The following is a 56,305-nucleotide window of genomic DNA, read 5'->3' as shown; positions in this document are numbered from 1 at the left end:
GCTGATCGGGCCCTCGGCGAGGCGGTCGTAGGCGACGACCTTGATGCCGTTGTCGACGGCCTTCTGCACGGAGTTCTTGACGGCCTTGGCGTCCACGGCGTCCAGGATCAGCACGTCCACCTTGTTGGTGATCATCGTGTCGACCTGCTGGGCCTGGAGGCTGGCGTCCTGGCGGGCGTTGTTGTACTGGATCTCCGCCTTGTTGTTCGTCAGCTCCTTGATCTTCTTCTCGATCAAGGGGCGGTCGAACTTCTCGTAACGCGCGGTCTTGTTCTCCGGAAGGAGCAGGCCGACCTTGATCGCGTCGCCCTTCTTGGTGCCCGCCGACGACGAGGCGGAGTCGTTCTTGTCGCCGGACTCCTTGGCGCTGCCGCAGGCGGCGAGCGAAACGGCCATCGCACCGGCGGCGACGGCGACGGCGGCACGACGCATACGCGTGTTCACTTCAGAAACCTCCCTGACGAGGCCGCGTCGTTGCGGCCGAGGTGGCTGGAAGTCAACTCGGCCGCACGTGCGACGTCAAGAAGTAAATCCTTAACGAGATGGCAACGGTGCCATCCGTTTTCTAAGTGAAGGCAGGCGTGGCGGCGGGCAGGGCCGCGGACGCGCTTCCGTCCAAAAGGGTTGAATCGCCCATCTCGCTGAGGGCGAGGGCGAGGGCGCCCAGCACCTCCGCACGGCCGCCAAGTGCCCCGGGGAGAACGGATAGTTGGCGCGCCGCGCTCGGGATGGCGTACCGGCCGACGGACTCCCGGATGGGACCGAGCACCAGCTCGCCGGCCTCGGCGAGATCGCCGCCCAGGACCACGCGGCTGGGGTTGAGCAGATTGCAGAGGTTGGCGATGCCGCTGCCGACATGGCGCCCGACGTCGGCGATCACCCGGCGGCAGCCCGGGTCGCCGTCCCGGGCCAGCCGGACGACGCCCTCCATGGTCAGGTCGGTGCCGTGGCTGGGCTGGAGCAGCGGGAGCACATAGCGGGCGGCGGCGAAGGTCTCCAGGCAGCCCCGGTTGCCGCAGCGGCAGACGGGGCCCGCCTCGTCCAGGGTGATGTGGCCGATCTCGCCGGCGGTGCCGCCCGGGCCCCGGTAGATCTTGCCGTTGATCACCAGGCCCGCGCCGACACCGCTGGCGACCTTGATGTACGCCAGGTCCCGCACGCCCCGGCCGCTGCCCCAGACCAGCTCGCCGAGGGCGCCCAGGTTGGCGTCGTTGTCCACGTGCACCGGCACGCCCAGCCGTTCCCGCAGTTCCTCGGCGGGCCGGGTGCCGCCCCAGCCGGGCAGGATCGCGGTGGAGCCCAGCGTCCCGGACTCCACGTCGATCGGGCCGGGCACGCCGAGCCCCACGCCGGCGACCTTGGAGCGGTCGACGCCGGTCGCCTCGATCAGCCGGGTGACCAGTTGTTCCGCCCGGTCGAAGCCCTGCCGGGAGGACGCGTCGACGTCCAGCGGCTCGGACTCCTCGGCCAGCACCTGGTGGGCGAGGTTCCCGACCGCGACCCGCAGGTGCGTATGGCCGAAGTCCACGCCGATGACGATGCCGGCGTCCCCGCTCAGCGAGACGCTCCGGGCCCGCCGCCCGCCGGCCGAGGTGGGCGTGACCTCGACCGTCCCGCCTTCCTTCAGCTCCCGGACGATGTTCGAGACCGTCGCCGCGGACAGGCCCGTCGTCCTCGCGATCTCCGCCTGCGTGAGCGATCCGGCCAGCCGCACGGCCCGGACGACCCTCTCCAGGTTGGCTCGGTGCAGCGACGACTGCGACCCCGGAGTCTCCACGACGACCTCCCGCGCACGGGGCCGCTTCGATGAGACCCCGTCTATGTCCAACTAGTGAACTCTAAGCTGAGCCGTTCGGGTCGCCTCCCGTCAAGAGGTTGAACGGCATCCGGGTGCCCCGCGCGCACACGCGTATGCCGCCCCCGAGGGAGCCGGGAGCGGCACACGCGCGGACCTGGAAGTCTCTCGCAGCGCGCCCGGTCCGCTACCGCGCGCTACCTGAGCACGGCTTTCGGGCGTGCCTGGACTACCTGGACGCTACTTCAGCGCGCCCGCCGTGAGTCCCTGGACCACCTGCCGCTGGAAGACGATGTAGGCGGCGAGCACCGGCAGCATCGCCATCACCAGACCGGCGAAGAGGCCCGACCAGTCGCCCTTGTAGCCCTGGCTGACCGCCAGCTGCACCAGGCCCTGGGTCAGGACGCGCTTGTCCGGATCGGTGTTGAGCACCGTCGGCAGCATGTACTGGTTCCACTGGCCCAGGAAGTTGAAGATGCCGACGCTGATCAGGCCCGGCTTGGCCATCGGCAGCATGATCTGGAAGAACGTCCGGGTGTGCGAGGCGCCGTCGACGAAGGCGGCCTCGGCCACCGAGGTCGGCAGCGTCCGGAAGAACGCGGTCAGGAAGAACACCGTGAAGGGCAGCGAGTAGGCGATGTAGACCAGGATCAGCCCGTGGATGGTGTTCAGCAGCCCCATGTTGTTCACCACGTAGAACAGCGGGACCAGCGCCAGCATGATCGGGAAGCTCATGCCGCCGACGAACAGGTAGTAGATGAACCGGTTGCCCGGGAACTCGAAGCGGGCCAGCACGTAGGCGGCCATCGAGCCGAGCACCAGCGTGCCGAGGAGCGAACCGCCCACGACCAGGACGGTGTTGAGGAAGTAGTCGCTCATGTTGGCCTGGGTCCAGGCCCTCGACCAGTTGTCGAAGTGCAGGGTGTCCGGCAGCGACCAGGGCGAGGAGAAGATGGACCGGTCGTCCTTGAAGGACGTCATCACCGCCCAGACCAGCGGCAGGGCGACCATGATCGCCCAGATCACCAGGATGCCGTGCGAGAAGACGTTGAGGACGGTGCCCTCCTTCCTCTGGCGCGCGGGCGGGCCGGACGGGGCGGCGGCCTCGCCGGCGGCGGGACCGGGCTCTCCGGCCGGTACGGGGGCGGGGCTCTGGGTCGTCTTCATCTGATCAGTACTCCAGCCGCTCGCGCCGGCCCAGTCGCAGCACCACGGCGGAGAAGGCCAGGGTGACGACGAGCAGGGCGACGCCGATGGTCGTGGCGTAGGCGGCCTGACCGTCCCGGAACGCCTTCTGGTACACGTACAGGACCATGACGGTGGTCGAGTAGTCGGGACCGCCGGGGCCGGTCGTCATGATCTGCACGACCGCGAACGATTCGGCGCCCAGGGCGAGGATGCCCATGTAGACCCAGCCCGACTGCACGGTGTCCCACAGCAGCGGCAGGGTGACCCGGAAGAACGTGGTGACGCGGCTGGCCCCGTCCAGCAGGGCCGCCTCGTACAGCTCGGCCGGGATGGAGGCCATGCCGGCCGAGAAGAGGACGACGAAGAAGCCGGTCGTGGACCACACCAGGACCGCCATCACGCACCACAGCGCCAGGTCGGGGTCGCCGAGCCACAGCGGCTGGAGCCCGTCGAGCCCGATCCCGCGCAGCAGGGAGTTGATCGCTCCGCTGTCCGGGTTGTACGCGAACGCGAACAACAGGGCGACGATCGCGATCGACAGCACCTGCGGGAAGAAGTAGACGATCTTGTAGACGGAGGAGCCGCGCACGCCGGTGATCGCCGGTCCGCCCCGCCGGCGCCGCCCGCCCACGTTGATCATGAAGGAGAAGAACAGGGCGAGGCCGATCGTCACCACCGGCAGCAGCAACGCGAACAGCAGGCTGTGCTGCAACGACTTCCAGAAGATGTCGTCGTCCAGCATCCGTTCGTAGTTGGCGAGCCCCACCATCTCGAACTCGGGACTCAGGCCCGTCCAGTCCGTGAACGAGTAGTAGATGGACTGGATGAACGGCCAGATGACGAAGAGCGCGTACAGCCCCAGGGGAACCGCCAGGAACCCCACGATGAACCGGTACTTGCCGTGCCGCATTGCTACCGACCCCGTTTCGCGCGCGGGCACCGCCGCCGGGGCCCGCCCGGCACGCACGCGCCGGACAGGCCCCGCTGACGGCTCCTCACTGGTGCTTGTAGTGCTTGATCGAGTCGTCCTTGGCCGCCTCGTCGGCGAAGCCCTGGATCTTCTTGATGGCCTCGGCCGGGGTGAGGCGGCCGGCCATCATCTCGCCGAGCCCGGCGACGCCGATCTTCTCCTTCTGGAGCTGCACGTACCAGTCCTGGAGCCGCGGGTTGACCACGTTCTGGCCGGCCTTCTCCAGCGCCGCGACACCGGCCTTCAGGCCCGGGGTGAGGGTGATGCCGTCGGTGCCGCCGTTGTAGGCGGTCAGCGACTTGACCTTGCTGGTGAAGTTCTTGGAGGACGCCTCGCTGAGCATGATGCGCAGCTGCTCCATGCCGCCCGCGCCGTTGTTCGCCTTGGCCGGTACGACGAACGGCTCGCCGCCGGAGGCCCACAGGGTGCCGAAGGGCAGCTTGTCGGAGGAGTCGAGGCCGGAGGGCGCGGAGACGGTCAGCTCGAAGTCGTCCGGGATGACGTTGGCCGACTCGTTCTCCACCCATGAGCCGTTGGGGAGGAACAGCGCCTTGCCCTGGGCCCAGGCGGTCTGCGACTGGATGTGGTCCAGGCCGGGGGTGCCCCGGAGGATGTACCCCTTGCGGTGGAGCTCGTAGTACGCCTCGAAACACGCCTTGACCGCCGGGTGCTTCCAGGCGTTCGGCTCCAGGTTGTCGATGGCGTCGAGCACCTCGGCGCCGCCGACCTTGGCGATCATCGGGTAGAGCGAGAAGGGGATGTAGTACGGGTACTTGCCCGGGTAGGTCCAGCCGGCGATGCCCTTCTTCTTCGCCTTCTCGCACACCGCGAGCATCTGGTCCCAGGTCTCGGGGTACTCCTCGTCGAGCGCGTTCAGCGCCTTCCGCGAGTACCAGACGCCGTACACGGTGTAGGCGTAGTACAGGATCCAGACCTTCTCCCCGTCGAACTGGCCCATCTCCACGATGCCGGGGCGCAGGGTGTCGCGGACCTTCTTGTCCGGGTCGTCGTAGGACGGGGCGTCCAGCAGCGGGGTGAGGTCGGCCAGCTGGTTCTTGCCGACCAGCGTGCCCATGTCCATCTGCTCGGCGCCGGAGTTGTCGATGAGGTCCGGCGGGGTGCCCTGGTTGAAGCGCGGCTGGAGCGTGGACTGGATCTTCTGGGTGGCGGAGAACTTCACCTTCGCCCCGGGGAAGTTCTTCTCGTAGATCTTCACGGCGTCCTCGGCGTACTCCTTGCCGAAGCCGCCGTCGAACAGCACGAATTCCATCGGGGCGCTCTCGTTGACGCCCAGCGGGTTCTTCGCGGTTTTCTTGCCCGCCTTGGCTTTCTCCCCGTCGTCGCCGCCCCCGCCGCTCGCGCAGGCGGACAGGAAGCTCATCGTCGGTACGGAGATCAGCCCGAGCGCCGCGGAACGCTTGATCAGATCGCGGCGGCCGACACCCGCGGTGCCGTCGGTGCCGTGGTGCTCGGCGGAAGTGGATCCCATGCTCAAGTCCTCGCCCTCTCCAGGACTCAGGCGGTGAACCGGATCCTCGCCGGCACCGCGATCGGGTCACGCTGGGTCGTGCAGGAAGTGCGGGTGGTGCGGTGGTGCGAGTGGTGCTGTTCGGGTGCTCAGACGGATCCCCGGATGGCCGACAGGTATAGTCCACTTTCGGGCAAGTGAGCAAGATCGAAAGCAAGGTTGGCCACGGGTCTTTTCCGAGTTGAGACCTCGCGGAAATACGAGCGGCCCGCGTGTTCACGCCAGAAGATATTCCCGGCCGCGCGTCCGGACACCGCACTCAACACCCTCGACACCCTACGTAACTTGACCCCCCGCTGGTCCGTGCGCCTCGAATGCGACAACGTTGTTGTCCCATTGCCGGGCGGCGCGGGGAGGGTGCCGGCGCATGCGGCACGGAACCCGGGGCCTGCGACCCGCGCGTGCGGGGCCACGACCACGCGGAGACCAACGGCTGGGCTACGCCTTCGCCGCCCCCGGGACGGCCGGGGCCTGTCGGTCGCCGGCCTGAACGGGCGTCGCGGGCCGGGACCCGCCGTCCCCTCGCGTCGCGCTGTTCCCTCCCGGCGGCGGATGCTCCACAATGAGCGGACCCGGGGCAGGGGCGCGGAGAGGCGCGGGGTGGTCCCGCCGGCCCGGCGCGCGGCACCGGCGCGAGGGCGGTTCGCGCCCGGCCCGCCAACGCGGGCGGATCCGCGGCGCGTTGAGCGAACGCCGCCGACACGGGAGTCACCCAAAAGGTTGTACGACTCACGTTGCACTTGTGTTCCGCTTTGGTACCGCTTCGTACACCGTTCGTAAATCTGTTTGATGCGTAAAGGACACGTGTAAAGATCACGGAGTATCCCTGGATCGCGCCGGGCCGACCACGGCCCGGCATGGTCCGTTTCCTCATGACTCTGGAGACTTACGTGGCCAAAAGCTCCGGCCTGAACACGCGTCGCGCCCTGGCCCGCGTGTCGGCTGCGGCGCTCACCGCCGCTCTGGTGGCGACCGGATCGAACGCGGTCGCCGCCGACGCCCCCGGCCCCTCGCTCAAGTCCGTCGAGGTCCCGGCGAAGGCGTCCGGCATCTCGAAGTTCGCCGCGAGCGCCGAGCCCGGCGACGCCCCGGTCAACCCGCTGTACGGCGTGGACGGCAACGGCGATGTGTGGGGCTACCCGCCCACCGGCATGGGCGGCCTTGGCTCCCGCATCCCGGTCGGCCAGGACTGGTACGACATCCGCCAGGCGACGCAGGCGGACCAGGACGCCGACGGCTTCGCCGACGGCGCCTGGATCACCGCCGGCAACCAGCTCGCCTACCTGCCGCTCGACTCCGAGGGCATCCTCGTCGGCAACGGCTGGAACATCTACAACCGCGTGACGTCGGCCGGGAACCTCGGCGGCGCGGGCGCCGACGACCTGCTCGCCCGGGACGGCTCCGGCGTGCTGTGGCTGTACCTCGGCTACGGCAACGGCAAGCTGACCCAGCGCTACAAGGTCGGCGGCGGGTGGAACACGTACACCCACATCACCGGCAAGGGCGACCTGACGGGCGACGGCAAGGACGACATCGTCGCCAAGGACGGCTCGGGCGTGCTGTGGCTCTACAAGGGCACCGGCAACTACAAGGCCCCGTTCCAGTCCCGCACCCGCGTCGGTGGCGGCTGGAACACCTACAACAACGTGATCTCCGTCGGTGACATCGACATCGACGGCGTGACCGACCTGGTCGCCCGCGACAAGAACGGCGCCCTGTGGCTGTACAAGGGCACGGGCAGCGCTTCCGCTCCGTTCAAGTCCCGGGTGAAGATCGGCAGCGGCGGCTGGAACACGTACCGCCTGCTGTTCTGATCCTCGCCTCGCGCAAGGCATCGCGACGGGCCGCTCCCCAGTGGGGGGCGGCCCGTTCGGCTGTCCGCGCCGGGGCACGCGCACGCGCGCGGGCCGCACCCCCGTCGCCGGGGATGCGGCCCTGAAGCGCCTCGCCTCGCCGCTTACTTGCGGATCAGGCTGCGCAGCACGTACTGCATGATGCCGCCGTTGCGGTAGTAGTCCGCCTCGCCGGGGGTGTCGATGCGGACGACCGCGTCGAACTCGACGCCGGTGTCGGTGGTGACCTTCACCGTGCGCGGGGTGGTGCCCTCGTTGAGCTCGGTGACGCCGGTGATGGAGAAGGTCTCCTCGCCGGTCAGACCGAGGGACTCGGCGGACCGGCCCTCGGGGAACTGGAGCGGCAGCACGCCCATGCCGATGAGGTTCGAGCGGTGGATGCGCTCGTAGGACTCGGCGATGACGGCCTTGACGCCGAGGAGCGCGGTGCCCTTGGCCGCCCAGTCGCGGGACGAGCCGGAGCCGTACTCCTTGCCGGCCAGGACGACCAGCGGGACGCCGGCGGCCTGGTAGTTCTGCGAGGCGTCGTAGATGAAGGAGACCGGTCCGCCCTCCTGCGTGAAGTCACGCGTGTAGCCGCCCTCGGTGCCCGGCGCGATCTGGTTGCGCAGGCGGATGTTGGCGAACGTACCGCGGATCATGACCTCGTGGTTGCCGCGGCGCGAGCCGTAGCTGTTGAAGTCGCGGCGCTCGACGCCGTGCTCCGTGAGGTACTTGCCGGCCGGGGTGTCGGCCTTGATGGCGCCGGCCGGGGAGATGTGGTCGGTGGTGACCGAGTCGCCCAGCTTGGCCAGCACGCGGGCGCCGGTGATGTCCGAGACCGGGGTGGTCTCCATCGTCATGCCCTCGAAGTACGGGGGCTTGCGGACGTAGGTGGACTCGGCGTCCCACTCGAAGGTGTCGCCGGTCGGGATGGGCAGCGCCTGCCACTGGGCGTCGCCCGCGAAGACGTCGCTGTAGGACTTGGCGAACATGTCCTCGCCGATGGCGTTGGCGACGACGTCGTTCACCTCGGCCTCGGTGGGCCAGATGTCCTTCAGGTAGACCGGGTTTCCGTCCTGGTCGGTGCCCAGGGCGTCCTTGGTGATGTCCACCTTCATCGAGCCGGCGAGCGCGTAGGCGACGACCAGCGGCGGGGACGCCAGGTAGTTCATCTTGACGTCGGGGTTGATGCGGCCCTCGAAGTTCCGGTTGCCGGACAGGACCGAGGTGACGGCGAGATCGTGGTCGTTGACGGCCTTGGAGACCTCCTCCGGCAGCGGGCCGGAGTTGCCGATGCAGGTGGTGCAGCCGTAGCCGACGAGGTTGAAGCCGACCTTGTCCAGGTACGGGGTCAGGCCCGCCTTCTCGAAGTAGTCGGTGACGACCTTGGAGCCCGGGGCGAGGGTGGTCTTGACCCACGGCTTGCGGGTCAGGCCCTTCTCGACCGCCTTCTTGGCCACCAGGGCGGCGGCGACCATGACGTACGGGTTGGAGGTGTTGGTGCAGGAGGTGATGGCCGCGACCGTCACCGCACCGTGGTCCAGCTCGTAGGAGGTGCCGTCGGGGGCGGTGACGCGCACCGGGTTGGACGGGCCGGGACCGGGGACGACGGCCGAGTGCTGCGGGGCACCGGCGCCGTTGTCGTCGCTGCCGTAGGCCGGGGCGTCGGAGGCCGGGAAGGACTCCGCGGACGCCTCGTCGACCGGGGAGGCGACACCGTGCGGCCGCTCCTGCTGCGGGACGCCCGCCTTGCGGTCGTCGCCGCCGGTGACACCGGCCTCGACGTAGTTCAGCACGTCGGCGTTGAACTGCTCGGCGGCGCGGGACAGCTCGATGCGGTCCTGCGGGCGCTTGGGACCGGCGATGGAGGGGACGACCGTGGACAGGTCGAGCTCCAGCTTCTCGGAGAAGTCCGGCTCGGCGGCCGGGTCCAGCCACAGGCCCTGCTCCTTGGCGTACGCCTCGACGAGCGCGACCTGCTGCTCGGAGCGGCCGGTCAGGCGCAGGTAGTTCAGGGTCTCGTCGTCGATCGGGAAGATCGCGGCGGTGGAGCCGAACTCGGGCGACATGTTGCCGATGGTGGCGCGGTTGGCGAGGCTGGTGGCGGCCACGCCCTCGCCGTAGAACTCGACGAACTTGCCGACGACGCCGTGCTTGCGGAGCATCTCGGTGATGGTCAGCACCAGGTCGGTGGCGGTGGTGCCCGGCTGGAGCTCACCGGTCAGCTTGAAGCCGACGACGCGCGGGATGAGCATGGAGACCGGCTGGCCGAGCATCGCGGCCTCGGCCTCGATGCCGCCGACGCCCCAGCCCAGCACACCGAGGCCGTTGACCATGGTGGTGTGCGAGTCGGTGCCGACCAGGGTGTCGGGGTACGCCTTGCCGTCGCGGACCATGACGACACGGGCCAGGTGCTCGATGTTCACCTGGTGGACGATGCCGGTGCCGGGCGGGACGACCTTGAACTCGTCGAAGGCGGTCTGGCCCCAGCGCAGGAACTGGTAGCGCTCCTTGTTGCGGCCGTACTCCAGGTCGACGTTCTGCTTGAAGGCGTCGTTGGTGCCGAACTTGTCGGCGATGACGGAGTGGTCGATGACCAGCTCGGCCGGGGCCAGCGGGTTGATCTTGGCCGGGTCGCCGCCGAGCTCCTTCACGGCCTCGCGCATGGTGGCGAGGTCGACGACACAGGGAACGCCGGTGAAGTCCTGCATGATCACGCGGGCCGGCGTGAACTGGATCTCCTGCGACGGCTGGGCCTGGGAGTCCCAGGTGCCGAGAGCGCGGATGTGGTCGGCGGTGATGTTCGCGCCGTCCTCGGTGCGGAGCAGGTTCTCCAGCAGGACCTTGAGGCTGTAGGGCAGCCGGGCCGAGCCCTCCACCTTGTCCAGCCGGAAGATCTCGTACGACTCGTCGCCCACCTGCAGCGTGCTGCGGGCGTCGAAGCTGTTCGCCGACACGACAGTCTCCTTCATTTATGTACGCGTACCACCGCATCCTGCCGCCACGCGGCCCTGGCCGATCCGCTAAGGTAAGGCTAAGTTAGGTCACCCTTACCTGGGTGGCGGCTGCGGTGCGCCTCGGCAGATATCTCGATGTCGAGATAACTCTAGTACATGGGGGCGCGCTGGTCATGCCGGGGCGCGGTCGGCGAGGGAGGCCGCCGCCCCGCCACCAGGCTCCGGCGGCGTTCAGGAGCCGGCGACCGGCACGAGAGTCAGATACGCGATGCCGAGGATGTCGCGGTAGCCGTTGACCCAGGACGCCCGCTGGCGGTCGACTCGTGCGCGGGCCTCGGCGGCCAGGGGGTGATCCGGGTGAGCGGCGAGCCAGAGCTCCGTGTCATGGCGGTAGCCGGACTCGAACTCCTCCCACTCCTCGCGGCTCGCCGTCTCGATCCAGGCCGGCCGGAAGCCCGACGCGACGGCGAGGTCGACAAGCTGTCCGAGCCCCAGGTGGTCGCCCGCGTGCGCCCCGGGCCACATCGCCGCGAGTTCCGCGTCCGTCGGGACGCGCTCCCAGAAGCCCTCGCCGAGGACGACCCGCCCGCCCGGGCGTACCAGGCGGCGCAGCTCACGCAGGACCACCCCGGGATCGTACGGCCGCCCGGGGTCGCACAGCGCCTGGCCGGCCCCCAGGCAGAGCACCGCGTCCACGGGGCCACGCGGCGTGGCGAGGGCCGACTCCTCCGCGAACTCCACCCGCTCGGCGAGTCCGCGCTCCATCGCGAGGGCCCTGCCCCGGGCCAGGTCGTCGGCGTTGACGTCGAGGCCCACACCCGTCGCTCCCGGGACGGACTCCAGAACGCGGAGCAGCAGTTCGCCCCAGCCGCAGCCGATGTCGAGGACGGTGGCGGGCGAGACGTCGGCGAGCCGCGCGACGATGCGCCCGGCGCGGTCTTCGGAGAGCGGTCCATGGAAGGTCAGACCGCCGAGACGCGGAGGAAGATCGGAAGCTGTCATGGGGCGGACGTTAGTTCGTCCCCAGTCGTATGCCGAACGATTTGCCCGACCACCCCGCCCCGCACCCCGAGCTCGCCCGCCCGGGAACCCCGAGCTCAGTCCGTCCAGGCGAGCCCCCCGCTCGTGCACCCCGGAGAAAGTACTTGCCATGACGGAAAGGAGAAAGTACTTTCCAACACGGCAACCAAGGTCCGAGACCAGGAGGCACGCACCCCATGGACAACACCCCGGACGCGGCCCGGACGCTCGCCGAGATCGAGCGGGTCCAGCAGAAGGCCTACGCCGACCAGCGCCTTCCGTCGTGGTACCTGCCGGGGACGGTCGCCCTGGTCACCACCGCCGTGATCGCCGTCGAGCTGGACGGCACCGCGCGGATCGCGCTCTCCCTGGCGGAGGTCGCCGGCCTCGGCGCCCTCACCGCGGCGCTCGCCGCCCGGGCGCGCGTGAGATGGCGGCTTCACACCTGGACGGTGAGCGCCGGAATCCGGATGGCCCTGTGGATGGCGTCGATCCTCGCCGTCTGGGGACTCACCGCGGTGATCACCGGCACCCTCACCGGCTCGGCGCTCTGGCGGAAGGTTCTCGCGGGCCTCGTCGCCGCCGCCTACACGGCGGCCACCACCCGCTGGGCCGAGAATCAGGTACTGGCCCACTCGACAGGGAAGGTGGCCCGATGAACCTGGACCCGGTGATCCACGCGCCCGTGCGGTTGCAGATCGTCTCCCTGCTCGCCGCGGCGAGCGAGGCGGAGTTCGCCTTCGTCCGGGACAGCCTCGAGATCAGCGACTCGGTCCTGTCGAAACACGCCGCGGCCCTGGAGAACGCGGGATACGTCGAGATCCGCAAGGGTTACGTCGGCAAGCGCCCCCGCACCTGGCTGAAACTCAGCCCCCAGGGCCGCCGGGCCTTCGACACCTACGTCGCCGACCTCCAGCGGATCGTCGGCCGCCCCCTCGCCGACTCCCCCCCGCCGGACGGCGGTTGAGCCCGGCCGCGCACAGGCCATACCGGCCAGCACCCATCAGCGCGCGCGGCCGGGGTATCCGAGTGGAGTCGGGATCGGCCCGGCGCACCCCCGAGACCTTCCGAAGGAGGCGCGATGCCCCTCACATTCCGCAAGAGTTTCCGGATCCTGCCCGGGGTACGGCTCAACCTCAACAAGCGCTCCTGGTCGCTCACCACCGGCGGCGAGCGCGGCCCCCGGTATACGCGCAGCAGCACCGGACGTCGTACGACATCGATGGATTTGCCCGGACCTTTCGGGTGGCGCCGCACCCGCTCTACCAGGCGTGATTGACAAGACGTCACCCAAACAGACCCCCCAAGAGGCGCCATCTCATATCTGAGATAGCCTCAACCTCATGGCAGACGACTACCTCGTACGCATCGGCAAGCTCATCCGTGACGCCCGGCAGCACCGAGGCTGGACCCAGTCACAGCTCGCCGAGGCGCTCGGTACCAGCCAGAGCGCCGTGAACCGCATCGAGCGCGGCAACCAGAACATCAGCCTTGAGATGATCGCTCGCATCGGTGAAGCACTGGACAGCGAAATCGTCTCCCTGGGCTACGCGGGCCCGATGCACCTGCGGGTGGTCGGCGGCCGCCGGCTGTCCGGCGCCATCGATGTGAAGACGAGCAAGAACGCGTGTGTGGCCCTGCTGTGCGCCTCGCTGCTCAACAAGGGGCGCACGGTACTGCGCCGGGTGGCCCGCATCGAGGAGGTGTACCGCCTCCTGGAGGTGCTGAACTCCATCGGCGTGCGCACCCGCTGGATCAACGGCGGTGTCGACCTGGAGATCGTGCCGCCCAGCGAGCTGGACATGGCGGCCATCGACGCCGACGCCGCGGTGCGCACCCGGTCCATCATCATGTTCTTCGGCCCGCTCCTGCACCGCATGGACCGCTTCAAGCTGCCCTACGCCGGCGGCTGCGACCTCGGCACCCGGACCATCGAGCCGCACATGATCGCGCTGCGCCGCTTCGGCCTGGACATCGCCGCGACCGAGGGCCAGTACCACGCGGTCGTCGACCGCTCGGTCAGCCCCGACCGCCCGATCGTGCTGACCGAGCGCGGGGACACGGTCACCGAGAACGCGCTGCTGGCCGCCGCCCGCCACGACGGCGTCACCGTCATCCGCAACGCCTCCTCCAACTACATGGTCCAGGACCTGTGCTTCTTCCTGGAGGCGCTCGGCGTCAAGGTCGAGGGCATCGGCACCACCACCCTCACCGTGCACGGCGTGCCGGACATCGACGTCGACGTGGACTACTCCCCCTCCGAGGACCCGGTCGAGGCGATGAGCCTGCTGGCCGCCGCCGTGGTCACCGAGTCGGAGCTGACGGTGCGCCGGGTGCCGATCGAGTTCCTGGAGATCGAGCTGGCGGTCCTGGAGGAGATGGGCCTCGACCACGACCGCACACCCGAGTACGTCGCCGACAACGGCCGCACCCGGCTGGTGGACCTCACCGTCCGGCCCTCCAAGCTGGAGGCGCCGATCGACAAGATCCACCCGATGCCGTTCCCCGGCCTGAACATCGACAACGTCCCGTTCTTCGCGGCGATCGCGGCGGTCGCCCAGGGCAAGACCCTCATCCACGACTGGGTCTACGACAACCGGGCCATCTACCTGACCGACCTCAACCGCCTCGGCGGCCGGCTCCAGCTCCTGGACCCGCACCGGGTCCTGGTCGAGGGCCCGACCCGCTGGCGCGCCGCCGAGATGATGTGCCCGCCCGCCCTGCGCCCCGCCGTGGTCGTCCTGCTGGCGATGATGGCGGCCGAGGGCACGTCCGTCCTGCGCAACGTGTACGTCATCAACCGCGGCTACGAGGACCTGGCGGAACGCCTGAACTCGATCGGGGCGCAGATCGAGACGTTCCGGGATATCTGAAAGCTCTGCGAAAACCACCCTCGACCCCCTCCTGGCCTGCATCACTGCCAGGCGAGAGGGGGTTGCGGTGGCGGTCTCTGGGACTTTTCTGGGCCTTCCGGCCGCGAGCGAAGGCTTCCGGCCGCCACAATGGAGACGTGTCCTTCAGCCCGCAGTACTCCGCACCCACTCCGAGGGACGTCTCGGGCGCGGACGCCGAGGACCTCGCGCTGTACCGGGAGAAGTTCCGCCGCCGTCTGCCGCAGTCGCTGGACGAGCTGCACGGGTCGGCCCACGGTGTCGTGGCTCTGCCGCTGCACCTGGCCTGGTCCGGGATGTCCTCATACGACCTGGACAAGCCGCGCTGGCGTATGGGCCTGTACCGCACCGTCCTCCACGAGGGACTGCACGACGACCTGCCCCGCTACCTCAACCAGGACCTGCTCATCCCGCTGTGGCCGGTGCTGCGCACCCTCGTCGGTCGCAGCGTGCGCGCCGTATGGGAAGACGCCTTCCCCCAGCTCGCCTCCCGCACCCGAGCAGCCACATGACGGACATGCCGGAGCTGCATACGCGGCCCTGGCGGATGTGATCGCGCTCGGTTCCCCGTATCCACTGGTCCTCACCGGTGGATACGCCGTGCGGGCACACCGTCTCGTGCACCGCCCCAGCCAGGACCTCGACGTCGCCACCGAGAACCCGGCTCCCATGGCCGACATCGCCGCCACGCTCCGCGCCGACCTGGAAGCCCGCGGCTGGAAGATGCATGTGCTGACCGCCCCGCTGTCCGCCCGCTTCACCGTGTGCGACCCGGCCACTGGGCAGGAATGCGAAGTCGACATCCTCAAGGAGATCCTCTGGCGGCCGGTCGCCCAGAGCCCGTACGGGCCCGTCCTCGCGGAGGAGGACGTGATCGGGACCAAGGTCCGCGCCCTCGCCGACCGCGGAGCGCCCCGCGACCTGATCGACGTGTTCGCGGCCTCCCGGCGCTGGACCAATGCCGAGCTCGAGGAGTTCGGCCGCCGCCACGCCCGCGGCCGCTTCGAGCGCGAGGAACTGCAGGCGAACCTCACAGGCGCCGAGTGGACCGATGACGAAGCCTTCGCCGCCTATGGGCTCGGTGACGCCGCCATCACCGCTCTCCGCTCCTGGGCGGCGGAGTGGGCCGACGACCTCGCGGCCCGTCTCCTCGAAGAGGCCGATGATCCGGGCATCGACTGACCAAGACCGGATGACATCCCATCTGAAAGCGATCAGAGCGAGAGCCGAGGTGAGTAGGGGGACAGTCCCACACACCCATATCGGACGTGCCAACCCGTCTCGGGCTTGAGCAACCTCTTTGCCCGTCAGCGGGAGGACATAAGGCAGCTCCCGCTCTCCCAAGCCGGTCCGGAAGGGGATATTGACCCCGTATCCGGCGTCGGCGACCACGACCGGTGCCTTCAGCCGCCAGTCGGCGAGCGTGTCGAGCAGGCCGCGCGCGAGACGTCATTTTCTCCTGGTGACCGGTGCCGTCCGGGACTCCGGCTCCGCGGCAGCGGTCCGGCTCGTCCGTCCATTCCCGAGGCAGATCAACTGCCACTGCAGCGGGCACGAGGCGGCGTCGGCGGCGGCATGGTCACTGACCGCGACCTGGCAGTTCGCCCGTTTCCCGAGCGACCCGCAACTGGCGGGCCGCCCCGACCGACGCGGTTCCGCATTTGGGGAACGACACATCGTCGATCACGCACACCTCGGGGCGGATCACCGCGGACAGGCGCTCGGCGAACCGCCGCCGCACGGCAGCGGTCCCATGGCGACTGATTCACGAACTGCTGCAGGGCCTGCACCTCCTCTGGACCTGGGCATCGGTACCGGGCTCCATCCGGTCGCTGGTGAGCTGTCCGTAGACGCCACGGCAGTTCCCGGCTTCGCTTCGGCCGCCCCGTAGCAGTCATCCCGAGGCCACTGTCGGTGGCCCCCCTTGTCAGTGTCATCCGGCATGCTGATGCGGGACCGGCAGGAGTACGTCGGAGGGGAATATGAAGTACTGGGTGATGAAAGCGGGGCACAAGTCCTCCGCATACGACTCCGCGCAAAACTTGGAGAGCTGGGATCCGACCTTCCGCGTCACTGCACCCCGCGAGGCCGACACGGGGGATCGCGTCCTGCTGTGGCGCGGCGGGAGGGGAGGCGGCCTGGTTGCCATCGGGGAAGTCGTGAGTACCGCTGAACTGACGACCACCGAAATTAACTTGTGGAAGTTGCGCACCCGCAGGAAGAAAGACAACGCCGCCACGGAGCAAGCTCCCGTCAGGGCAACCGTCCGCTTCGGACGTCTCATGCTGTCCGCCCCGGTCTCGGTCGATTCGTTGGGGAGGGCCGACCTCGGTCATGTTGCGCAGCGCGCGCGGGCCAAGGAGCCGGACATCGACCTCACTTCCGTCGGTCTCACCGATCGACAATGGCTGGATCTGGCACGTCTCGCCGAGGAGGCGCAGTCGCCGACGGAATGGCCGGCCAGATGGAACATACCGCCGGGCTCCATCGTGAAGCGAGCGGAACTACACGAGGTGTACGGCGGGAACCCGCTGGTCTCGGTCTCCTCCAGCGGAAAGACGCCGAATGTTTTCTTGTTTCTGAAGCCCGGCGAGCAGGGTGACTTCGGACTCCAGTGGGACGGCTCCATCCTGAGAGCCCCTGGACACGGACAGCACTGGAACCATCCATCGTTGGAAAACTTGGCGGCCCTGACCCACCAGCGGTGTGGAGTACCGCTGCGAGTATTCATGTTTCACAAGTCCGAGTGTCTCTACATCGGAGAATTCGCTATCGATGAAAAGAATCCGATAGAAGACTGGATGGTGATCGGGGAACGGTCACTTCCATACGCCACCGACATAATCCATAGAATCCGAAAGCCGATCTTTCGACTGCGCCAACTGAGTGGCATGCCGCCTGACACGTGTTGCAAGGCAACGTTCGAGGGCGCGCCCAGGACAAGCATCCGACTGCATGTGTTGAGCAATCAACCTGCGGATGTACTGATCCGTGGATTGATGACCGCTCTGGAACGCAGTCCGGAAGCCGCCGCATCCCTGGGGGAGATGGACGAGGTCCAGTTTCTCGCTTCCGCCCTGCAGAGAGCTCGCAGGCAGAGAGATCTAGACGACCTGAGGGCGGCGGTTGAAGATCATAAGAGCCAGGAAGGCGATTTGCAGAAGTTGATCCAGCGCATGACATGGATCTTCGGAGGGGAATTCCTCCCGGGCACGGCTCGCAGAAATCTGACCCAGCGAGATGAACTCGATCTGGCGCTGCTCCGGCCCGACGGCAGCCTGCACGGCGTCGAACTGAAGCGTGCCACCATCGAGAAACTCGTGATCGCACATCGCAGCCATATGATCCCAGGCCCCAAAGTTCACGAGGCTGTATGCCAAGCAGCAAACTATCTGCGCGAGCTCGATGAGAATCGAGCCCAGATCCTTGCAAGCCTGGGAGTCGACTGCCGAAGGGCCTCGATGACCGTTGTGATCGGTCACAATAAATTCGTGACCACCAAGGCAACCGCGAAGGAGGTGAACGAGACAATACGCACATACAACTCGATCCACTCCCGGGTAACTGTGATCACGTACGACCAGTTGGTCGACAACGCGCAACGGACTCTCGATCTCACAGTCCCGCCACGCTGAGGGACATGAGGCCGTAACGGCGGCAGGGCATTCCCGGTGATCCGGCCCGGCAGTCGGCCGTCGAGGCAGTCGGCCAAGAGTGCTTGGCGTCGACGCGCGTGGTGACACACACCACCCTCGTCGACGACCTCATCGCCGGCGCGCCAAGGACAACGGCCAGGCCGGCCTGGTCCTGCACAGCGCCGTCCGCGACAACCTGACCCTGTCCGGTCTTCGGCTCGGCACCAAGACGCTGGGCACCATCCCCCGCAAGAGCGCCAAGGACGCCGACCGGAGCCATCGACGTCCCCGTCATCTTGCGCTCCGGAGATGTCCTGCACGCCGACGAGGACAGCATCGTCCTCCGTCCCGGCCAGACCTGACCGCACGCTGGGGCAGCCGGAGGCGGAGAAGCAGCGGGGGGCTCCAGGAGTGCCTCCTGGAGCCCCCCAAGGGCCCGGCCCCTGACGGTTCAGGACACCTTCAGTGCCACAGCCAGGCCCCGCAGTTCTTCCAGCACGGAAACGCTCTGGAAGATGGTCTGGAGGGACGTGCTGATCCGCCGGGCGGGACGGCGTAGCTGACGGCTGGAGGCACCGAACAGGTTGATCATGGCCATCACCTCCTGGAAGGAGCCCGCCGCGGCCTGTACCTCCCAGGGAGCCATGGCAACCTGCTCCAGCACCCCGTCCGCGCCCTCCGGCCACTCGCTGCGCGGCGTGCTGCCCGCCCACTCCAGGAACGCCCGGAACGCGACGATGCTGGCCCCCATGCGCTCCGCGAAGCGTTCGGCCGCTGCCGCCAAGTCGTCGGCCGGCCCGTCGATGGCTTTGGCCATGCGGTTGACCACGGCCATCTTCGTGCTCATCGAAGCCCCGGGGTGGCTGACCCGGGTCATGTCCTCGCCGATCAGCGCCATCATCTCCCCCAGGTCGGTCATGGCGGACTCGACATCGGCCATGTCACCGGAGATGGCTTCCAGCTGCGCCTCTGCTTCGACGACCAGATCGAACAGACCGGGGGCGTCCTCGTCCTCCTCGGCGGCGGACTCCACGCTGGGCCGGGGGATCGAATCCATGGGCAGAGACGGGGCACTGTCCCGGCGCACCGTCTCCGCCAGCGCATTCGTGAGTTGTTGCCGGGCGGTGACGGTGTCGGCGGTGTGTGAGGGGAACGGGATCCGGGGCGTCGTCGTTCCGGGGCCCGGAAACCGGTCGGTTCCCTCCGTGACATGGACGGTGCACCGGCCGAGGGCATGCCGCATTCCGAGCCCGAAGGAGAACTCCGCGTCGGTTCCGCTGAGGTCGGCGACGACGACGTCCACTTCGGTGACCATGCGCAGCAGGTGGTCCATGGGCAAGCCGGCCTCTGTGAGCCTGTCGGCTCGCAGGAAGGTGAGACCGAGCTGTTCACATACGGGGCGGACGATGTCCTCATAGAGGACGGTGGACCGGTTCCGCTCCTCCGGAAGGCGTTGACCGGCAGGGCCGGTGATGGTCGTCGTCCCGCAGATGGCAAGGCAGGTGGGCATGGAAGCTCCTTCACGGGTGGAAGTCAGTCGAAGAGAGTGAGTGCCACTCCGTCGGCGACCTCGTCGGCGAAGACCGGGCGCTCCTCGATGCCCAGCGCACGCAGGAGGTCCACGGTCAGCACCCGGTGGCGCCAGCCGACCCGGACCGTGGGGCAAGGGAAGGTTCCCTGGGCCACCAGCCGGTAGGCGGTGCCCAGGCACATGCCGAACGCCCTGGCCGCCGTTCGCAGATCGACACTGACCGGAAGGTTGAAGATCTCGCGGAAGGTGAGGGGTGTCTCGACGCGGTCGGTCATCCGCTCCTCCCTACGCGCCGCAGGGAGATCTTGGCGACCTGGCGGCCCCGGCCCGAGTAACCGACGCTCGTGGCCGTGTCGGCCACGCCCCAGGTCCGCGCCAGCGCGCCGAGCCGTACCCCTTCGACTCGGTGAGCGGGAACCATGATCCGTACCGTGGCGGAGAGCCCGGGACGGCGCGGGATGGGGTCGTAGTCTGCCTGCCAGTAACCTTCCGTGTCCGTTTCGATGGGGGCACCGCCGACGCTGTCCACGTCGTCCACGGCCTTCTCAAGGCGAGGCTTGCTCCATACCTTCCACGCCCGCGAACAGGCTGAGCGCAACACCCCACCGCCGGGGTCGGGGTCATGAGCGCCGAGCTCCGCCAGCGCTTCGAGGTAGCAGGTGACGAGTTCGGCCTCGACGTCTCCTCGTTCGGCGCGGAAACGCCGAGTGATCTTGAAAGCGGTACCGCGAAGTCCCGGGAGCCCCAACCACACGACCGCCGTCGGCCAGTGGGACCCATCGGTGTCGAAGTGGACGCGCTCCGCGATCTGTCGCCACAGAGCCGCACGTGCCGCGGGGCACACGGAACGGTCGTACAGCAATTGGCGGGCCCGTACCAGGGCCAGAGGAACGCCGGCTTCTTCCGACCCGTCGAAGAGGCGTAACGGAGGCGTCGGATCGCTGCCGGCGAACTGACGCTCGACGGCCGCGAAGATGCCGGAGTGAGGGGGAAGTGTCATCGGTCCTCCTGCTCGACGGTGTTCGGGGCCGGGGTTTCGCTGCGCCACACAGCCAGCGCTCGCGCCGCCGGCTCCTTGCCGGGCATCGTGTCCGGGCCCCTGTCGACGGCCAGGAGCCAGCGAAGGAATCCGGGCTGCCGAGCGGCCACCAAGCCGTCGAGTAGCTCGCTCAGGGCCCGAGCCTGGTGCTCCGCGCCGTCCGCCTCCGAGCACCAGGCGAGGAGGGCATCCCGCATGGCCAAGAAGGTGGCCGACTCGTTCAGGGCATGTCCTGCCAGCCGCACCGTCCTCGATGCCACCTCGGCGTCGGTGAGGATCCGGTCGCTCCACCAGGCGAGGTCCGTGCTCGCCATCATGGGAAAGGTGAGGGCCGTCAGCAGGCTGGGGACGCCGTCGGACTCCGTCCAGTCGCACATCCGGCACAGGAGGGTTGTCCTGGCTCTGGAGTCGCCGGTTTCGAAGCGCTGCACCAGCGCTGCCGCGGTGACGGCGACGACGGACAGGTTGTCCTCGTCGTCATCCAGTGTCTCCATGAGACATTGCAGCAACCTCAGGGCTTGCTCTTCAGTGAGCCGACCGCGGTCCGAGTGGCAGGCGTATGCCACTGCCTTGCGCAGCCGCGCCTCCGTCGTGGCACTCCACTGTTCGAGCAGGCCGGTCGCTGTCCGTGCCGCTGCCGGGTCCTGAACGGCCGTTCCCAGGCACCACGCGGCCACCTCGGGGGCCGGGAACGACGAGGCCGACGCCAGGTCGCGCAGGTGTTCCATGGACCGTCCACCTGACGCCACCGCCATGGCGGCGACCGCCCGGCCGGCCCGTTCGATCTGGTCCGCTTCATGGCCGGGACCGGCGAGCCAGGTGTGCAGCAAGGGCAGGAGATGCGTGTGATCACGGCACAGGACCTCCCACACGGCCTCGCTCACGGCGGGCCAGAAAAAGGACACCGTGTCCGTGGCCCCCTCACCTGAGCGCTGCACACGGTGCGCACCGAGGAGCCGCAAGGTCTCGGACAACGGCCGCTCACGGGCATCGCCGACCGAGTGACCGTGCGGACGCCGCACGACGGGTTTCTGCTCCCCGCCCGTCTCCACCAGTCGCAGCAGGTCCCCGGCCCGCTCCGTCACGACGCTGTGATGCAGCCCTCCATAGACGCTGATGGAGAGCAGGTGGGCGAGGAGAGCGGGATCCGCCTGGGCCCGGGCGACGGCTTCGGAGCCCTCTGCCTGGGCCAAGTGGCGCAAGACCTCGGCGCCGGAGGCTCCGCCCTCGACGCCCAGCCGCAGTACGGCTTCCGCTGCCTGTGCCGCGTGGCGGGGCGGAAGTCCCTCGGGCAACAGTTCATCGAGCCGGCCTGGTTCCAGGACCCGCAGCCACCTGGCGCACGCGTCCTCGTCGGAGCAGCCATCCGAGAGATGGGCGGTGAAGACCTTCCACGGGTCCGGTGGCCGGTGGCGCACGACCGGCATGCCCAGGTGGTCCTCCAAGGCGCCGGCCAGTCCGGGGGCATCCGCCAGCACGATGACCAGACGCGCCCCCGCCTCGGCCAAGGGTGCCTCCAGGCGGGACAGATCCCATGCGCGGAGTGCGAACGGGTCCGGGGGTTCCATCACCACGTATCCGTGTACGCCCTGGGCCCGCGGCCCCCACCGGGTGAGGTTGACGGCCCCGTCCACCTGGACGAGCACGGGTTCCTCGATGCCGTGAGCCAGCAGGTTGAGGGCGTGCGTCTCACGCCCGGTCCCCGGCTCTCCGAGGAGCACGGCGATACCGGAGTCGAGCGCGGCGAGCGCGTCCTCGAAGCAAGGCGGCGGCGCGAAACGCCGTCTCGCCGTCTTCAGGTACTTGGCCCGTACGGGGCCTTGCCGCATCGGTCCCGTGGCCGTGCCGCTCTCCGTGGAGGCGGGCACCAGTTGCCGTTGTCCGCCCGTCACCAGGCCGTTGTTGATGATGCCGTGTGGAGCTACGACCACCATCTCCCGGCCGGCCAGGGCTGCTGCGAGAGCGTCGAGGTCGCCGGACTGGGGAATCTCAGATGTCATCGTCGGCTCCTCCGTCGGAGTGGCCGGAAAGCTCGATGGTGGTGACATGCTGGCCACCGTGGACGGTGCCGGTGTTGATGATCCCGCGTTCGGCGGTCAGGACCATCGCGGGGGGAGCTTCCGCCTCACAGCCGGTATCCGGGGCCGCGCGGCGGTCGGCCACCGCCTCGGTGGCCTCCCGCACCCGACGGAACGCAAGGACATTCTCGGTACGGTTTTCTTCTGCTCGCATGTCGCCCTTCAATGCTCTGAACGCCCTGAAGGTTGATCGGGCGCCCGCCTCTTGGACGAATCGAGAGTCCCGCATATCCGTCTGCGTGTAAGGTCCCGAGGCCCAGAAATCGAGTGAGGCAAGTCACATTCTAAAAGGCCCTGTGGGACGCCCTGCACAAAAGAGCGGGTGTGCTACCCGAAGGCAGCGCACCCGCCGATGATTCGCTTCACGTGTATGACTGAGGTCAAAACCCGTCAGGGACTGGGCGCCCGAGCGCGGATATGCGGTCGCGCAGGAGATAGGAAATCTCTTTGCGTTCCTGATCGGTCAGCGTGCCCAGCAGCACGGCCAATTCCTCCTGCCAGTCACTGCGCGGAGGGCTCAGCAGATCCTGGTGATCGACCGCCCAGTCCAGCACCTGGCGCACCTGGTCAGGATGCCTGAGCAGCCAGAGCGCCGCCAGCGACACCGGCCCGGCGTGGAGCGCCTGCAGACAAAACTCGTACTCGCCGCGACGGCTGGTCGTCCAGGAGTAGCGGACTCCCTCACCTTCCTCCCGACCGATGCGCAGTTCCTCACCGGTCTCCCGGAGCCGGACGTCGAACACCCGGTAGCTCAGGCCCGTTTCCTCCAGGCGCTGCGGCATGCCGAGTTGCTGCATGATCTCCGGGGCGCCCAGCCCATTGCCGGCCGCTGCCTGAGCCTCGGCCAAGTGGTGCAGAGTGCTGGTGAGATGGGTTCGCACCGCGTGCCAGCCGTGCACGGTCCTCGTGCGCACGACCCGCACGGGATCGTGGACCCACCAGGAGACCCACAGATCCACCGACTCCGTCCCGTACACCGTGGGGAGACCGACCGCCCGTGTGTCCACGTGCTCCGTCGCGTCCACCCGGAAGACATCGGTGTAGCTTCCGCCCAGGCCGGGTGTGGCGGCTTCGTCCGGCACCGGCACGTGGGCCCCGGTGTCGTCCGGGTCCCCACGGCGGCCAAGGAGGAAGTAGTCCCCGGCCGCGTCCTTGAGCACCAGCGACCAGTCCCTCGCCGGGGACCAGCGATGACTGAGGATTTCCCGCCAGGGTGGTCTGACGGTCCGGAAGTAGAGACGTTCGGTGGACTCGTCACTCACGCTGCCTCCCACTGTTCGCCGGTACGCCACCTGTTGAGCGAAGCCCGCGCCGTCTCCAGCCCGGCCCAACCGTCCGCACCCTTTTCGTTCATTTCCACGAACAGGCGAAACTCGCCGGACTGCATGGAACGAGCCAAGGCGGCGAACAGGTTCTCCACGGCCCGGAACAGTGTTTCGTCCCACCGCCCCCAGTCGGCCCAGCGCAGTAATGCCGCACAGGCCGCCTCGAACGAACTCTCCGCGTTCAATGCGTGGCGGATCATTTCGACTATCTGCCCCGATTCCGGGGCCTCATCGGCGAGTTTGCGCACGAACCACTGCGGGGATTGCAGCAACTGGCCGAACAGCGAGAGCAGCTGCTGCCGGTCACCTTGTTCCGTTCCCAGCCACTCGACACATCGGCTGAACACCTCCGCCTCGTGACCGGCCTGGAACAGGCTCAGGATGGCCACCCGCACGGCCAGCAGGACTTTGTCGTCGTCCGCATGCCCCTCCTCGTCACGACGGCCCCGCGCACCGCGGAGAAGATCGTGCAGGAGTTGCAGAGCCAGATCCGGACGTGCCAGTCCGAACTCCGCACCGCAGGCGTACGCCACCGTCGTCCTCAGGCGGAAGTCGGCAGCCAGGCTCCACCGCCGTAGGCGATAACGCACCTCCGCGACCATTACGGGGTCCTCAGCCGCGATGCCGAGCGCGTTCGCCGCGATGAGACGGCTGGTCATGCGCTCCGACTCGGCGAGAGCCTGGATGTGCCGCAATGCGCGTCGGCCGCCTCCCCAGCTCGCAGCCCTGCCCATGAACCGGCCTGCCGACCAGGCGAGTTCGCTGGAGCGCTTCACTTCCCGCAACCACTCGACCAGGAGTTCCGACAACTGTCCGTACTCACGCCACACGTGCCTGAGCACTGCCTCGGCCTGCCGGTGCCGGACGAACACGACCGCCTCAACACTGTGCGCGTAGGTTCCCTCGGCGCGGATCTCGCGTTCCTGCCGGACAGCGCGGACGGCATGCAGCAGTTCCGTCAGGGAACGCCGGAAGACGAAATCCGGGTTGGGTCGCTCGGTCTTTTCGGCTCCTTGAGAGTCAGTCCCCGGCAGCACGGCCGTCAGACGGCCTTCGGACAGCTTCAGCAACCGGTCGGCTTCCTCCCTGACAAGTCGGTGGTCCAATCCCTCGTAGACGCAGGCGGCCAGCAAGAAGGCCAGGGCGTCCGGGTCACCTCGCAGTTGCTCCATGAGTCCGGGAACTTCCCGCTCGGCTCGGTAGCTCAGCCGCGCCCCCAGGTCACCGAGGGCGTTCGGGTCGCCATCGGCCGTCACGATGGCCGTGACCAGCTCCACCACTTCGGCCGGTACCAGCTCCGGGACCAACAGGTCGCCCAGCTCATGGCGCTGATGCAGCGCTGACAGCAGGCGCTCCCGCTCCCGCTGATCGGGAACCACCGCTTCGAAATGACTGCCGAACACCATGGCGGGGGGCGGTGGTACGCACACGGTGGGACTGACGTGGAGGTCCTGTTCCAGGCGGCGCAGCAGGGTCGCGTCATCAGGCAGCACGATCACCATGTGTGCCTTCGCCTTCTTCAGCAGCGAGCGCACGTGCCCCAGGACACCGGGGCCGAGCGGCCGGGACGGGAACAGCCCGTCCATCAGATAACCACGCGCCGACGCATCGGTGGGCTGCCAGCGGTCCAGTTGGGTGACGCTGTCCAGTGCCCGCAGCGGGGCCCCTTGCCCGCAGCATTCGCGCAGCAGGTTGAGCGCCGCGGTGCGGCGACCGGATCCCGGCCGCCCGACCAGGAACAGCGGCCCTTGCTTCAACTCCTCAAGCGCCGTGCCAAACCAGTCGGGTCGCGCGTACCCGAAGGCCGCGGCCCGGACTTCCGCCTCCGGGACGGGCCCCTCACGCACTCTGCCTTCCCGCAGCCTTCGACCTTCATGGGCCGACCCGTTGTGGACACGTTGACCGCCGTGGACGGTGCCGGCGTTGAGGTTCGCGTTCGGGGCGTAGACAAACGGGCCCGGAGCCCTCGCGGCGCCGCCGATGGCGTCGATCAACTCGGAGACGTCGGGCTCGGCCTCCGTACGGGGCGGCTGGTCATCGGGCGGGAGCTCCGGCCCGGCCGTTGGGGGACCGGGCAGTTCTGCCGGCCGCGTCGTCCCGGGTCACTGCCGCCCCTGGTACTTGTTGCCGCGCACCTGGTCTCCCTGGAAACCGCGGACACGGCCGGCCTTGTTGCCTCCGACGTGATCACCGGCAACATGGTGGTTGCTCACACTCTGTCCGCCGTGGACGGTGCCGGTGTTGATGTTGCCGTGGGGGGCGCTGTTCTTCACACGAGGAGTCTGTGTGTCGTCGCGCTCGAGCGAACGGATGTCTTCCTGTACCGGCTCCTGAGCCGCGTCGCCATTCGCGGGCTCTTCGTACAGCGGCCCGGACGGCTGGGGCACGTAGATCCAGGCCCGTTGGGAGAACCCCTTGCCGTCGACCGTCGCGGCCACCTCCACGAAGTGGTCCCGGTGGCGCCCGGTGTACCCACTGGCGACCGCGTCTTCGTAACAGCGCTCGGAGAGGATGGCCGCGACGTGGGTGATGTTCTCCTTGTGGGAGGCCAGCACGGCCTTGACGGGGCGCGAGTCCAGCAGACGGTGGGTGTCGTTGCGCGCTGTCCCGTTGCCGCTGAACTCGTCTCCGGTGTCGGGCAACGGGCCGACGTGCAGGCTGACTCGAAGCCTGATGGGCACCGCCCCGTAGGACAGGATGTTGTAGTCGGTGAGTACGTCCTGCAGCATGAGCAGCAGCGGATGGATGACGAAGGGCATGCGTGTGGGGTCGAACCCGAAGACGTAACCGTCGCCGGTCGAGGCCGGGAAAAGACGGTCGTTCCACAGGTCCCGCAGTTCCGCCCTGGACAGTGCGGTCTTGAGGAGTTCGGGGACGACACGGCTGACGGCTTCGTGCTCGATCGCCGGGCGTCCCGTGAAGTCCTTGGCATCCACGGCCAGGATGCCCCGGTAGGGAGGCAGCGGACGGCTGCGGGTGTACGAACCGGCGATCGGCTGGGGCAGTTCGCTGTTGAACTCGCGCATGTCACTCCTCTGTGAAGCCCGCCTGGCCCCCTCGGGGACCGGGCGGGGACGCTCGTGCGTGTGGTGTCACGCGTTTCGAGCCTCACAGTGCGCGCGCGGGTTTTCCGTTCCGCAGACCCAGACGACGAGTGACGTGGGACACACCGCACTCACGCGTCATCGTGACCGGCGATCGTCTCGCGCAGCTTTTCCACACTGATCACGTCGATCCGGCTCTTCCCCGCCTTCACCTGGTCGGGCCCGAGCCATTCCAGCGCCTTGCTGACGGCCTTGCGGCCCACGCCGATGTGCTGAGCCAGCTCCTCCCTGGTGAGAGAGAAGGACTCCTGTCCGCCGGAGACCTCGACCAGGCGAAGCAGGGTCATGGCGAGGCGTTCGTGCACAGCTCCTTCATGGACCTCCGTCTGCTCCCGCAGTCGATTACTGGCCATCACCGCGAGCGGATAGGCCAGCCGGTGTTCACGTACGAAACGCTGGAATTCCTCTGAGGAGACGACGGATGCTTTGCACTTGCTCATCGCCCATACGCTAGCCAGCCGCACACCCCCGCACTGGGCCGCCATCTCCCCCAGAATCTCGCCGGGCCCACGGAAGGCGAGCAACCGCTGCCGCCCCTCACGGTCGGTTCGGACGACCTTCACCAACCCGCTGACCAGTATGAATACATCAGTTTCCGTGTCTCCCTGCTTCAGCAGCGCTACACCCGGCGAGTAGGTCCGCGGCGGGCGACACGCCAGCCCCGCCCACTCCTTCTGTGGCGTCGAAGGGTGACGAGACGGCCTCGAGGGAAGGAAGTCTTCGCTCATGCGATCACGCTAACGGAGGAACCCCGCGAGCAAGTGCGGAATTCCATATTCCGCACTTGCAGGACTGCAAAGAGGCCGAAACTTTTCCATGCGGCGAAAACCATTCACGGCAGCTCGTCGCTCATCGTCGTCCGTCGCAAGAGTCCGGTCGTACCCCGCACGCTCCTCATCTGACGCCACCCACGCCACTGCTCCACAGTCGGCTGGAGGCGTTCATCACCACCGTGACAACAGGGGCCCGGACGGACGGCGGAAGGCTGGTCGCGTGGGCCCGGTGGCGGCCTAGCGGGCGCTGGCAAGGGATGTGGTCACCCCGTGGCCGCCTCGCCGCCGGTCAGGGGGCCGGCGAAGGAGTCGGTCAGAGGGCCGGCGAAGGAGTCGGCCAGGGGCCCAGTGAAGGCGCGGCCGCAGTGGAGCAGCAGTTCGCGCAGGGCCGGGCTCTTGGCCGGCGCGGAGACCAGGGCCAGGACTCCGGGGATGTCGGCGTCCGCGAGGGCCACGGACCGCAGGGCGTCGTGGCCGGTGGTCATCGACGCGGACAGGACGGCGGCGCCCAGGCCGCGGGCGGCCAGGTCGAGTACGGCGTCCGGGGCGCTCGCCTCCAGGAAGACGGACGGGGTCAGGCCGCGCGCCGCGGCGGTCCGCTCGAGCACCGTTCGGACGCCGGTGCCCCGCGGCAGGCAGACGATCGGGTGGGCGCACAGCTCGGCGAGGGTGGCCTCGGCGCGTCCGGCCAGCGGATGGCCGGGCGGCACCGCCGCCGCGATCGGCTCGCTGACGATCTGCCGGCCGTCCAGGTCCTCGGGCGGCCGGCCGGCGGCGCCGATCAGGGCCAGGTCGACGCTCCCCTCGCGGACCCGCTCCACGAGCCGGTCGGAGTCGTCCTCCACCAGGCTGATCTCCACCCCGGGGTGGGCGCGGTGGAACCCGGACAGCGCGTCGAAGAGCGGGGTGACGGTGCACGCCCTGACCATGCCCACCACGACTCTGCCCCGGACCAGCCCGTTCATCTCGTCGACGGCCCGGCGCAGCGCCTCCGCCGCGGCCAGCACCCCACGCGCGTGGTCGCGTACGACCTCGCCGACCGCGGTCAGCTCGGCCCGGCGGCCGGACCGGTCGACGAGCGTGGCCCCCAGATCGCCCTCCAGCTGGCGTATCCGGGCGCTGATGCCGGGCTGGCTGATGTGCACCCGCTCGGCGGCCCGGGTGAAGTTGCGCTCCTCGGCGACGGCCAGGAAGTACGCCAGCTGCCTCAGTTCCATAACTGAAGGTTCTCATGCCGATCAGGACAATCGCTTGGACTTATCAGTCGAGGGCGTCGGAGACTCGTGGGGTCCGCAGGATGAGCACAGGAGAGGGACAGCCGTGTCGCTTCAGGAGAAGGCCATGCAGCCGGAGGATCTCACCCGCCTCTTCGTCGAGCGCGCCAACGCCGGTGACGCCGCCGGTCTCGCCGCCCTGTACGAGGAGGAGGCGGTGATGGCCTATCCGCCCGGCGGCGTCACGGTGGGCCGGGAGAACATTCGCAAGCTGTTCGAGAAGATGCTGGCCCAGGCGCCGCGTTTCGAGCCGGAGCCGCCGCTTCCGACGCTGGTCCGGGGCGATATCGCCCTGACGTCGACTCCTCCCTCGGACGGTGCGGGCGCGCGTGCGCAGGTGGTCCGGCGCCAGCCCGACGGGAGCTGGCTGCGCGTCATCGACCAGCCGGAGTTCCGTACGCCGCGCGGCTGAGGCGTCCGTCACCAGAACCTGGCCGGCGCACCCCCAGGACGCGACCGGCGTGCCTCCAGGGCCCGGCCTGCGCGCCCCCGACCACGCCCGCCTGGTGACGCCCTGGCGGGCGGGGGCCGCAAAGGCGCGGAACGGTTCAGGCCGTGGGCGCTGTGTCCGCGACGAGGGTGATGTCCTGGTCGTGCGTCGCGTGGAAGGAGGGCAGCGGCAGGATGCCGAAGGGGCGCAGTTCCGTCACGGTGGCCTGGACACGGGCCGTGCCGGGCTTCATCGAGGCCGGGGAGAGCCTGGCGGAGTTGACCCAGCGCCGCTCCACGCCGTCGCACACGGCGCGGGTGCCGCCGACGCTGTACCGCGTGGTCGAGGAGCCCTGCGCCACGGAGGAGCTGACGAACACCAGGCCGGTGCTGCCGGTGCAGCGGTAGGTGCCGGAGAGGGTGATGGTGCCGTCGGCGGCGATACGGCCCGTGGGGTCGACGGTGACGGAGTCGGCCGGGACCGCGGAGGCGGCACCGGCGGCGGGGGCCGCCGTCAGGAGCAGGGCGGCGCTGGCCGCCGCGGCGAGGACGGGACGTACGGGCATGGAAGGACCTCCCGGAGATGGGGGACGGGGTTCCCGTGGGGGCTTCCACTGGTACCCGGCCGGTGGTCCGGCGGCCGTGATCCTCACCCCTTCGGTGGCGAGTCCGCGTCGGCCGGCCGGGTGGGCACCCCGCTGTCCCGGCCGGAAGGGCCAGGGGTACGGTCCCGATCACGCCTCAGGCCAGGACCGCGAACCCGTCGAGCTCCACCATCGCCCGCTCGTCCCACAGGCGTACGACCTGTACGACCGCCATGGCCGGGTAGTCCCGCCCCGCCAGCCGCCGCCAGACGCGGCCCAGCTCACGGGCGTGGGCGCGGTAGGCGGCGAGGTCGGTGGCGTAGACGGTGACGCGGGCCAGGTCGGCGGAGGTGCCGCCGGCCGCGCTCAGGGCGGCGAGGAGGTTGGCGAGGGCCTTCGCGAACTGTTCGGGAAGGGTGTCGCCGGTGATCTCGCCGCCCGCGTCGAGGGCGGTCTGGCCGGCCAGGAAGACGATCCGGGAGCCGGTGGCGACGACGGCGTGGGAGAAGCCGGCGGGCGGGGCGAGGCCGGCGGGGTCGAGACGCTCGGCGGTCACGGTGCCTCCGGGGTGGCGTACAGCTCCTTGGCGATGATGCCGCGCTGGACCTCGCTCGCCCCTTCGTAGATGCGGGGGGCGCGCACCTCGCGGTAGAGGTGTTCCAGCGGGTGGCCCCGTTGCAGCGCCCGCGCGCCGTGCAGCTGGACGGCCGCGTCGACGACGTACTGCGCGGTCTCGGTGGCCAGCAGCTTGGCCATCGCCGAGCGGCGCGGCACGTCCGGGGCGCCCTGGTCGTACGCCGTGGCCGCCGCGTACACCATCAGGCGGGCGGCCTCGGTGCGCAGGGCCATCTCGGCCACCCGGTGGGACACGGCCTGAAGGTCCCTCAGCTTGCCGCCGAAGGCGTCCCGCCGGGCGGTGTGCGCGACGGTGGCGTCCAGGGCGGCCTGGGCCATGCCGACCGCGAAGGCGCCGACGCTGGGGCGGAACAGGTTGAGGGTGTGCATGGCGACGCGGAAGCCGCGGCCGGGCTCGCCGAGCAGGTCGGCGGCGGTCACGGGGACGGCGTCGAACGTCAGCGTCCCGATGGGGTGCGGGGAGAGCATGTCGAGCGGGGTACCGGTGAGGCCGGGGCGGCCGGCGGGGACGAGGAAGGCGGTGACGCCCTTGTCGCCCGCCCCGGGGGTGGTGCGGGCGAAGACGGTGTAGAGGTCGGCCTCGGGGGCGTTGGAGATCCAGCGCTTCTCCCCGGTGAGCCGCCAGCGGGTGGTCTCGCCCCCGGCTACGCCCTCCGGCTCCGCCCGCAGGGTCAGCGCCGCCGCGTCCGATCCCGCTCCGGGCTCGCTGAGCGCGAAGGCGGCCACCGCGCTGCCCTCGGCCACCCGCGGCAGCCAGCGGGCGCGCTGTTCCCCGGTGCCGTAGGCGTGGACGGGGTGGGCGCCCAGGCCCTGGAGGGCGAGGGCCGTCTCGGCCTCCGTGCAGGCGCGCGCCAGGGACTCGCGCATCAGGCACAGGTCGAGGGCGCCGGAGGTGAAAAGCCGCCGCAGCAGCCCTAGCCGGCCGAGCTCGGTGAGGAGGGGCCGGTTGACGCGGCCGGGAGGGCCCTGCCGCGCGAGCGGGCCGAGCCGCTCCGCGGCCAGGGCGCGCAACTCGCCGCACCAGGAGGTCTGTTCCGGTTCGAGCGAGAAAGCGGGCATCGCCGGTCCTCTCTCCCCGCGGCCTGGCCGGCCGCTGCCGTCTGGCCCGCGGCCGTGCGGCGGCCGCCCGTACGACCGTATCGCGTTCCGTTGACTGCCGTCACCAAGCCGATACGCTCGGGGGGCGAGCCCACCACCGAGGCCGCCAGGCACGGGGACAACCCCGCCCAGGCAAGGGGGCGCACCGTCATGATCACCTCGGCTCATGTCGACACCTTCGCGCGCGACCACCTCCCGCCCGCCGAGCAGTGGCCCGAGCTCCGCCTCGACCTCCCGGAGCTGCGCTACCCGGACCGGCTGAACTGCGCCGCCGAACTGCTGACCGGCCCGCCGGGCGACCGCCCTGCCTTCCGCACCGGCACCGGGGCCGTGTGGACCTACGGCGAGCTGCGCGCCCGCGTCGACCGGATCGCCCACCTGCTCACCGGCGACCTCGGCGTGGTGCCCGGCAACCGGGTGCTGCTGCGCGGCCCCACCACGCCCTGGCTGGCCGCCTGCTGGCTGGCGGTGCTGAAGGCGGGCGCGGTCGCCGTCACCGTGCTGGCCCAGCAGCGCCCGCACGAGCTGCGCCAGATCTGCGGGATCGCGCGTGTCCGGCACGCGCTGTGCGACGTCCGGGCGCTCGACGGCCTGGCCGGGGCGGAGATCCCGGGGCTGCGGATCACGGCCTTCGGCGGACAGGCCCCCGACGACCTGCTGAACCGTCCGGCGCCCGGCACGCCGTACCCGGCACTGGCCACGGCGGCGGACGACGTGGCGCTGATCGCGTTCACCTCGGGCACCACCGGCCGGCCCAAGGGGTGCATGCACTTCCACCGGGATGTGCTGGCGATCGCCGACACCTTCTCCCGGCAGGTGCTGAGGCCGCACCGGGACGACCTGTTCGCGGGCAGCCCTCCGCTCGGCTTCACCTTCGGGCTGGGCGGGCTGGTGGTCTTCCCGCTGCGGGCGGGGGCCGGTGCGCTGCTGCTGGAACGGGCCACGCCCGCGCGGCTGCTGCCCGCGATCGCCGAGCACCGGGTGTCGGTGCTGTTCACCGCGCCGACCGCCTACCGCGCGATGCTCGGCGAACTGGACGCGTACGACGTCTCCTCGCTGCGGCGCTGCGTCTCGGCCGGCGAGAACCTGCCCGCGGCCACCTGGCGGGCCTGGTACGAGCGCACGGGCCTGCGCCTGATCAACGGCATCGGCGCCACCGAGTTGCTGCACATCTTCATCTCGGCGGCCGACGGCGCCATACGGCCGGGCACGACGGGTGTAGCGGTGCCGGGGTGGCAGGCGCGCGTGCAGGACGGGAACGGCGCTCCCGTGCCCGACGGGGAGCCCGGACTGCTGGCGGTGCGCGGGCCGGTCGGCTGCCGGTACCTCGCCGATCCGCGCCAGCGGGAGTACGTGCGCGACGGCTGGAACATCACCGGGGACACCTATGTCCGCGAGCCCGACGGCTACTTCCGCTATGTCGCCCGCGCCGACGACATGATCGTCTCCGCCGGGTACAACATCGCGGGGCCGGAGGTGGAGGACGCGCTGCTGCGCCACCCGGACGTGGTGGAGGCGGCGGTGGTGGGCCGGCCCGACGAGGCGCGCGGGCGGATCGTCGTGGCGTACACCGTGCTGAGGGAGGGCGCCGAGCGGGACGCCGAGGCGCTGCGGGCCTTCGTGATGTCGGAGCTGGCGCCGTACAAGTGCCCCCGCGCGTTCGTCTTCCTGGACGCGCTGCCGCGCACGGCGACCGGCAAGCTCCAGCGGTTCAAACTGCGCGACGACGGGGTACCGGAGGGCGAACGGCTCCGCCCACACCCGGGGTGACCAGCACCGATGCCGACGACCTAAGATGATCAACGTGTCCGAGCAGCACGCGCAGCACGCCCCGAGGTCCCTGATCGTCACGTTCTACGGCGCGTACGGCCGGCACGTGCCGGGCCCGGTGCCCGTCGCGGAGCTGATCCGGCTGCTGGCCGCGGTGGGGGTGGACGCGCCGTCCGTGCGGTCGTCGGTGTCCCGGCTCAAGCGGCGCGGGCTGCTGCTGCCGGCCCGCACGGAACAGGGTGCCGCCGGATACGAGCTGTCCGCTTCGGCCCGGCAGTTGCTCGACGACGGCGACCGGCGCGTCTACGCCGCGGCGCCGCCCGGGGACGAGGGCTGGGTGCTGGCGGTGTTCTCCGTTCCGGAGTCGGAGCGGCAGAAGCGGCATGTGCTGCGCTCGCGGCTGGCCGGACTCGGTTTCGGCACCGCCGCGCCCGGGGTGTGGATCGCCCCGGCCCGCCTGTACGAGGAGACGCGGCACGCTCTGGAGCGGCTGGGCCTGGACGGGTACGTGGATCTCTTCCGCGGTGAGCACCTGGGCTTCACGCCGACGGCCCGGGCGGTGGCCCGCTGGTGGGACCTGGAGGCGATCGCCGCGGAGCACGAGGCCTTCCTCGACCGCCATGAGCGGGTGCTGGAGAGCTGGCGGCGGCGCGCGGACACCCCGCCGGAGGACGCCTACCGCGACTACCTCCTGGCCCTGGACTCCTGGCGCCATCTGCCCTACACCGACCCCGGGCTGCCCGCGCGCCTGCTGCCGGCGGACTGGCCGGGCGCGCGTTCGGCGGCCGTCTTCCGCGCGCTGCACGAGCGGCTGCGCGACGCGGGCGCGGTCTACGCCGGTCTGCCACCGCGGCCGGACGGTCCGTGAGCCGCGTCACGTCCCGCGGCGATAAGCCAGCCTTCAAGAAGCTCCCACCGTCTTCTCAGGTTTCCCGCCTAGCGTCCGGCGCATGAGTCTCACCCGTACCCTGAACCGGGCGCTCGCCGCCACCACCGGCTTGCAGGTACGGCGGGTTCCCCGGCCCGCGCCGTCCCGGCCGGCCGCGCCCGGCGCCCGGTCCGGGCAGCCGTCCGGGCCCGCCTACCGGTGTCCCTCGCCCGAGGATCTGCCGGTCGAACGGCTGCTGCGGCGCCCGGTGTTCATCATCTCCTCCGTGCGCTCCGGCTCCACTCTGCTGCGCATGATGCTGGGGGCCCACTCGCGGCTGCACGCCCCGCACGAGCTGCACATCCGCCATCTGCGGGTCGACCACGGCAACGCCGTCGCGCGCAGCGCCACGACCGCCCTCGGCCTCGGCCGCGGCGATCTGGAGCACCTGCTGTGGGACCGCGTCCTGCACCGGGAACTGGTCAGGTCCGGCAAGGACGTCATCGTCGAGAAGACGCCCGGCAACGCGTTCGTGTACCAGCGGCTGAAGGACTGCTGGCCCGACGCCCGGTTCGTGTTCCTGCTGCGCCACCCGGAGTCCGTCGCCCGGTCCTGGCACGAGAGCGACCCGGTCAAGCGGCCCTACCAGGCGGCCGTCACCGAGTCCCTGCGGTACCTGGAGGCCGTGGCGGCCGCCCGCGCGGCGGAACCCGGCGGGCACACCGTGCGCTACGAGGACATCACCGCCGCCCCAGAGGAGCAGATGCGCCGCCTGTGCGCGTTCCTCGGCGTCGGCTACGAGCCGGGCATGCTCCGGTACGGCCATGAGGGCGGCGGCAGGCTGGTCCGGGGCCTGGGCGACTGGCGGGAGACGATCCGCACCGGGGAGGTCCAGCCCGGGCGCCCGCTGCCGGCTCCCGGCGAGATCGCCCAGGCGCTGCGCCCGATGTGCCGGGCCTGGGGATATCTGTGACCCGTCGCCCGGCTCAGACGCCGCCCAGGGCGAGCCGGGGCCTGGGGACGTCCGTCCGCCCGGCCGGCGGGCGGCGGCTGCCCGCCCGGTAGGGCGCCGGCCACACCGCGCCGGGGCCGCTGTATCCCTGCTCGGCCGCCGCGTGCAGCGTCCAGTGCGGGTCGTAGAGGTGGGGGCGGGCCAGTGCGCACAGGTCGGCGCGCCCGGCCAGGACGAGGGAGTTGACGTCGTCCCAGGAGGAGATCGCGCCGACCGCGATGACGGGGACGCCCGCCTCGTGGCGGATGCGGTCGGCGAACGGCGTCTGGTAGGACCGCCCGGACCGCGGCTTCTCGTCGGCCACGACCTGCCCGGTGGAGACGTCGATCGCGTCGGCCCCGTGCGCGGCGAAGGCGCGGGCGATCTCCACGGCGTCCTCGGCGCTCGTACCGCCCTCGGCCCAGTCGGTGGCGGAAATACGCACCGTCAGGGGGCGTTCCTGAGGCCACACCGCCCGTACGGCGTCGAAGACCTCCAGCGGGAAGCGCAGCCGCCGGCCGAGGCTGCCGCCGTAGGCGTCGGTGCGGTGGTTGGTGAGCGGGGAGAGGAAGCCGGACAGGAGGTAGCCGTGGGCGCAGTGCAGCTCCAGCAGGTCGAAACCGGCCCGGGCGGCGCGGGCGGCGGCGGCCGAGAACTGCTCCCTGAGGTCGGTGAGCTGGGCCCGGGACAGCTCGCGCGGCAGCTGGCTGTGCGGCTTGTACGGCAGCGGGGAGGCGGCCACCAGCGGCCAGTTGCCCTCCTCCAGAGGCTCGTCCATGCCCTCCCACATCGGCTTGGTGGAGCCCTTGCGTCCGCTGTGGCCCAGTTGTACGCCGATCGCGGTGCCCGGCGCGCGGGTGTGCACGAAGTCGGTGATCCGCCGCCATGCCTCGGCCTGCCTGCCCGTGTAGAGGCCCGCGCAGCCGGGGGTGATGCGGCCCTCGGGGCTGACGCACACCATCTCGGTCATCACCAGCCCGGCGCCGCCCAGGGCCCGGGCGCCCAGGTGGACCAGGTGGAAGTCGCCGGGGACGCCGTCGGCGGCGGAGTACATGTCCATCGGTGACACCACGACCCGGTTGCGCAGGGTCAGGCCGCGCAGCCGGAACGGGGTGAACATCGGCGGGGTGCCGGGCGGGCAGCCGAAGTCCCGTTCGACGGCCTCGGTGAAGCGGGCGTCGCGCAGCCGCAGGTTGCCGTGGGTGACCCGGCGGCTGCGGGTGAGCAGGTTGAAGGCGAACTGGCGGGGCGGCTGGTCCAGGTGGAGCGCGAGGTTCTCGAACCACTCCAGGCTGGCCTGGGCGGCGCGCTGGGTGGAGGCCACGACGGGCCGGCGCTCCTCCTCGTAGGCGGCCAGGGCCTCATTGAGCGTCGGCTGTTCCGTCAGGCAGGCGGCCAGGGCGAGGGCGTCCTCGACGGCGAGCTTGGTGCCCGAGCCGATGGAGAAGTGGGCGGTGTGGGCCGCGTCGCCGAGGAGGACGACGTTGCCGTGCGACCAGCGCTCGGTGACGACCGTGCGGAAGGCGGTCCACGCCGAGTTGTTCGACTTCAGCGGCCGGCCGCCGAGGGCGTCCGCGAAGATCCCGGCGCAGCGCTCGGCCGACTCCCGCTCGGTCAGGCCGGGGAAGCCGGCGGCCCGCCACACCTCCTCGCGCATCTCCACGATCACCGTGGAGGCGCCCTGGTCCGGCGGCCCGGCGGGACCGGCCGGGGAACGGGGACCGGGCGCCGGGCGGGAGTAGGGGTAGCCGTGGAGCTGCATCACGCCGTGCCCGGTCTCGGCGATCTCGAAGCGGAACGCGTCGAAGGGGAAGCCGGCGGCCAGCCAGATGTAGCGGCAGCGGTGGCCGGTGATCCGGGGCCGGAACACGTCGGCGTACGCCTGGCGGGTGGCGCTGTGCACGCCGTCCGCGGCGATGACGAGGTCGTACGCCTGCGCGAGGCGGTCGGGCGGCGGTGCCGGGGAGCGGAAGCGCAGGCCGACCCCGAGGTCGCGGCAGCGTGCGTGCAGGATGGCGAGGAGCCGGCGGCGGCCGAGGGCGGCGAAGCCGTGGCCGCCGGAGGTGTGCCGGGTGCCGCGGTGGACGATGTCGATGGCGTCCCAGCGCACGAACTCCCGCTGGAGCGCCTGGTGCACCACCGGGTCGGCGTGCTCGATGCCGCCGAGGGTCTCGTCGGAGAGCACGACGCCGAAGCCGAAGGTGTCGTCGGGGGCGTTGCGCTCCCAGAGGGTGACCTCGCGGGCGGGGTCCAGGCGCTTGAGCAGGGCGGCGGTGTACAGGCCCCCGGGTCCGCCCCCGATCACGGCGACCCGCATCGCTACCTCCCGCGCCACGTCGGCGCCCGCTTCTCGGTGAAGGCCGCGTGGAACTCGGCGTAGTCCTCGCCGTTCATCAGCAGCGCCTGCGTCGCGGCGTCCAGTTCGACGGAGGCGGCCAGCGGCATGTCCAGTTCGGCGGTGAGCAGGGCCTTGGTCTGGGCGTGGGCGAGGGCGGGGCCGTCGGCCAGGCGGCGGGCGAGCGCGTGGGCGGCCTCGTCGGCGCCGCCCTCGCCGGTCAGCTCGCTGATCAGGCCGATCCGCTCGGCCTCGGGCGCCCGCACCGGCTCGCCGAGCAGCAGCAGCCGGGTGGCGTGGCCGAGCCCGACGACGCGGGGCAGCAGGTAGGCGGCGCCCATGTCGCCGCCGGACAGGCCGACCCGGGTGAAGAGGAAGGCGAAGCGGGCGCTGGGGTCGGCCACGCGGAAGTCCGCGGCCAGCGCGAGCACGGCCCCGGCACCGGCCGCGACGCCGTGCACCGCGGCGATCACCGGGAAGGGGCATTCCCGGATGGCCCGTACCACCTGGCCGGTCATGCGGTTGAAGTCGAGCAGCTGGGCGGTGTCCAGGCCGAGCGTGGCGCCGATGATCTCCTCGACGTCGCCGCCGGAGCAGAAGCCGCGGCCCTGGCCCGCCAGCACCAGGGCGCGCACGGAGCGGGCCCGGGACAGTTCGGCGAGCAGGTCGCGCAGGTCGGCGTAGGCGCCGAAGGTGAGCGCGTTGAGCTTGTCGGGACGGGCGAGGGTGACGGTGGCGACGCCGTCGGCCAGCTCGACGCGCAGGTGCCGCCAGTGGGGGGTGGGGGCGGCGGAGCCGGTGAAGGGACTCATGACGGGCGGCCTCCTCGGACGGCGCGGCCTCACTGAGCGCTGCCCCCAAGCTATCACCGTTCTGTGACTGTCGTCACGAGAGCACGATAAGGCCGCCGCGGGGCGGGTGCCGACGAGTGACCGGCTGACCAGCCCGAAAGTCACATCCCGGCGCACCGGTCACATCCGTCACCGAAAATCACACCGGTCAGACAGATCCCACCGGTGACTTCGTCCCCTCTGTCACCAAACGTCTACAACGTCACCGGGCGTCGACAACGTGGTAACAGCGGGACCACTGGGGCGACAGGGACCGTTCACCCGGGTAAGCCGCCCCATAGCCGGGACCGAAGGTCCCGCGCGGTGCCCGTCGAACGGCTCTGCCGGGCGGCGCCGTACCATTCATACGGTTGAAAGCAGGACAGCCTGCTCCATGAACGGACTCGCCGTGCACGATCGCTCTCCCGCCCGCCCGTCGCCCGACCACCGCTCCGTATGGAGGCACTGCGTGCCGCCTCACCCGCCGGCTTCCTGGCGTATCGAGCTGCCGCACACCACCGCGGCCGTGCCCGTGGCCCGCGCGCTGGTCCGTACGGCCCTGGCCGAGCAGGAGCACGCGACCGACTGCGACACCGCGGAGCTGCTGACGGCCGAACTGGTCGCCAACGCCGTGGAGCACACCTCCGGCGACGCCCCCATCGAGCTGGTCGTCGAGCTGCTGCCGACCGCCTGCCAGGTCGAGGTGCACGATCCGGACCCGGCCCCGCCGGGCGCCCTGACCCGTCCCGTCGACATCGAGCCCGACCCCTGGCAGGAGGGCGGGCGCGGCCTGCTGCTGATCCGCGCCCTGAGCTCCTCCTGCGGCCACCGCCCCACCGCCTCCGGCAAGGCGGTCTGGTTCAGACTGCCTGTGGTACCCGCTCAGCGGCGTCGTCCGGCGTGAGGCCGCCCCGGGCGAGCCGCGAGTTGCGGCGCCCGTAGAGGACGTAGAGCACGAGCCCCGCCGCCAGGAACAGGGCGAACTGGATCCAGGTCGTCACACCCGTCTCGTACATGAGGTACAGGCAGAAGCCGACGCCGAGCAGCGGCAGGACCGGGTAGAGCGGCACGCGGAAGGTGCGCTCCAGGCCCGGCTCGCGGCGGCGCAGCGCGATCACCGCGACATTGACGGCCGCCATGGTGGCCAGCGTGCCGATGGTGCACAGGTTGACCACCGCGTCCAGCGAGGCGAAGGCCGCCGGGAGCGCGAAGACGACACCGACGATCAGGGTTCCGGCGACCGGGGTGGCGGTGCGCGGGGAGACCCTCTCGAACACGCGCGGGACGAGTCCGTCGCGGGACATGGACATCAGGATGCGGGTCTGGCCGTACATCACGGCGAGCACCACCGACGCGATGGCGACCACCGCGCCGAAGGCGACGACCGCGCCGCCGGCCGTGGAGCCGGTGACCTCGTTGACGACGTAACTCAGCGCGGCGGGCCGGCCGCCGACCGCGTCGCCGCCGATGGCGCCGATCGCGGCGAGGGCGACCGCGCAGTACAGCAGGGTGACCAGGCCGATGCAGACCAGGATGGCGATCGGGATGTGGCGGCGCGGGTTCTTCGCCTCCTCGCCGGCCGTGGTGATCGCGTCGAAGCCGATGTAGGAGAAGAAGGCGGCCGTGGTGCCGGCGCCGATGCCGCCGAGGCCGGCCGGGGAGAACGGGGTGAGGTTGCCGTCCTGGAAGGCGGTGAAGCCGATGGCGCAGAAGGCGACGAGGACGGCGAGCTTCAGGACCGCCATGGCGGCCGTGGCCCGGGCGCTCTCGCGCACCCCGCGTACCAGCAGGACGCAGGCCAGGGCGATGACGATCACCGCGGGCAGGTTGATCACGCCGCCGTCGCCGGGCCCCGCGGAGAGGGCGTCCGGCAGCTGGAGGCCGATCAGGCTGTCCAGCAGTTCGTTGACGTACTGGCTCCAGCCGACCGCGACCGCGGACACGGAGACGCCGTATTCGAGGAGCAGGCACCAGCCGACCAGGAAGGCGGTGGTCTCGCCGAGGCCGGCGTAGGCGAAGGAGTACGAGGAGCCGGAGACCGGGATGGCGCCGCCCAGCTCGGCGAAGGCGAACGCGGTGAAGACGCAGGTGATCGCGGCGAGCACGAAGGAGACGACGACGGCCGGGCCGGCCTCGCCGACCGAGTCGGACAGGCCGACGAAGATGCCGGTGCCGACGATGGCGCCGACGCCGAAGCAGATGAGGTGGAACAGGCCCATCGTCCGTTTGAGGCCGTGGCCCGCGCGGTCGGCGCCGGATTCGGCCACCAGCAGGTGGGGCGACTTGATACGGGGCATGCGGGTGGTGCTCGTTTCTGGTGGTGCGGTGCGACGGGTGGGTCGCGGGCGGCGGCCGGAAGGGGTGGCTCCGAGCCGCCGGTCAGCTTAAGCCCTGCTCAGGCGGGCCCTGTCCGGGCCCACCCGCTCACGCGAGGGTGGCGACCAGGACCGCCTTGATGGTGTGCAGCCGGTTCTCCGCCTCGTCGAAGACGACCGAGTGGGCCGACTCGAACACCTCGTCGGTGACCTCCAGGGAGTCCAGCCCATGCGCCTCGAAGATCTCCTGGCCGACCTTGGTGCCCAGGTCGTGGAAGGCGGGCAGGCAGTGCAGGAACTTCACGTCCGGGTTGCCGGTGGCGCGCAGGACGTCCATGGTCACGGCGTACGGGGCGAGGGCGGCGATCCGCTCCGCCCAGACGTCCTTGGGCTCACCCATGGAGACCCATACGTCGGTGGCGACGAAGTCGGCGCCCCGCACCCCGTCGGCCACCGACTCGGTGAGGGTGACGCGGGCGCCGCTCGCCCCGGCCAGCTCCCGGGCCCGGTCGATGATGTCCTGGGCGGGCCAGTAGGACTTCGGGGCGACGATCCGCACGTCCATGCCGAGCAGGGCGCCGGTGACCAGGTAGGAGTTGCCCATGTTGAAGCGGGCGTCGCCGAGGTAGGCGAAGGCGATCTCGGCCGGCGGCTTGGCGCTGTGCTCGGTCATCGTCAGCACGTCGGCGAGCATCTGGGTGGGGTGCCAGTCGTCGGTGAGGCCGTTGTAGACGGGCACGCCGGCGTGGGCCGCCAGTTCCTCCACCTTGGCCTGGCTGTCCCCGCGGTACTCGATCGCATCGAACATGCGACCGAGTACGCGCGCGGTGTCCTTGACCGACTCCTTGTGGCCGATCTGCGAGCCGGAAGGGTCCAGATAGGTGGTCGAGGCGCCCTGGTCGGCGGCGGCGACCTCGAAGGCGCAGCGGGTGCGCGTGGAGGTCTTCTCGAAGATCAGGGCGATGTTCTTGCCGGTCAGGCGCCGCTGCTCGGTCCCGGCCTTCTTGGCGGCCTTCAGCTCGGCGGCCAGCTCGACCAGACCGCGGAACTCCTCCGCGGTGAAGTCGAGCTCCTTGAGGAAGGGGCGGCCGGCGAGGGCGGGCGGGACTGTCGCCATGGGGCGCTCCAGGGAGGACGGGAACAAGACATCTGGAATTCTATACGACTCTCGGCATTCTTATACGAACGCTCGTACGGACGGTTCGCTCACACGGCGTCCCGCTCGACCGGGCAGCTCATGCAGCGCGGCCCGCCCCGGCCCCGCCCGAGCTCGCTGCCCGGGATCTCGATCACCTCGATGCCCTGTTTGCGCAAGTGCGTGTTGGTGGTGGAGTTCCGCTCGTAGGCGACCACGACGCCCGGCTCCACGGCGAGCACGTTGCAGCCGTCGTCCCACTGCTCGCGCTCCGCCGCGTGGACGTCCTGGGTGGCGGTCAGCACCCGGATCTCGCTCAGGCCGAGCGCGGCGGCGATCGCCCGGTGCATGTGCTCCGGCGGATGGTCGGTGACCTTCAGCTCCTTGTCCCCCACCCCCGGCTCGATGGTGTACGAGCGGAGCATGCCGAGCCCCGCGTACTGGGTGAAGGTATCGCCGTCGACCATCGTCATCACCGTGTCGAGGTGCATCAGGGCGCGCCGCTTGGGCATGTCGAGGGCCACGATGGTCCGCGCGGACCCCGCCGCGAACAGCTTGTGGGCGAGCATCTCCACGGCCTGCGGCGTGGTCCGCTCGCTCATGCCGATGAGGACCGCGCCGTTGCCGATGACCAGCACGTCCCCGCCCTCGATGGTCGAGGGGTAGTCGGCCAGCCCCTCGGACCAGATGCGGAACGGCTCATCACGGAAGAGGGGGTGGTGCCGGTAGATCGCCTCGAAGTGCACGGTCTCGCGCTGCCGGGCGGGCCAGCGCATCGCGTTGATCGAGACACCGTCGTATATCCAGGCCGAGGTGTCGCGGGTGAAGAGGTGGTTGGGCAGCGGGCCGAGCAGGAAGTCGTCCAGCTCCATCACGTGGAAGCGCACCGAGGTGGGCTCCGCGTGCGCGTCCAGGAACTCCCGCTTGGTCATGCCGCCCACGAGGGCCTCGGCGAGTTCCCGGGAGGGCAGTGTCTCGAAGGCGGCCCTCAGGTGGTCCGTGGCCAGCGGCCCGTACTCCTTCTCGTCGAAGACCCGGTCCAGGATCAGCGCCCGGGCCCGCGGCAGGTCGAGGGTCTCGGTGAGCAGGTCGCCGAAGAGGTGGACGGCGACCCCGCGGTCGCGCAGCACGTCGGCGAACCCGTCGTGCTCGGCGCGCGCCCGGCGCACCCAGAGCACGTCGTCGAAGAGCAGCGCGTCCTTGTTGCTGGGGGTGAGCCTTTTGAGCTCGAGATCCGGCCGGTGCAGGATGACGCGGCGCAGCCGCCCGGCCTCGGAGTCGACGTGGAATCCCATGTCTCCATCCTGACCATTCGCGCGGGTGTTCACCCACGGCTCGCGAGGAAGGATGCGGGGCGCCGGACTGCGCCAGCGCGACCTCCCCCCGGGAGGGAAAGGCGTCCGGGGCCCGGGAGAAGGCGTCCGGGGCCCCGGCCGGCAAGCCGTGACGGCGGCGGTGCCGTGACGCGGCGGCGGCGCGGCACCGCCGCGTCACAGTCGCGGATCGACCGGCTCGGACTCCAGCGCCAGGACACCGGAGACGCCGCGAGACTTATGTGGGACACCTGGCACGACCTTCGACGGAGTACGCAGCCTCACTGGCCCTGGCAAGGCACCGGGAGCCAGGACACGTCGGCACGGCCTCAGCCTCCCGCGACTGGTTGTGGTCCGTGTCGCCGTCCTTGGGCGGCCAATATTCCCTCGTGCCGTCGAGCCGCAGGACGCGCTGCCACCCGTCGCCGATCCAGACCTCGATAGGCAAGAGCCGCAGGGCCTGCAAGGTCCCCACACCCGGCCGTGCCGGAAACACCGTCAGAAGGGCACCCGGCGCGCTTGGCCAAGCGCGTGAGGCGGGGGTTGCTGCGGCGGTGCAGCGAGGTCAAGACACGCATCAGCTCTTGGCTGGTCGGGTGGACCCGGGCCATCTCGGGTGCGACGCTCCACGCTTCCTCCAGCGAGGCCAGCGCGGAGTCCCGGTCACCCAGGGCGAGGTGCGATCGGCCCAGGTTCATGTGCAGGGGACCGATTCGGGTGGCGGGCAGGTCCGTGCCGCCTCGGATCAGGTCGTCGGCGGTGTCCAGCGCGCGGCGGTGCTGATCCAGATCGGAGAACATCGAGATGACGTGGGTGGCGGTCTGGTCCGGCCCAAGTGGATGCCGTGCTCGTCGGCGTCCTCGCCGTAGTCCTCGGCCGTGCGCCAGGCCGCCCTGATGTGCTCCTCGGCGGTGGCCTTGTCCTTGAGCCGGCCAGCCAACGTGAGGCCGCGCAGATGCAAGATGCCCAGGCCGAACGCGCGGTCGCGTCCTTCAAGGCTCGACTCGGCCTCGACGATGGCGCCGTCCACGATGGCCAGCCCGCCCGCGAAGTCACCCGAATTGAGGAAGGCCCCGGCCTCGTCGCGGGCGGCCACCGTGGCGGCGATCGGGTGAGCACGCTCGGCGGCCAGTCGCTGCTTCATCACGGCCAGCTCGGCAAGGTGCATCCAGCGGTGCCGGGCGGCCAGCCAGTAGACCACCGAGTACACGTCGGCAACGCGGGTCCAGGCGTTTGGTGACTGGGTGGCGTGGGCGTAGTTGGTCGCGTCGGCCAGCACACCCGGGAGCATCTGCAACACCCCCGACGGCTCGGTCCGGTAGCGGTGTTCGTTCAGCTCGGCAAGCTGGCGCGGCAGGTTCTCCGGGTGGGCCGGTGGCGCGTCGGGGATGTCGAAGCGCCGGATGGCGTGGTTGAGGGCGGTCAAGCTGTTCTCGTCGGCGCGGTCGACCGGGGCCGTGCCCAGCAGCTCATCAAGCGTCAGCCCCATGGCCTGAGCGAGAGCGGCGGCAATGCCCTGGGTCAGCGCGCGGTCGCCCACCTCGATCTTGCTCAGCAGCGAGACCGACACGCCCGCCCGCCGGGCGAGGGCAACCTGGCTGAAGCCGCGCGCCTTGCGGCAGACGGCCACGTTCGCACCGGGTCCGGGAATCTTGGTCACGCTCATATCTGTGCGTCTTCCCCGCTCGACTTCCGTTACGTCCCATGGTGGCACCCCGGCCACTTCCCACGCCCTGGCGTTGTGCAAGAGCTGTGCACGTTCGCCCAGCACGGCAGCAGTTGCCTTGTGTGAGTCACGTAAGCCCAGGTGGGACGAGGGGTCATGGCACTGACACACGAGAAGCCGCCGACGATGCTGAGTCACGGCAAGCCGCCCTACCCGAAAGGAACGTTCGCCGTCGACGACGAGACCGGGCGCACGGGCGAGTTGCAAGGCGTGATCGAGGAGCGCAGCAAGGAGGGCAACAAGCTGATCAGCCGGACGGCCTACATGCGCCCGAGAGGGGGTGGCGTCGAGTGGGAGGCCCCTTTGAACCGCATCCGCCCCGCCGACGACGATTAAGCCACCCCACCAAGCGCGCGGCTCTGGTCGGCGAGGGCGACGTGACCGGCTACGAGGGCGAGTGGCGCGCGGTCAAGGCCACCTCTACCGCCCGGGGACCGATGGGCGGGTTGGCCGTCGTCGTCACCTGGGAGGAGGGCGGCACGGCGCGCTTTCCAGCCGGTGACGAACTGCTGATCCGTCAGCCGGAGCCGCCGACAACCGACGCGCCCTGGACAACACCCCGAGCCCCATCCCAACTCAGCCGGGAGGGGGCTCAGTTGTACGCCCTGACGTGCACGTCGTGGAACCCTCGTGCACTCCCGTGGCCGTCCGTGGCCTTCTACGCGGGAACCATGATCCGGAACGGACGGGCCGCCGCGGGCGGGGCTGCGCGAGAGCCCCCAGAAGACTGATCCTGGGGGCTCTGCGGGACGACGGTCACACCATCGCACAAGGGGACGGACCGGCGCCCTCGTTTATTGGGCCGCCTCTGGTTCCGTCCCCGTTCCGCTCCGGTCCGGACCGTGCCGTCAGGACAGCTGCGCCTGCACCTGCGAGGAGATCAGCTCCAGGTGGTCCAGATCGTCGAGGTCGAGGATCTGGAGGTAGATCCGCTGCGAGCCGACCTCGGCGTAGCGGCCGATCTTGTCGACGACCTCGGCCGGGGAGCCCGCCAGGCCGTTCAGCTTCAGCTCGTCCACCTCGCGGCCGATGGCGGCGGCGCGGCGGGCGACCTCGGCGTCGTCCCGGCCGACGCAGACGATGAGGGCGTTGGAGTACGTCAGGTCGCCGGCCTCGCGCCCGGCCTGCTCGGCGGCGGTCCGGACCCGGCCGAACTGCCGCTCGGTGTCCTCGATGGAGGCGAAGGGGATGTTGAACTCGTCGGCGTACCTCGCGGCCAGGCGCGGGGTGCGCGTCGCACCGTGGCCGCCGATGAGCACGGGCACCTTCTTCTGCGCGGGCTTGGGCAGCGCGGGCGAGCCGGTGAGGTCGTAGTACGCGCCGTGGAAGTCGTAGGTCTTGCCGACCTCGGTGGCCCACAGGCCGGTGACGATCTCCAGCTGCTCCTCCAGGCGCGCGAACTTCTCCTTCGGGAAGGGGATGCCGTACGCCTTGTGCTCCTCCTCGAACCAGCCCGCGCCCAGTCCGAGCTCGACGCGCCCGCCGGACATCTGGTCGACCTGCGCGACCTGGATGGCGAGCACGCCGGGCAGCCGGAAGGTCCCGGCGGTCATCAGCGTGCCGAGCCGGATGCGCTTGGTCTCGCGGGCGAGGCCGGCGAGGGTGATCCAGGCGTCGGTGGGGCCGGGGAGGCCGTCCGCGGAGCCCATCTTCAGGTAGTGGTCGGACCGGAAGAAGGCGTCGAAGCCCAGGTCCTCGGTGGCCTTCGCCACGGTGAGCAAGGTGTCGTAGGTGGCCCCCTGCTGGGGCTCGGTGAAGATGCGAAGATCCATGGTTCCATCCTGCACGGTCGGGACCGCGCTCTTCGCGCCGGTCCCCGGGCTCCGGCCGTTTCCGGCCGGGTGAAACGGGCCGGTCCCACGACGGTCGTACGGGTGTGCCAGTGACCCTTCCGCGGTGGTGATCGCTGGCTCGGGCGGTGCCGGAGCGCCCGGTCCGCGCCGGGCGGTGAGCGCGGATCTTGCCGGGGGTTGCCTTCGGCGGGCCGCGCGCACCATACAATCGGCTCCCATGTCGGATCCTGACGAGCTGCTCGTCGGCATCGCCACCATGGTGGAGGCCGAGCAAAGCAATCAGATGTCGCTGACGGTCGTCGTGGGCGGTGCCGTCATCACCGGGCGGCTGGCCCCCCAAGCCGTGTGGAAGCAGCGCGTGTCGGAGGTACTGGATGCCTCGGACCGCTTGCGGCCCTTCTCCCCCGTCTTCGGCGCCGAGGGGGCGGCCGAGCCCGCGAGCGAGGCGCGACCCCCCACCCATCTGCACTTCCACCTGGCGCGGATCCTTCAGGGCAGCACGGGAATCCCGGAGACGGGCGGCATGTACCGCGTCGCGATCAAGGACGTCACCGCGTGGAGCGTGGGCGACTTCCGCTACAGCGATCAGTAGGCGCCGGACACCGGCAGGGCCGGGCGGGTGCGGGGCCGATGGTGCGGCCCGGCCCGTACGGCCGCCGGGGCGGGGGGCGCCGCCACCCGGGCGGTGCCCGTTCGGCCGCGACCGGTCAGCCCGCCCCGCACTCCGGCAGCAGCTCTTCCCGCTCCGCCAGTCTGCGCAGCATCTCCAGGACGCGGTCCCTCGACTCGTCCGCCGCGTCGATGGCCTCCATGCACTGCCAGTACGTACCCTCGTCGTCCGCGGCGCAGGCGATCCCGACGAGGGTGATGCCTATCTCGCCGAGGAGGCCGTCGAGGCGGGTGAGGGCCTGACGGGCGTCGCCCAGCTCGGTGAGCTGGGCGGCCCGCAGCTCGCCGGGCCCGAGCCGCGGCTTCCGCAGCACGCCGCAGCCACGGCCGGCGAGCTCGGTCAGCCCCAGCGCCTCGCCCCGCAGTTCGGGCGGGCCGGAGACCGCGAGGCGGCTGCCGATCGCCTGCGCCAGGGCCTGGGCCTGCCACACCTCCCCCAGGAGCTGCGGCACATCACCGCTCGCCGCCAGTGCGCGCCTGCTCGTCACGATGAGCCGCACCGCGTCCATGCGCCGCCCCCGTCTGTCCGACGTACCCCTGGCACGTCCGCCCGAACTCCACTGTCCCACTACCCAGAGTGAAGGCAACTGGGGCGAAAAGCCAGAGGAAGACGGAAATTACTGGACAACAAATCGGTTTCGGGCGGGATTTCGACTGCGGAGAGTAATAGCGGATTCGATCCCTCCTCCGTGTGCCGGAGCGTTCCGGGCCGTTCCCCCGGCGTCCGCCCCGGCGTCATGTTCCGCTACGCCTCCCGCTCCCCCGGCACCGGGAACCTCTGTTCGTTCCGTTCGATCTTCGCGGCCAGCGCGGCCAGCGGGTCGATGCCGAGCACCTCGCACAGCTGGAGCAGATAGGCGAGGACGTCGGCGACCTCGTCGGCGACGCGGTGCGCGGCGTCGGGGTCGCCCATGACGCGGGCCGACTCCTCCGGCGTCAGCCACTGGAAGATCTCCACCAGTTCGGAGGCCTCGACGCTGAGCGCGGCGACGAGGTTCTTGGGGGTGTGGTACGGCTGCCAGTTCCGGGCGGCGGCGAACCGGGCGAGCCTGCTTTGCAGTTCCGCCAGGCAGAGGGGTTCAGACTCGTGTGTCACGGCCCAGGTGTACCACCTCCACCCCGTCCAGCCCGGCGGCCCACGTCGCCTCGCCGACCGCGCCGACGAGCCGGACGTGCCCGCGGTCGCACATCCGGACCGCCAGCCGCAGCAGTTCCTCGCGCTGCCGGGCGTCCAGTCCCCGGTCGAGCCCGTCGGCGAGGACGGTGAGCGTCTGGAGGGCGGCGGGCACCTCGCCGGCCGCGTCCACCTCCAGCACCCCGGGCCCGGTCAGCAGCACCAGCGTCAGGGCGAGATAGCGCAACTCGCCGTCGCCCAGGCGCCCCAGGCCGGTGCGGACGCCGTCGCCCCGGTCGAGCAGCGCCCGGACCGCCCCGCCGGTCACCGGCTCGGCCAGTACGTCGGCGACGGGCCCGGCGCAGCCGGCCCGGACCGCCGCGACGAACCGCGCGTAGCGGCGTCCGCACTCGGCGCGGGTGCGCCCCAGTACGTCGGCGATGTTGTCGCAGCCGCCGAGCAGCCGCCCGGAACCGACCGGCACCGGGTCCCGCATCCGCCCGGGCCGCGGATCGCAGGGGAAGACGGAGCGGAGGGCGACCAGCATCTGCTCGGCGGCGGCGAGCACCCTGCGCTGCCCGTCCGTCTTGCCGGCCACCCGCAGCGGCAGCAGCGCCGTGCCCAGCCGGTCGTCGGGCAGCGGGGCCCGGGTCACCGGCGCCGGCCCGGCCGTGTGCCAGGCGGCCTGCACGGCGCGGCGGCCGGGGTCGCGCAGGGCGGTCTCCAGCAGCACCAGCCCGTCCGCCGTCAGCCGCTCGCCCACCACCCGCAGTTCGGGTTCCGCCTGTACGGCGAGGTCGAGCCGGACCGGCCCCTGGGGGCCGTCGGCCGTACAGCCGATACGGAAGCCGCGGCGCCGCTGGGCGTCGGGCCGGGCCCGCTCGGGCACGCAGGCGCCGGGGTCGGGGAAGACCGTGCCGAGTTCGGCGCCGGCGCCGAGCCGGGCGAGCGCCTCGTAGGCCCGCAGCGCGCTGGACTTGCCGCTGCCGCTCGGGCCGGCCAGCAGGGTGAGCGGCGCCAGGCGGAGGACGGCACCGCGGTGCACGGCGAAGGCGGACAGCCGCAGTTCGGTGACGCACGGCCGGCCGGGTCGCTCCGCGTCGCCGCGGGGCGCCGCGGGCGAAGGTGCGGGAACGGCCGGCGGGATCGACAGGGTCATATCCGGACCGTAGGGCTCCGCCGTCGGGCGAACCGTTCCGCTGCCGCGCCCTTCCCACGATCGGGGGACCGGGCGCTTCACATCCGGCCCGCCCCTCACTCCCCGGGGACCGCCCCGCCGCCCGCTCGCCGCCCGGGGGCCGTCAGACCCCGGGGACCTCCGCGCCCTCCATCAGCCCGGTCACCTCGGTGCCGGCCGGGGTGAGCAGGAACACGTTCCGGTCCACCCGGTGCATCCCGCTGGCCAGGCCGAAGACGACACCCGTGCTGAAGTCCAGGACCCGCTTGGCGACCTCCGTCTCCGCGCCGGTCAGGTCGAGCAGGACCGGGATGCCGGCCATGAGGGTCTCGGCGACCTCGCGGGCGTCGGCGAACACGTTGACCCGCAGGACGACGAAGCGGCGCCGGGCCTCCGTCTCCGCCTCCGGCAGCGCGCGGTGGCCCACCGAGGAGGGCCAGGCGTCGCGGCCACGCAACGGCACCACCTGGGCGAGCCCTTCCCACTGCTCATCGGTGACATCGTGGCTGTTCACCGGCTCCCCCGCTTCGACTCGCCTTGTTGCCTGCACCAGCCAATTCTTACGCCATGTAACCCGATCGGCCCAACAGCGACACGGACGGCCCGCCCCCGCACCCTCGCGCCCTGACCTTCGTACGGGCAGGGCGTGTGATCTGAGCGAGGACGGGGTGGTCGCCCCGCGGGGCGTGTCGGTCGGCCGTGAGGACGGGCCGGTGGTGTTCGGCGGCCCCGACTCCGCGGTGCGCGAGGGGCGGGCGCCGGCGCTGCCGGGCCGGGTCATCGTCCCTGACCGGTCACGGCTGCTCGGGGACGGGCCGGGGCAGCGGTGCCGGGGTCCGGCGGGTGAGCGGCAGGAGCGCCGCCGCCACGAGCGCGGTCGCCAGGCCCAGCAGCCCGACGGCGGAGGCCAGGTCGCCCAGGGCGCCCTCGCCGCCGAGGAGGACGAGGGGGCAGGCGAACTCGCCGAGGAAGAACGCCGCCGTCCACAGGCCGGTGCCGCGCCCCCGGTCGGCGAAGCCGAGACGGGACATCGCCAGCGTCAGCAGCGACGGCAGGAGCAGTCCCGTGCCGACGCAGTTCAGCACGGCTCCGGCGATCAGCACGGGCAGGCTGTCGGCGATCCCCATGACGAGGAAGCCGGCGGCGCACAGCAGGAACAGGGCCGGCAGGCGCCGCCGCGGTCCGCCGGTGAGCCGGGTGAAGGCGACGGAGCCGAGGACCGTGGCGGCGCTCGCGACCGCGGTGACCGCGCCGATCGCGCCGGTGGAGTCCACGCCCAGGTCGTCCAGGAGGTAGGACATCTCCACGGGGACGGTGTAAAAGACGACCGCGCCGAAGACGGTCAGCAGGCAGACGCCGGCCATCCGGCGCGCGGGGAAGGGCCGCGGGGCGGCGTCGGCGTCCGCCCGCCGGGCCGCCGCGCCGGTGGCGGCCCCGGCCACCGGAGAGGGCAGCACCCGGGCCATGGCCGGGGCGAGCAGCAGGCCGACCGCGTACAGCCAGAACGGGGCGCGCCACCCGGCCGCCCCCAGGGCACCGCCGAGCACGAGGAACACCGTGGCGGACACGGAGGCGCACATCGTCTGGAGCGCGAGGTACCGGTCGCGGACCCGGCCCGTGTAGTAGTCGCCGATGAGGGTGGTGCAGGCGGTCATGATGGCGGCCTCGGTGACACCCACCAGGACCCGGCTGGCCACGATGCCGTACAGCGAGGTCAGCCACAGCGGGGCCGTGCCGAACAGCGCGTACAGGGCCGTGGCCACGACCAGCAGGCGTTTGCGGCCGAGCCGGTCGACGACGACGCCCGCGAACGGGGCGAGCAGCGCCAGCGACAGCGCGGGGACGGTCAGGACGAGCGGGACCAGGGCCGCGCTGCCGGGGACGTCCGCGAAGTGGTCCTGGAGGCGCGGCAGCACCGGGGCGATCAGGACAGCCCCGAGGATGGGCAGACAGCTGCCGGCCATCAGCAGCACGGCGGGCAGCCCGCGCCGCACGGCCGGGGCGTCGGGGGTCTCACCGGGGTCGCGGAGGGGCGGGGCGGCGGAAGCGGGCATGGCGGCACTCCAGGGCGTGAGGTGGGACGGGCACCGGATCGCCGGATCGCCGGATCGCCGGGTCGCCGGACGTCGAGGCGCCCGGGCCCGTCGCCGCGCGGGCGGGCGCCGGCCGGGTCCGGCCGTCGGCGGCGTGTCGGCGCACGGGCGCGGTGATGTGCCACGACTATGCGGGCCGGGCACCGGCCTGCCCAGCCCTCGCGCGATCCAAGTTCCCGATGCCGCCGATCCACGGCGTGGATGCCCCGGGGCCTCTTCGGTTGTCTACGGGCCCTACGGGCCCTCCGGTACCGTCTCCGCCAGGCGCTCCCCGACCCGTGCCGCCGTCTCGCGCAGCCAGATGTGGGCCGCGTCGTGCGTGTGCACCGGATGCCACCACAGGGCCTCCCGCAGCGGCACCGCCTCGTAGGGCGGCTCCACCACGCGCACGGCGGCGACCGGCGCGAGCAGCCGGGCGAGGCGGGCCTGCACCAAGGCGATCCGCCGGGTGCCGGCCACCAGGTGCGGCAGCAGCTGGAAACTGTCGACGGAGACCTCGACGCGGGGTTCGACGCCGAGCATGCCGAGCTGGCGTACGGCGGGGGCGTCGTAGGTCCGCTGGTAGGTGACCCAGGGCAGCCGGGCCAGGTCCCGCCGGGTGAGCCGGTCGGTGACGGTCGGATGGCCGTCCGCGACGAGGAAGACCCAGCGGTCCTCGTACAGGTCGGTGGCGGGGAAGCCGCTGATGACGCCGTGCGGCATGAGCAGGCCGTCGGTGGCGCTCAGCAGCGTGGCGGTGTCGTCGGCCACGGTGGGCGGGGTCTGGGTGAAGCGCAGCCGGATGCCGGGGGCCTCCTCGTGCACGATCCGGGCGAGTTCGGCGCCGAAGACGGAGACGGCGTAGTCGGAGGCCAGCAGCTTGAACTCGCGGCTCTCCCGGGCCGGGTCGAAGTCGGCCTGGCTGGCGAAGAGGCGTTCGAGCAGGTCGCAGGCGGTGGAGGTGCGGTCGAGGAGGACCTGCCCGAGCGCGGTGAGTTCGTAGTGGCCGCCGACCCGGGCGAGCAGGTCGTCGTCGAAGTGGCGGCGCAGGCGGGCGAGCGCGGCGCTCATGGCGGGCTGGCTGAGGCCGACGCGCTGCCCGGCCCGGGTGACGTTGCGCTCCTCCAGCAGCGCGCGCAGGGCGACGACGAGGTTGAGGTCGAGGCTGGCCAGGTTCACGGGACTTCCCCTTGCGGTACGGCGCCGGTCAGCGGCGGGCAAATGCCGCACCCTCGCCAGGGCATCAACGGCGTGGATACTTGTCATCCACGGAATCTATTTCCCTGATCGCGGGTGGCGGGTCCAGATTAGTCACATCGCAATCAGGAGGACATGTCCGTGAAACCTGAACCCGCGTCCGCACTCTTCGCCGGACCGTTCGCCCTCGCCACCCTGTCGGCTCCCGACGAGCCGGCCTTCCCCGCCCTCGTCACCCCCGACGGCCAGGCGCTCGACCTCAGAGCCGCCTTCGGCGAGGGGCACTTGACGGTCCGGGAACTGCTGGAGCGCTGGGAGACCGCCCTGCCGCGGCTGCGCGCGCTGGCCGCGGAACCGGGTGAGGGCGGCAGGCCGCTCGCGGACCTCCGGGTGCACGCGCCGGTCGAGCCGCGCCAGGTCTTCCAGTCCGGCGCCAACTACCGCCAGCACGTCATCGACCTGCACGTGGCCCACCGCGCCCCGGGCGACGACCGGCCCGAGGAGGAGCGGCGCGCCGAGGCCGCGGAGATCATGGACCGGCGCGCGGCGGAGGACCTGCCGTACGTGTTCATCGGCCTGCCCAGCGCCGTCACCGGCCCGTACGACGACGTGGTACTGCCCGCGTGGGCGAAGAAGCCCGACTGGGAGCTGGAGCTGGCGGCCGTCATCGGCCGGCCCGCCCACCGGGTCTCGGTCGAGGAGGCCCTGGAGTACGTCGCCGGGTACACGATCGCCAACGACCTGACCGACCGGGCCACCGTCTTCCGCCGGGACATGCCGCAGATCGGCACCGACTGGCTGCGCAGCAAGAACGCCCCCGGCTTCACCCCGCTCGGCCCCTGGATCGTCCCCGCGGAGTCGATCGCCGACCCCGGCGACCTGCGGCTGACGCTGAAGCTGAACGGCGAGACGATGCAGGACGAGTCCACCAAGGACATGATCTTCAACGTGGCGCGCATGGTGTCCTACGCCTCGCAGAGCGCCCGCCTCCTCCCCGGCGACCTGGTGCTGACCGGCAGCCCGGCCGGCAACGGCATGCACTGGGGCCGGCTGCTGCGCGACGGCGATGTCATGGAGTCCGCCATCACCGGCCTCGGCGTCCAGCGCACCCGCTGTGTGGCGGAGGCGGCGTCGTGACCGACCGCGACGACCCCGAGGGCGCGATCGCCGAGGCCGCCAAGGCGTGCTCCAACTGGGGCCGCTGGGGCGAGGACGACGTGCTGGGCACCCTCAACTTCCTCGACGAGGCCAAGCGCCGCGAGGGCGCGGCCCTGATCCGGCGGGGCGTCAGCTTCTCCCTGTCCCAGCGGTTCGACATGAACGGGCCGCAGAAGGGCTGGCGGCGGCGGACCAACCCGGTCCACACCATGCTGGACACCGGCACCGACGCCGCCCTCGGCCACCAGGGCTTCCCGCACGGGCTGGGCGGCGCCGACGACGTCATCGCGATGCCGTTGCAGTGCTCCACCCAGTGGGACGGGCTCGGGCACATCTTCGACCACGGCAAGGCGTGGAACGGGCGCCCCGCCGAGAAGGTCGTCACCTCCGACGGCGACCTGGTCACCGGCATCGAGCACATGGCCGCCCATGTCGCCGGGCGCGGGGTCCTGCTGGACGTGGGCCGGGTGATCGGCGAGGACGGCGAGTTGCCCGACGCGTTCGCGATCACCGAGGAGCATCTCGCCGCGACCGCCGAGGCGCACGGCGTGACCGTGGGCCGCGGCGACATCGTCCTGGTCCGCACCGGCCAGCTCACCCGGGCCCGCCGCGACGGCTGGGGCGACTACGCCGGCGGCCCGGCCCCCGGCCTGTCCTTCACCACCGCCGGCTGGCTGCACCGCACGGAGATCGCCGCGATCGCCACCGACACCTGGGGCTTCGAGGTGCGGCCCAACGAGTTCGAGCACGCCTTCCAGCCGCTGCACCAGGTCGCCATCCCCCACATCGGCCTGCTCATCGGCGAGATGTGGGACCTGGACGCGCTGGCGGAGGACTGCGCGGCCGACGGCCGTCACGCGTTCTGGCTCACCGCCGCTCCCCTGCCCATCACCGGCGCGGTCGGCTCGCCCGTCAACCCGATCGCCGTCAAGTAGTACGCGGAGCCCCACCAGCCCGTGGAACAAGGGAGTTCCCCCCATGACCCAACCCCGCACGGTCCTCGTCATCGGCGGCGGCGCGGCCGGCAACGCCGTGACGATCCTGCTGCGCCGGGCCGGCCTGTCCGTGGACCTCATCGAGGCCAAGGACGACTGGAACGCCACCGCAGGCTCCGGCATCACCCTCCAGGGCAACGCCCTGCGCGTGCTGCGCGAACTGGGGGTGTGGGAGCGGATCGAGGCGTCCGGCTACGCCTTCGGCTCGGTCGGCATCACCGCCCCCGACGGCACCGTCCTGCACGTCCAGGACGACCTGCGCACCGGCGGCGACGACCTGCCCGCCACCGTCGGCATGCAGCGCCCCCAGCTCCAGCGGATCCTGATCGACGCCGTCCGCGCGAGCGGCGCCTCGGTGCGGCTCGGCACCCGCGCCGAGTCCCTGGACCAGGACGCCGACGGCGTCACCGCCCGGTTCACCGACGGCACCGAGGGCCGCTACGACCTGGTGATCGCCGCCGACGGCCTCAGCTCGGCCACCCGCGCCGCCATCGGCATCACGGCCAGGCCCGAGCCGACCGGCATGGCCATCTGGCGGGTCGCCACACCGCGCCCGGCCGGTGTCGTGCGCACCGACCTCGCCTACGGCGGCCCGGCCTACATCGCCGGCTACTGCCCCACCAGCGAGAACACGATCTACGCCTACGTCGTCGAGGCCAACCGCGACCGCGCCTCCATCCCGCCGGAGACCTACGCCGACGAGATGCGGCGCCTGGCCTCCGCGTACGGCGGCCACTGGCCGGAGATCACCGAGCACATCACCGACCCGGCGAAGGTGAACTACACCTGGTTCGACCGGATGCTGGTCGAGGGCTCCTGGCACCGGGGCCGCGTCGTCCTCGTCGGCGACGCCGCCCACTGCTGCCCGCCCACCCTCGCCCAGGGCGCCGCCCTGTCCCTGGAGGACGCGCTCGTGCTGGCGCGGATGCTGACCGGGACCGACACCTGGGACGACGCCCTCTTCCAGGCGTACTACGAGCGCCGGGTGCGGCGCGTGCGCCCGGTCGTGGAGGCGTCCGTGCAGATCGGGCGGTGGCAGCTCGACGGCGTCCGCGACGCCGACGTCCCCGGCCTGATGGGCCGCACCATGACGATGCTGAGGGAGCTGCCGTGACCGCGCCCACGATCGACGTGCACGCCCACGTCCTGCTGCCCGG

50 protein-coding genes and 2 pseudogenes (1 of these 52 cut by a window edge) are annotated in these 56,305 nt (G+C 71.0%); 18 read left to right on the top strand and 34 right to left on the bottom strand.

The annotated features are described in order from the left end of the window. From AB0L74_RS24070 to ngcE, 5 genes are all read right to left on the bottom strand, one after another. Window positions 1–432: the beginning of a substrate-binding domain-containing protein gene (locus AB0L74_RS24070; RefSeq protein WP_365656067.1), read on the bottom strand. 678 nt of this gene lie to the left of the window's left edge; the window shows 432 of its 1,110 coding nt (coding positions 1–432); its start codon is at window positions 430–432; the stop codon falls past the left edge of the window. Between the two features lie 133 nt (window positions 433–565). Continuing rightward, window positions 566–1,777 carry an ROK family transcriptional regulator gene (locus tag AB0L74_RS24065; protein WP_365655938.1) on the bottom strand — a complete coding sequence of 404 codons (1,212 nt, stop codon included), beginning with the start codon at window positions 1,775–1,777 and terminating at the stop codon, window positions 566–568. Between the two features lie 258 nt (window positions 1,778–2,035). Beyond that, on the bottom strand, window positions 2,036–2,962 hold the full coding sequence (locus AB0L74_RS24060) for a carbohydrate ABC transporter permease (protein ID WP_365655935.1): 927 nt from the start codon (window positions 2,960–2,962) through the stop codon (window positions 2,036–2,038). 4 nt (window positions 2,963–2,966) lie between these two features. Further along, on the bottom strand, window positions 2,967–3,893 hold the full coding sequence (locus AB0L74_RS24055) for a sugar ABC transporter permease (RefSeq protein ID WP_365655932.1): 927 nt from the start codon (window positions 3,891–3,893) through the stop codon (window positions 2,967–2,969). A gap of 85 nt (window positions 3,894–3,978) precedes the next feature. Next, a complete protein-coding gene (gene ngcE / locus AB0L74_RS24050; protein WP_365655929.1) occupies window positions 3,979–5,442 on the bottom strand; it encodes an N-acetylglucosamine/diacetylchitobiose ABC transporter substrate-binding protein in 1,464 nt (487 codons plus the stop codon). Between the two features lie 911 nt (window positions 5,443–6,353). On the opposite strand from ngcE, the gene AB0L74_RS24045 reads away from it, so the two are divergent. Beyond that, complete coding sequence (locus AB0L74_RS24045) at window positions 6,354–7,295, top strand: VCBS repeat-containing protein (RefSeq protein WP_365655926.1); 942 nt, start codon at window positions 6,354–6,356, stop codon at window positions 7,293–7,295. Window positions 7,296–7,438: 143 nt separating this feature from the next. Here the strand turns inward: AB0L74_RS24045 and AB0L74_RS24040 are convergent, their stop codons facing one another. After that, window positions 7,439–10,273, bottom strand: coding sequence for an aconitate hydratase (locus AB0L74_RS24040; RefSeq protein ID WP_365655924.1), 2,835 nt, complete (start codon window positions 10,271–10,273; stop codon window positions 7,439–7,441). A gap of 231 nt (window positions 10,274–10,504) precedes the next feature. Continuing rightward, window positions 10,505–11,275 carry a class I SAM-dependent methyltransferase gene (locus AB0L74_RS24035; protein WP_365655921.1) on the bottom strand — a complete coding sequence of 257 codons (771 nt, stop codon included), beginning with the start codon at window positions 11,273–11,275 and terminating at the stop codon, window positions 10,505–10,507. A 215-nt stretch (window positions 11,276–11,490) separates the two neighbouring features. On the opposite strand from AB0L74_RS24035, the gene AB0L74_RS24030 reads away from it, so the two are divergent. From AB0L74_RS24030 to AB0L74_RS24005, 6 genes and pseudogenes are all read left to right on the top strand, one after another. Beyond that, entirely contained in the window at window positions 11,491–11,952 is a 462-nt protein-coding gene (locus AB0L74_RS24030; RefSeq protein WP_365655918.1) for a hypothetical protein, read from the top strand. Then, window positions 11,949–12,260 (top strand): transcriptional regulator, encoded by a 312-nt coding sequence (locus AB0L74_RS24025; protein WP_365655915.1) that lies wholly within the window; start codon window positions 11,949–11,951, stop codon window positions 12,258–12,260. Before AB0L74_RS24030 ends, AB0L74_RS24025 begins: the two co-directional genes overlap by 4 nt. A 114-nt stretch (window positions 12,261–12,374) precedes the next feature. Next, a complete protein-coding gene (locus tag AB0L74_RS24020) occupies window positions 12,375–12,572 on the top strand; it encodes a DUF4236 domain-containing protein (protein ID WP_029382481.1) in 198 nt (65 codons plus the stop codon). Window positions 12,573–12,636: 64 nt separating this feature from the next. Beyond that, window positions 12,637–14,166, top strand: coding sequence for a UDP-N-acetylglucosamine 1-carboxyvinyltransferase (locus AB0L74_RS24015; RefSeq protein ID WP_365655910.1), 1,530 nt, complete (start codon window positions 12,637–12,639; stop codon window positions 14,164–14,166). Between the two features lie 137 nt (window positions 14,167–14,303). Further along, on the top strand, window positions 14,304–14,696 hold the full coding sequence (locus AB0L74_RS24010) for a hypothetical protein (protein ID WP_365655907.1): 393 nt from the start codon (window positions 14,304–14,306) through the stop codon (window positions 14,694–14,696). After that, window positions 14,693–15,366: pseudogene (locus AB0L74_RS24005) on the top strand (nucleotidyl transferase AbiEii/AbiGii toxin family protein). The gene AB0L74_RS24010 and the pseudogene AB0L74_RS24005 overlap by 4 nt, the downstream one beginning before the upstream one ends. 162 nt (window positions 15,367–15,528) lie before the next feature. Here AB0L74_RS24005 and AB0L74_RS24000 read toward each other — a convergent pair. Next, window positions 15,529–15,877 (bottom strand): annotated as a pseudogene (locus AB0L74_RS24000) (transposase); the annotation flags it as partial. Between the two features lie 289 nt (window positions 15,878–16,166). Between AB0L74_RS24000 and AB0L74_RS23995 the strand changes: the two are divergent. Further along, window positions 16,167–17,819 carry a Shedu anti-phage system protein SduA domain-containing protein gene (locus AB0L74_RS23995; protein ID WP_365655904.1) on the top strand — a complete coding sequence of 551 codons (1,653 nt, stop codon included), beginning with the start codon at window positions 16,167–16,169 and terminating at the stop codon, window positions 17,817–17,819. A gap of 451 nt (window positions 17,820–18,270) precedes the next feature. Here the strand turns inward: AB0L74_RS23995 and AB0L74_RS23990 are convergent, their stop codons facing one another. From AB0L74_RS23990 to AB0L74_RS23945, 10 genes are all read right to left on the bottom strand, one after another. Then, window positions 18,271–19,329, bottom strand: a complete 1,059-nt coding sequence (locus AB0L74_RS23990; protein ID WP_365655900.1) for a hypothetical protein — start codon at window positions 19,327–19,329, stop codon at window positions 18,271–18,273. 23 nt (window positions 19,330–19,352) lie between these two features. After that, window positions 19,353–19,625, bottom strand: coding sequence for a DNA-binding protein (locus AB0L74_RS23985; RefSeq protein ID WP_365655897.1), 273 nt, complete (start codon window positions 19,623–19,625; stop codon window positions 19,353–19,355). After that, window positions 19,622–20,350, bottom strand: coding sequence for a hypothetical protein (locus AB0L74_RS23980; RefSeq protein ID WP_365655894.1), 729 nt, complete (start codon window positions 20,348–20,350; stop codon window positions 19,622–19,624). The genes AB0L74_RS23985 and AB0L74_RS23980 overlap by 4 nt, the downstream gene beginning before the upstream one ends. Next, complete coding sequence (locus AB0L74_RS23975; RefSeq protein WP_365655891.1) at window positions 20,347–22,389, bottom strand: hypothetical protein; 2,043 nt, start codon at window positions 22,387–22,389, stop codon at window positions 20,347–20,349. Before AB0L74_RS23975 ends, AB0L74_RS23980 begins: the two co-directional genes overlap by 4 nt. Continuing rightward, complete coding sequence (locus AB0L74_RS23970; protein WP_365655888.1) at window positions 22,379–22,621, bottom strand: S-type pyocin domain-containing protein; 243 nt, start codon at window positions 22,619–22,621, stop codon at window positions 22,379–22,381. The genes AB0L74_RS23975 and AB0L74_RS23970 overlap by 11 nt, the downstream gene beginning before the upstream one ends. A gap of 226 nt (window positions 22,622–22,847) precedes the next feature. Continuing rightward, on the bottom strand, window positions 22,848–23,729 hold the full coding sequence (locus AB0L74_RS23965) for a hypothetical protein (protein ID WP_365655885.1): 882 nt from the start codon (window positions 23,727–23,729) through the stop codon (window positions 22,848–22,850). Continuing rightward, on the bottom strand, window positions 23,726–25,786 hold the full coding sequence (locus tag AB0L74_RS23960) for a hypothetical protein (protein ID WP_365655882.1): 2,061 nt from the start codon (window positions 25,784–25,786) through the stop codon (window positions 23,726–23,728). The genes AB0L74_RS23965 and AB0L74_RS23960 overlap by 4 nt, the downstream gene beginning before the upstream one ends. Window positions 25,787–25,894: 108 nt before the next feature. Continuing rightward, entirely contained in the window at window positions 25,895–26,818 is a 924-nt protein-coding gene (locus AB0L74_RS23955; RefSeq protein WP_365655879.1) for a hypothetical protein, read from the bottom strand. Window positions 26,819–26,967: 149 nt separating this feature from the next. Continuing rightward, window positions 26,968–27,624, bottom strand: coding sequence for a Crp/Fnr family transcriptional regulator (locus tag AB0L74_RS23950; RefSeq protein ID WP_365655876.1), 657 nt, complete (start codon window positions 27,622–27,624; stop codon window positions 26,968–26,970). Between the two features lie 308 nt (window positions 27,625–27,932). Continuing rightward, complete coding sequence (locus AB0L74_RS23945) at window positions 27,933–28,886, bottom strand: LysR family transcriptional regulator (RefSeq protein WP_365655873.1); 954 nt, start codon at window positions 28,884–28,886, stop codon at window positions 27,933–27,935. Window positions 28,887–28,989: 103 nt separating this feature from the next. On the opposite strand from AB0L74_RS23945, the gene AB0L74_RS23940 reads away from it, so the two are divergent. Continuing rightward, window positions 28,990–29,355 carry a nuclear transport factor 2 family protein gene (locus AB0L74_RS23940; protein WP_365655867.1) on the top strand — a complete coding sequence of 122 codons (366 nt, stop codon included), beginning with the start codon at window positions 28,990–28,992 and terminating at the stop codon, window positions 29,353–29,355. Window positions 29,356–29,491: 136 nt separating this feature from the next. Here the strand turns inward: AB0L74_RS23940 and AB0L74_RS23935 are convergent, their stop codons facing one another. From AB0L74_RS23935 to AB0L74_RS23925, 3 genes are all read right to left on the bottom strand, one after another. Beyond that, on the bottom strand, window positions 29,492–29,938 hold the full coding sequence (locus tag AB0L74_RS23935) for a DUF6299 family protein (RefSeq protein WP_365655864.1): 447 nt from the start codon (window positions 29,936–29,938) through the stop codon (window positions 29,492–29,494). A 175-nt stretch (window positions 29,939–30,113) separates the two neighbouring features. Beyond that, entirely contained in the window at window positions 30,114–30,512 is a 399-nt protein-coding gene (locus AB0L74_RS23930) for a RidA family protein (RefSeq protein WP_365655861.1), read from the bottom strand. Next, window positions 30,509–31,651: an acyl-CoA dehydrogenase gene (locus AB0L74_RS23925; protein WP_365655858.1), complete on the bottom strand. Its 1,143-nt coding sequence runs from the start codon at window positions 31,649–31,651 to the stop codon at window positions 30,509–30,511. Before AB0L74_RS23925 ends, AB0L74_RS23930 begins: the two co-directional genes overlap by 4 nt. Window positions 31,652–31,840: 189 nt before the next feature. Between AB0L74_RS23925 and AB0L74_RS23920 the strand changes: the two genes are divergently transcribed. The 3 genes from AB0L74_RS23920 to AB0L74_RS23910 all read left to right on the top strand — a co-directional run bounded on the left by AB0L74_RS23920 (window position 31,841) and on the right by AB0L74_RS23910 (window position 35,301). Then, window positions 31,841–33,460 carry an AMP-binding protein gene (locus tag AB0L74_RS23920; RefSeq protein WP_365655855.1) on the top strand — a complete coding sequence of 540 codons (1,620 nt, stop codon included), beginning with the start codon at window positions 31,841–31,843 and terminating at the stop codon, window positions 33,458–33,460. 25 nt (window positions 33,461–33,485) lie between these two features. Beyond that, window positions 33,486–34,328, top strand: coding sequence for a PaaX family transcriptional regulator C-terminal domain-containing protein (locus tag AB0L74_RS23915; protein WP_365655852.1), 843 nt, complete (start codon window positions 33,486–33,488; stop codon window positions 34,326–34,328). An 82-nt stretch (window positions 34,329–34,410) separates the two neighbouring features. Next, window positions 34,411–35,301, top strand: a complete 891-nt coding sequence (locus AB0L74_RS23910; protein ID WP_365655849.1) for a sulfotransferase — start codon at window positions 34,411–34,413, stop codon at window positions 35,299–35,301. A gap of 13 nt (window positions 35,302–35,314) precedes the next feature. Here AB0L74_RS23910 and AB0L74_RS23905 read toward each other — a convergent pair whose 3' ends face one another. Next, a complete protein-coding gene (locus AB0L74_RS23905; protein ID WP_365656064.1) occupies window positions 35,315–37,636 on the bottom strand; it encodes a bifunctional salicylyl-CoA 5-hydroxylase/oxidoreductase in 2,322 nt (773 codons plus the stop codon). A 2-nt stretch (window positions 37,637–37,638) separates the two neighbouring features. Further along, complete coding sequence (locus AB0L74_RS23900) at window positions 37,639–38,466, bottom strand: enoyl-CoA hydratase family protein (protein WP_365655845.1); 828 nt, start codon at window positions 38,464–38,466, stop codon at window positions 37,639–37,641. Window positions 38,467–38,878: 412 nt separating this feature from the next. On the opposite strand from AB0L74_RS23900, the gene AB0L74_RS23895 reads away from it, so the two are divergent. Then, window positions 38,879–39,388 (top strand): ATP-binding protein, encoded by a 510-nt coding sequence (locus tag AB0L74_RS23895; RefSeq protein ID WP_365655842.1) that lies wholly within the window; start codon window positions 38,879–38,881, stop codon window positions 39,386–39,388. Here AB0L74_RS23895 and AB0L74_RS23890 read toward each other — a convergent pair. The 4 genes from AB0L74_RS23890 to AB0L74_RS23875 all read right to left on the bottom strand — a co-directional run bounded on the left by AB0L74_RS23890 (window position 39,345) and on the right by AB0L74_RS23875 (window position 44,913). Further along, the gene (locus tag AB0L74_RS23890) at window positions 39,345–40,781 is read right to left on the bottom strand and encodes an amino acid permease (protein ID WP_365655836.1); all 1,437 of its coding nucleotides are present in this window, start codon (window positions 40,779–40,781) and stop codon (window positions 39,345–39,347) included. The genes AB0L74_RS23895 and AB0L74_RS23890 overlap by 44 nt on opposite strands. A 127-nt stretch (window positions 40,782–40,908) precedes the next feature. Then, entirely contained in the window at window positions 40,909–41,916 is a 1,008-nt protein-coding gene (gene argF, locus AB0L74_RS23885; RefSeq protein ID WP_365655833.1) for an ornithine carbamoyltransferase, read from the bottom strand. Between the two features lie 89 nt (window positions 41,917–42,005). Continuing rightward, window positions 42,006–43,229 (bottom strand): arginine deiminase, encoded by a 1,224-nt coding sequence (locus AB0L74_RS23880; RefSeq protein WP_365655830.1) that lies wholly within the window; start codon window positions 43,227–43,229, stop codon window positions 42,006–42,008. A gap of 763 nt (window positions 43,230–43,992) precedes the next feature. Beyond that, on the bottom strand, window positions 43,993–44,913 hold the full coding sequence (locus AB0L74_RS23875; protein ID WP_365655827.1) for a helix-turn-helix transcriptional regulator: 921 nt from the start codon (window positions 44,911–44,913) through the stop codon (window positions 43,993–43,995). 156 nt (window positions 44,914–45,069) lie between these two features. Here AB0L74_RS23875 and AB0L74_RS23870 point away from each other — a divergent pair, with 156 nt between their 5' ends. Then, complete coding sequence (locus tag AB0L74_RS23870; protein ID WP_365655824.1) at window positions 45,070–45,309, top strand: hypothetical protein; 240 nt, start codon at window positions 45,070–45,072, stop codon at window positions 45,307–45,309. Between the two features lie 512 nt (window positions 45,310–45,821). On the opposite strand, the gene AB0L74_RS23865 is transcribed toward AB0L74_RS23870, so the two are convergent. Then, entirely contained in the window at window positions 45,822–46,745 is a 924-nt protein-coding gene (locus AB0L74_RS23865; RefSeq protein WP_365655821.1) for an LLM class F420-dependent oxidoreductase, read from the bottom strand. Between the two features lie 238 nt (window positions 46,746–46,983). On the opposite strand from AB0L74_RS23865, the gene AB0L74_RS23860 reads away from it, so the two are divergent. Continuing rightward, a complete protein-coding gene (locus AB0L74_RS23860) occupies window positions 46,984–47,358 on the top strand; it encodes a hypothetical protein (protein WP_365655818.1) in 375 nt (124 codons plus the stop codon). A gap of 115 nt (window positions 47,359–47,473) precedes the next feature. Here the strand turns inward: AB0L74_RS23860 and AB0L74_RS23855 are convergent, their stop codons facing one another. The 6 genes from AB0L74_RS23855 to AB0L74_RS23830 form a co-directional block, all read right to left on the bottom strand. Next, the gene (locus tag AB0L74_RS23855; RefSeq protein WP_365655815.1) at window positions 47,474–47,944 is read right to left on the bottom strand and encodes a DUF6099 family protein; all 471 of its coding nucleotides are present in this window, start codon (window positions 47,942–47,944) and stop codon (window positions 47,474–47,476) included. 236 nt (window positions 47,945–48,180) lie between these two features. Continuing rightward, complete coding sequence (locus AB0L74_RS23850; RefSeq protein WP_365655812.1) at window positions 48,181–48,531, bottom strand: nucleotide pyrophosphohydrolase; 351 nt, start codon at window positions 48,529–48,531, stop codon at window positions 48,181–48,183. Next, complete coding sequence (locus tag AB0L74_RS23845; protein WP_365655809.1) at window positions 48,515–49,708, bottom strand: ATP-binding protein; 1,194 nt, start codon at window positions 49,706–49,708, stop codon at window positions 48,515–48,517. The genes AB0L74_RS23850 and AB0L74_RS23845 overlap by 17 nt, the downstream gene beginning before the upstream one ends. Before the next feature lie 142 nt (window positions 49,709–49,850). Next, complete coding sequence (locus tag AB0L74_RS23840) at window positions 49,851–50,240, bottom strand: cell division protein SepF (protein WP_365655806.1); 390 nt, start codon at window positions 50,238–50,240, stop codon at window positions 49,851–49,853. Window positions 50,241–50,520: 280 nt separating this feature from the next. Further along, entirely contained in the window at window positions 50,521–51,690 is a 1,170-nt protein-coding gene (locus AB0L74_RS23835; protein ID WP_365656061.1) for an MFS transporter, read from the bottom strand. Between the two features lie 363 nt (window positions 51,691–52,053). Continuing rightward, a complete protein-coding gene (locus AB0L74_RS23830; protein WP_365655803.1) occupies window positions 52,054–52,977 on the bottom strand; it encodes a LysR family transcriptional regulator in 924 nt (307 codons plus the stop codon). Window positions 52,978–53,130: 153 nt separating this feature from the next. Between AB0L74_RS23830 and AB0L74_RS23825 the strand changes: the two genes are divergently transcribed. The 3 genes from AB0L74_RS23825 to AB0L74_RS23815 are packed head-to-tail and all read left to right on the top strand — an operon-like array spanning window position 53,131 to window position 56,262. Then, window positions 53,131–54,132 (top strand): fumarylacetoacetate hydrolase family protein, encoded by a 1,002-nt coding sequence (locus AB0L74_RS23825; RefSeq protein ID WP_365655800.1) that lies wholly within the window; start codon window positions 53,131–53,133, stop codon window positions 54,130–54,132. Further along, a complete protein-coding gene (locus tag AB0L74_RS23820; RefSeq protein ID WP_365655797.1) occupies window positions 54,129–55,088 on the top strand; it encodes a cyclase family protein in 960 nt (319 codons plus the stop codon). The genes AB0L74_RS23825 and AB0L74_RS23820 overlap by 4 nt, the downstream gene beginning before the upstream one ends. 43 nt (window positions 55,089–55,131) lie before the next feature. Then, entirely contained in the window at window positions 55,132–56,262 is a 1,131-nt protein-coding gene (locus tag AB0L74_RS23815; protein WP_365655794.1) for an FAD-dependent oxidoreductase, read from the top strand. Window positions 56,263–56,305 lie beyond the last annotated feature (43 nt).

The organism is Streptomyces sp. NPDC052020 (assembly GCF_040680575.1).
Lineage (GTDB): Bacteria > Actinomycetota > Actinomycetes > Streptomycetales > Streptomycetaceae > Streptomyces.
This window is presented reverse-complemented; position numbering and strand designations above follow the sequence as displayed.

Excerpts from the sequence above, each read along its gene's own strand:
- AB0L74_RS24035 (WP_365655921.1), bottom strand. The coding sequence starts at position 11,275 with ATGACAGCTTCCGATCTTCCTCCGCGTCTCGGCGGTCTGACCTTCCAT.
- ngcE (WP_365655929.1), bottom strand. The coding sequence starts at position 5,442 with ATGGGATCCACTTCCGCCGAGCACCACGGCACCGACGGCACCGCGGGT.
- AB0L74_RS23975 (WP_365655891.1), bottom strand. The coding sequence starts at position 22,389 with ATGACATCTGAGATTCCCCAGTCCGGCGACCTCGACGCTCTCGCAGCA.
- AB0L74_RS24060 (WP_365655935.1), bottom strand. The coding sequence starts at position 2,962 with ATGAAGACGACCCAGAGCCCCGCCCCCGTACCGGCCGGAGAGCCCGGT.
- AB0L74_RS23870 (WP_365655824.1), top strand. The coding sequence starts at position 45,070 with ATGGCACTGACACACGAGAAGCCGCCGACGATGCTGAGTCACGGCAAG.
- AB0L74_RS23950 (WP_365655876.1), bottom strand. The coding sequence starts at position 27,624 with ATGAGCGAAGACTTCCTTCCCTCGAGGCCGTCTCGTCACCCTTCGACG.
- AB0L74_RS23925 (WP_365655858.1), bottom strand. The coding sequence starts at position 31,651 with ATGCCCGCTTTCTCGCTCGAACCGGAACAGACCTCCTGGTGCGGCGAG.
- AB0L74_RS23825 (WP_365655800.1), top strand. The coding sequence starts at position 53,131 with ATGTCCGTGAAACCTGAACCCGCGTCCGCACTCTTCGCCGGACCGTTC.
- AB0L74_RS24030 (WP_365655918.1), top strand. The coding sequence starts at position 11,491 with ATGGACAACACCCCGGACGCGGCCCGGACGCTCGCCGAGATCGAGCGG.
- AB0L74_RS23895 (WP_365655842.1), top strand. The coding sequence starts at position 38,879 with ATGAACGGACTCGCCGTGCACGATCGCTCTCCCGCCCGCCCGTCGCCC.
- AB0L74_RS23985 (WP_365655897.1), bottom strand. The coding sequence starts at position 19,625 with ATGACCGACCGCGTCGAGACACCCCTCACCTTCCGCGAGATCTTCAAC.
- AB0L74_RS23955 (WP_365655879.1), bottom strand. The coding sequence starts at position 26,818 with ATGCGCGAGTTCAACAGCGAACTGCCCCAGCCGATCGCCGGTTCGTAC.
- AB0L74_RS23860 (WP_365655818.1), top strand. The coding sequence starts at position 46,984 with ATGTCGGATCCTGACGAGCTGCTCGTCGGCATCGCCACCATGGTGGAG.
- AB0L74_RS24055 (WP_365655932.1), bottom strand. The coding sequence starts at position 3,893 with ATGCGGCACGGCAAGTACCGGTTCATCGTGGGGTTCCTGGCGGTTCCC.
- AB0L74_RS23990 (WP_365655900.1), bottom strand. The coding sequence starts at position 19,329 with ATGCCCACCTGCCTTGCCATCTGCGGGACGACGACCATCACCGGCCCT.
- AB0L74_RS23835 (WP_365656061.1), bottom strand. The coding sequence starts at position 51,690 with ATGGCCGGCAGCTGTCTGCCCATCCTCGGGGCTGTCCTGATCGCCCCG.
- AB0L74_RS23910 (WP_365655849.1), top strand. The coding sequence starts at position 34,411 with ATGAGTCTCACCCGTACCCTGAACCGGGCGCTCGCCGCCACCACCGGC.
- AB0L74_RS23815 (WP_365655794.1), top strand. The coding sequence starts at position 55,132 with ATGACCCAACCCCGCACGGTCCTCGTCATCGGCGGCGGCGCGGCCGGC.
- AB0L74_RS24020 (WP_029382481.1), top strand. The coding sequence starts at position 12,375 with ATGCCCCTCACATTCCGCAAGAGTTTCCGGATCCTGCCCGGGGTACGG.
- AB0L74_RS23845 (WP_365655809.1), bottom strand. The coding sequence starts at position 49,708 with ATGACCCTGTCGATCCCGCCGGCCGTTCCCGCACCTTCGCCCGCGGCG.
- AB0L74_RS23865 (WP_365655821.1), bottom strand. The coding sequence starts at position 46,745 with ATGGATCTTCGCATCTTCACCGAGCCCCAGCAGGGGGCCACCTACGAC.
- AB0L74_RS24025 (WP_365655915.1), top strand. The coding sequence starts at position 11,949 with ATGAACCTGGACCCGGTGATCCACGCGCCCGTGCGGTTGCAGATCGTC.
- argF (WP_365655833.1), bottom strand. The coding sequence starts at position 41,916 with ATGGCGACAGTCCCGCCCGCCCTCGCCGGCCGCCCCTTCCTCAAGGAG.
- AB0L74_RS23905 (WP_365656064.1), bottom strand. The coding sequence starts at position 37,636 with ATGCGGGTCGCCGTGATCGGGGGCGGACCCGGGGGCCTGTACACCGCC.
- AB0L74_RS23920 (WP_365655855.1), top strand. The coding sequence starts at position 31,841 with ATGATCACCTCGGCTCATGTCGACACCTTCGCGCGCGACCACCTCCCG.
- AB0L74_RS23935 (WP_365655864.1), bottom strand. The coding sequence starts at position 29,938 with ATGCCCGTACGTCCCGTCCTCGCCGCGGCGGCCAGCGCCGCCCTGCTC.
- AB0L74_RS24015 (WP_365655910.1), top strand. The coding sequence starts at position 12,637 with ATGGCAGACGACTACCTCGTACGCATCGGCAAGCTCATCCGTGACGCC.
- AB0L74_RS23915 (WP_365655852.1), top strand. The coding sequence starts at position 33,486 with ATGATCAACGTGTCCGAGCAGCACGCGCAGCACGCCCCGAGGTCCCTG.
- AB0L74_RS23995 (WP_365655904.1), top strand. The coding sequence starts at position 16,167 with ATGAAGTACTGGGTGATGAAAGCGGGGCACAAGTCCTCCGCATACGAC.
- AB0L74_RS24045 (WP_365655926.1), top strand. The coding sequence starts at position 6,354 with ATGACTCTGGAGACTTACGTGGCCAAAAGCTCCGGCCTGAACACGCGT.
- AB0L74_RS23980 (WP_365655894.1), bottom strand. The coding sequence starts at position 20,350 with ATGACACTTCCCCCTCACTCCGGCATCTTCGCGGCCGTCGAGCGTCAG.
- AB0L74_RS23945 (WP_365655873.1), bottom strand. The coding sequence starts at position 28,886 with ATGGAACTGAGGCAGCTGGCGTACTTCCTGGCCGTCGCCGAGGAGCGC.
- AB0L74_RS23855 (WP_365655815.1), bottom strand. The coding sequence starts at position 47,944 with ATGGACGCGGTGCGGCTCATCGTGACGAGCAGGCGCGCACTGGCGGCG.
- AB0L74_RS23880 (WP_365655830.1), bottom strand. The coding sequence starts at position 43,229 with ATGGGATTCCACGTCGACTCCGAGGCCGGGCGGCTGCGCCGCGTCATC.
- AB0L74_RS23970 (WP_365655888.1), bottom strand. The coding sequence starts at position 22,621 with ATGCGAGCAGAAGAAAACCGTACCGAGAATGTCCTTGCGTTCCGTCGG.
- AB0L74_RS23890 (WP_365655836.1), bottom strand. The coding sequence starts at position 40,781 with ATGCCCCGTATCAAGTCGCCCCACCTGCTGGTGGCCGAATCCGGCGCC.
- AB0L74_RS23900 (WP_365655845.1), bottom strand. The coding sequence starts at position 38,466 with ATGAGTCCCTTCACCGGCTCCGCCGCCCCCACCCCCCACTGGCGGCAC.
- AB0L74_RS23875 (WP_365655827.1), bottom strand. The coding sequence starts at position 44,913 with ATGAGCGTGACCAAGATTCCCGGACCCGGTGCGAACGTGGCCGTCTGC.